Annotated in this window: 52 protein-coding genes, 1 other RNA gene and 1 pseudogene (2 of these 54 only partly in view); 30 read left to right on the forward strand and 24 right to left on the reverse strand. The window is 65.3% G+C overall.

Annotation, left to right across the window (positions count from 1 at the left end; genetic code table 11):
• The 4 genes from B5X78_RS17485 to B5X78_RS17500 form a co-directional block, all read left to right on the forward strand.
• Positions 1–305 carry the 3' end of an NAD-glutamate dehydrogenase gene (locus B5X78_RS17485; RefSeq protein ID WP_079726008.1) on the forward strand. It extends 4,819 nt beyond the left edge of the window, so 305 of the gene's 5,124 nt are visible here — the last part of the coding sequence; its start codon lies off the left edge, out of view; it ends in the stop codon at positions 303–305.
• Between the two features lie 118 nt (positions 306–423).
• Positions 424–1,194: an NAD kinase gene (locus tag B5X78_RS17490; protein WP_079726009.1), complete on the forward strand. Its 771-nt coding sequence runs from the start codon at positions 424–426 to the stop codon at positions 1,192–1,194.
• Positions 1,195–1,299: 105 nt separating this feature from the next.
• Positions 1,300–1,794, forward strand: a complete 495-nt coding sequence (locus B5X78_RS17495; protein WP_139381616.1) for a hypothetical protein — start codon at positions 1,300–1,302, stop codon at positions 1,792–1,794.
• 65 nt (positions 1,795–1,859) lie between these two features.
• Positions 1,860–2,771, forward strand: a complete 912-nt coding sequence (locus tag B5X78_RS17500; protein WP_079726260.1) for a 5'-nucleotidase — start codon at positions 1,860–1,862, stop codon at positions 2,769–2,771.
• Positions 2,772–2,779: 8 nt separating this feature from the next.
• Here the strand turns inward: B5X78_RS17500 and B5X78_RS17505 are convergent, their stop codons facing one another.
• The 6 genes from B5X78_RS17505 to B5X78_RS17530 all read right to left on the reverse strand — a co-directional run bounded on the left by B5X78_RS17505 (position 2,780) and on the right by B5X78_RS17530 (position 9,214).
• Positions 2,780–3,322 (reverse strand): DUF2939 domain-containing protein, encoded by a 543-nt coding sequence (locus tag B5X78_RS17505; RefSeq protein WP_079726011.1) that lies wholly within the window; start codon positions 3,320–3,322, stop codon positions 2,780–2,782.
• A 2-nt stretch (positions 3,323–3,324) separates the two neighbouring features.
• On the reverse strand, positions 3,325–4,011 hold the full coding sequence (locus B5X78_RS17510; RefSeq protein ID WP_079726012.1) for a DUF2461 domain-containing protein: 687 nt from the start codon (positions 4,009–4,011) through the stop codon (positions 3,325–3,327).
• Positions 4,008–5,447: an exodeoxyribonuclease I gene (sbcB, locus tag B5X78_RS17515; RefSeq protein ID WP_079726013.1), complete on the reverse strand. Its 1,440-nt coding sequence runs from the start codon at positions 5,445–5,447 to the stop codon at positions 4,008–4,010. Before sbcB ends, B5X78_RS17510 begins: the two co-directional genes overlap by 4 nt.
• The gene (locus B5X78_RS17520) at positions 5,444–6,829 is read right to left on the reverse strand and encodes an FAD-dependent oxidoreductase (RefSeq protein ID WP_079726014.1); all 1,386 of its coding nucleotides are present in this window, start codon (positions 6,827–6,829) and stop codon (positions 5,444–5,446) included. The genes sbcB and B5X78_RS17520 overlap by 4 nt, the downstream gene beginning before the upstream one ends.
• A gap of 13 nt (positions 6,830–6,842) precedes the next feature.
• On the reverse strand, positions 6,843–8,114 hold the full coding sequence (kynU, locus tag B5X78_RS17525) for a kynureninase (RefSeq protein WP_079726015.1): 1,272 nt from the start codon (positions 8,112–8,114) through the stop codon (positions 6,843–6,845).
• Positions 8,115–8,203: 89 nt separating this feature from the next.
• The gene (locus tag B5X78_RS17530) at positions 8,204–9,214 is read right to left on the reverse strand and encodes an amidohydrolase family protein (protein ID WP_079726016.1); all 1,011 of its coding nucleotides are present in this window, start codon (positions 9,212–9,214) and stop codon (positions 8,204–8,206) included.
• 149 nt (positions 9,215–9,363) lie between these two features.
• On the opposite strand from B5X78_RS17530, the gene B5X78_RS17535 reads away from it, so the two are divergent.
• Entirely contained in the window at positions 9,364–10,185 is an 822-nt protein-coding gene (locus B5X78_RS17535) for a hypothetical protein (protein ID WP_079726017.1), read from the forward strand.
• A gap of 18 nt (positions 10,186–10,203) precedes the next feature.
• On the opposite strand, the gene B5X78_RS17540 is transcribed toward B5X78_RS17535, so the two are convergent.
• From B5X78_RS17540 to asnS, 9 genes are all read right to left on the reverse strand, one after another.
• Positions 10,204–10,734 carry a 3-hydroxyanthranilate 3,4-dioxygenase gene (locus tag B5X78_RS17540; RefSeq protein WP_079726018.1) on the reverse strand — a complete coding sequence of 177 codons (531 nt, stop codon included), beginning with the start codon at positions 10,732–10,734 and terminating at the stop codon, positions 10,204–10,206.
• Position 10,735: 1 nt separating this feature from the next.
• Entirely contained in the window at positions 10,736–11,167 is a 432-nt protein-coding gene (locus tag B5X78_RS17545) for a RidA family protein (protein WP_079726019.1), read from the reverse strand.
• A gap of 28 nt (positions 11,168–11,195) precedes the next feature.
• On the reverse strand, positions 11,196–11,855 hold the full coding sequence (gene can / locus B5X78_RS17550; RefSeq protein WP_079726261.1) for a carbonate dehydratase: 660 nt from the start codon (positions 11,853–11,855) through the stop codon (positions 11,196–11,198).
• Between the two features lie 90 nt (positions 11,856–11,945).
• Positions 11,946–13,373 (reverse strand): aldehyde dehydrogenase, encoded by a 1,428-nt coding sequence (locus B5X78_RS17555; RefSeq protein ID WP_079726020.1) that lies wholly within the window; start codon positions 13,371–13,373, stop codon positions 11,946–11,948.
• 57 nt (positions 13,374–13,430) lie between these two features.
• Complete coding sequence (locus tag B5X78_RS17560; protein WP_079726021.1) at positions 13,431–14,219, reverse strand: SDR family oxidoreductase; 789 nt, start codon at positions 14,217–14,219, stop codon at positions 13,431–13,433.
• Between the two features lie 27 nt (positions 14,220–14,246).
• Positions 14,247–14,864 (reverse strand): FMN-binding negative transcriptional regulator, encoded by a 618-nt coding sequence (locus tag B5X78_RS17565; protein WP_079726022.1) that lies wholly within the window; start codon positions 14,862–14,864, stop codon positions 14,247–14,249.
• A 43-nt stretch (positions 14,865–14,907) separates the two neighbouring features.
• Positions 14,908–15,213, reverse strand: coding sequence for a hypothetical protein (locus B5X78_RS17570; protein ID WP_079726023.1), 306 nt, complete (start codon positions 15,211–15,213; stop codon positions 14,908–14,910).
• A gap of 26 nt (positions 15,214–15,239) precedes the next feature.
• Entirely contained in the window at positions 15,240–15,545 is a 306-nt protein-coding gene (locus B5X78_RS17575; RefSeq protein ID WP_079726024.1) for a hypothetical protein, read from the reverse strand.
• A 3-nt stretch (positions 15,546–15,548) separates the two neighbouring features.
• Positions 15,549–16,949: an asparagine--tRNA ligase gene (gene asnS, locus B5X78_RS17580; RefSeq protein WP_079726025.1), complete on the reverse strand. Its 1,401-nt coding sequence runs from the start codon at positions 16,947–16,949 to the stop codon at positions 15,549–15,551.
• Between the two features lie 110 nt (positions 16,950–17,059).
• Here asnS and B5X78_RS17585 point away from each other — a divergent pair, with 110 nt between their 5' ends.
• The 14 genes and pseudogenes from B5X78_RS17585 (at position 17,060) to B5X78_RS17700 (ending at position 38,705) form a co-directional block, all read left to right on the forward strand.
• Positions 17,060–17,398, forward strand: coding sequence for a HesB/IscA family protein (locus tag B5X78_RS17585; RefSeq protein WP_079726026.1), 339 nt, complete (start codon positions 17,060–17,062; stop codon positions 17,396–17,398).
• Positions 17,399–17,478: 80 nt separating this feature from the next.
• Complete coding sequence (locus B5X78_RS17590; RefSeq protein WP_079726027.1) at positions 17,479–19,260, forward strand: DUF885 domain-containing protein; 1,782 nt, start codon at positions 17,479–17,481, stop codon at positions 19,258–19,260.
• 127 nt (positions 19,261–19,387) lie between these two features.
• On the forward strand, positions 19,388–19,810 hold the full coding sequence (gene rpsF / locus B5X78_RS17595; protein ID WP_079726028.1) for a 30S ribosomal protein S6: 423 nt from the start codon (positions 19,388–19,390) through the stop codon (positions 19,808–19,810).
• Positions 19,811–19,821: 11 nt separating this feature from the next.
• Positions 19,822–20,052, forward strand: coding sequence for a 30S ribosomal protein S18 (gene rpsR / locus B5X78_RS17600; RefSeq protein ID WP_079726029.1), 231 nt, complete (start codon positions 19,822–19,824; stop codon positions 20,050–20,052).
• 65 nt (positions 20,053–20,117) lie between these two features.
• Positions 20,118–20,567 (forward strand): 50S ribosomal protein L9, encoded by a 450-nt coding sequence (gene rplI, locus B5X78_RS17605; protein WP_079726030.1) that lies wholly within the window; start codon positions 20,118–20,120, stop codon positions 20,565–20,567.
• A 231-nt stretch (positions 20,568–20,798) separates the two neighbouring features.
• On the forward strand, positions 20,799–22,196 hold the full coding sequence (locus B5X78_RS17610) for a replicative DNA helicase (protein ID WP_079726031.1): 1,398 nt from the start codon (positions 20,799–20,801) through the stop codon (positions 22,194–22,196).
• Positions 22,197–22,202: 6 nt separating this feature from the next.
• Positions 22,203–23,621: a cryptochrome/photolyase family protein gene (locus B5X78_RS17615; protein ID WP_079726032.1), complete on the forward strand. Its 1,419-nt coding sequence runs from the start codon at positions 22,203–22,205 to the stop codon at positions 23,619–23,621.
• A gap of 77 nt (positions 23,622–23,698) precedes the next feature.
• Entirely contained in the window at positions 23,699–25,168 is a 1,470-nt protein-coding gene (locus tag B5X78_RS17620; RefSeq protein ID WP_079726033.1) for a WS/DGAT/MGAT family O-acyltransferase, read from the forward strand.
• A 111-nt stretch (positions 25,169–25,279) separates the two neighbouring features.
• Positions 25,280–25,957 carry a YiaD family glycine zipper/OmpA-like lipoprotein gene (locus B5X78_RS17625; protein ID WP_079726034.1) on the forward strand — a complete coding sequence of 226 codons (678 nt, stop codon included), beginning with the start codon at positions 25,280–25,282 and terminating at the stop codon, positions 25,955–25,957.
• 393 nt (positions 25,958–26,350) lie between these two features.
• Positions 26,351–26,482, forward strand: a pseudogene (locus tag B5X78_RS18935) (ESPR domain-containing protein); the annotation flags it as partial.
• Positions 26,483–26,770: 288 nt separating this feature from the next.
• Positions 26,771–33,601 carry a YadA-like family protein gene (locus tag B5X78_RS18750; protein ID WP_244898568.1) on the forward strand — a complete coding sequence of 2,277 codons (6,831 nt, stop codon included), beginning with the start codon at positions 26,771–26,773 and terminating at the stop codon, positions 33,599–33,601.
• Positions 33,602–33,707: 106 nt separating this feature from the next.
• Positions 33,708–34,523 carry an OmpA family protein gene (locus tag B5X78_RS17690; RefSeq protein WP_079726035.1) on the forward strand — a complete coding sequence of 272 codons (816 nt, stop codon included), beginning with the start codon at positions 33,708–33,710 and terminating at the stop codon, positions 34,521–34,523.
• A gap of 739 nt (positions 34,524–35,262) precedes the next feature.
• Positions 35,263–37,677, forward strand: a complete 2,415-nt coding sequence (locus B5X78_RS18545) for a hypothetical protein (protein WP_139381618.1) — start codon at positions 35,263–35,265, stop codon at positions 37,675–37,677.
• 230 nt (positions 37,678–37,907) lie between these two features.
• Positions 37,908–38,705, forward strand: a complete 798-nt coding sequence (locus tag B5X78_RS17700) for a YdcF family protein (protein ID WP_217698689.1) — start codon at positions 37,908–37,910, stop codon at positions 38,703–38,705.
• Positions 38,706–38,726: 21 nt separating this feature from the next.
• On the opposite strand, the gene B5X78_RS17705 is transcribed toward B5X78_RS17700, so the two are convergent.
• A complete protein-coding gene (locus tag B5X78_RS17705; protein WP_079726037.1) occupies positions 38,727–39,212 on the reverse strand; it encodes a DUF7004 family protein in 486 nt (161 codons plus the stop codon).
• Positions 39,212–40,174, reverse strand: a complete 963-nt coding sequence (gene pip / locus B5X78_RS17710) for a prolyl aminopeptidase (RefSeq protein WP_079726038.1) — start codon at positions 40,172–40,174, stop codon at positions 39,212–39,214. Before pip ends, B5X78_RS17705 begins: the two co-directional genes overlap by 1 nt.
• A 139-nt stretch (positions 40,175–40,313) precedes the next feature.
• Between pip and B5X78_RS17715 the strand changes: the two genes are divergently transcribed.
• From B5X78_RS17715 to B5X78_RS17745, 7 genes are all read left to right on the forward strand, one after another.
• On the forward strand, positions 40,314–42,716 hold the full coding sequence (locus B5X78_RS17715; RefSeq protein WP_079726039.1) for a Tex family protein: 2,403 nt from the start codon (positions 40,314–40,316) through the stop codon (positions 42,714–42,716).
• Between the two features lie 18 nt (positions 42,717–42,734).
• Positions 42,735–43,292 (forward strand): sugar O-acetyltransferase, encoded by a 558-nt coding sequence (locus B5X78_RS17720; protein ID WP_079726040.1) that lies wholly within the window; start codon positions 42,735–42,737, stop codon positions 43,290–43,292.
• A 182-nt stretch (positions 43,293–43,474) separates the two neighbouring features.
• Positions 43,475–44,095 (forward strand): transcriptional repressor LexA, encoded by a 621-nt coding sequence (gene lexA, locus B5X78_RS17725; protein ID WP_079726041.1) that lies wholly within the window; start codon positions 43,475–43,477, stop codon positions 44,093–44,095.
• The gene (gene imuA / locus B5X78_RS17730) at positions 44,095–44,721 is read left to right on the forward strand and encodes a translesion DNA synthesis-associated protein ImuA (protein WP_079726042.1); all 627 of its coding nucleotides are present in this window, start codon (positions 44,095–44,097) and stop codon (positions 44,719–44,721) included. Before lexA ends, imuA begins: the two co-directional genes overlap by 1 nt.
• Positions 44,722–44,730: 9 nt before the next feature.
• Entirely contained in the window at positions 44,731–46,149 is a 1,419-nt protein-coding gene (locus tag B5X78_RS17735; protein ID WP_079726043.1) for a Y-family DNA polymerase, read from the forward strand.
• The gene (locus tag B5X78_RS17740) at positions 46,146–49,583 is read left to right on the forward strand and encodes an error-prone DNA polymerase (protein WP_139381620.1); all 3,438 of its coding nucleotides are present in this window, start codon (positions 46,146–46,148) and stop codon (positions 49,581–49,583) included. The genes B5X78_RS17735 and B5X78_RS17740 overlap by 4 nt, the downstream gene beginning before the upstream one ends.
• On the forward strand, positions 49,580–50,152 hold the full coding sequence (locus B5X78_RS17745; protein WP_079726044.1) for an alpha-ketoglutarate-dependent dioxygenase AlkB family protein: 573 nt from the start codon (positions 49,580–49,582) through the stop codon (positions 50,150–50,152). The genes B5X78_RS17740 and B5X78_RS17745 overlap by 4 nt, the downstream gene beginning before the upstream one ends.
• Here the strand turns inward: B5X78_RS17745 and B5X78_RS17750 are convergent.
• The 5 genes from B5X78_RS17750 to smpB form a co-directional block, all read right to left on the reverse strand.
• Positions 50,142–50,594: a DUF1801 domain-containing protein gene (locus B5X78_RS17750; RefSeq protein WP_079726045.1), complete on the reverse strand. Its 453-nt coding sequence runs from the start codon at positions 50,592–50,594 to the stop codon at positions 50,142–50,144. The two genes, B5X78_RS17745 and B5X78_RS17750, sit on opposite strands and share 11 nt — an antisense overlap.
• 31 nt (positions 50,595–50,625) lie before the next feature.
• Positions 50,626–51,090 carry a DUF1801 domain-containing protein gene (locus B5X78_RS17755; RefSeq protein ID WP_229731087.1) on the reverse strand — a complete coding sequence of 155 codons (465 nt, stop codon included), beginning with the start codon at positions 51,088–51,090 and terminating at the stop codon, positions 50,626–50,628.
• A gap of 60 nt (positions 51,091–51,150) precedes the next feature.
• Entirely contained in the window at positions 51,151–52,365 is a 1,215-nt protein-coding gene (locus B5X78_RS17760) for a GAF domain-containing sensor histidine kinase (RefSeq protein WP_188444718.1), read from the reverse strand.
• A 154-nt stretch (positions 52,366–52,519) separates the two neighbouring features.
• Positions 52,520–52,873, reverse strand: a transfer-messenger RNA (tmRNA) gene (ssrA, locus tag B5X78_RS17765).
• 215 nt (positions 52,874–53,088) lie between these two features.
• Positions 53,089–53,577, reverse strand: coding sequence for an SsrA-binding protein SmpB (gene smpB / locus B5X78_RS17770; RefSeq protein ID WP_079726047.1), 489 nt, complete (start codon positions 53,575–53,577; stop codon positions 53,089–53,091).
• 40 nt (positions 53,578–53,617) lie between these two features.
• Between smpB and B5X78_RS17775 the strand changes: the two genes are divergently transcribed.
• Together B5X78_RS17775 and B5X78_RS17780 are read left to right on the forward strand one after the other, a co-directional pair.
• Positions 53,618–54,046 (forward strand): type II toxin-antitoxin system RatA family toxin, encoded by a 429-nt coding sequence (locus tag B5X78_RS17775; protein ID WP_079726048.1) that lies wholly within the window; start codon positions 53,618–53,620, stop codon positions 54,044–54,046.
• Positions 54,047–54,298, forward strand: coding sequence for an RnfH family protein (locus tag B5X78_RS17780; RefSeq protein WP_079726049.1), 252 nt, complete (start codon positions 54,047–54,049; stop codon positions 54,296–54,298).
• Between the two features lie 3 nt (positions 54,299–54,301).
• On the opposite strand, the gene B5X78_RS17785 is transcribed toward B5X78_RS17780, so the two are convergent.
• The gene (locus B5X78_RS17785; RefSeq protein ID WP_079726050.1) at positions 54,302–54,691 is read right to left on the reverse strand and encodes an outer membrane protein assembly factor BamE; all 390 of its coding nucleotides are present in this window, start codon (positions 54,689–54,691) and stop codon (positions 54,302–54,304) included.
• 102 nt (positions 54,692–54,793) lie between these two features.
• Between B5X78_RS17785 and fur the strand changes: the two genes are divergently transcribed.
• Complete coding sequence (gene fur, locus B5X78_RS17790; protein ID WP_079726051.1) at positions 54,794–55,198, forward strand: ferric iron uptake transcriptional regulator; 405 nt, start codon at positions 54,794–54,796, stop codon at positions 55,196–55,198.
• Positions 55,199–55,288: 90 nt separating this feature from the next.
• Here fur and recN read toward each other — a convergent pair whose 3' ends face one another.
• A complete protein-coding gene (recN, locus tag B5X78_RS17795; protein ID WP_079726052.1) occupies positions 55,289–56,956 on the reverse strand; it encodes a DNA repair protein RecN in 1,668 nt (555 codons plus the stop codon).
• 131 nt (positions 56,957–57,087) lie between these two features.
• Here recN and hrcA point away from each other — a divergent pair, with 131 nt between their 5' ends.
• A protein-coding gene (gene hrcA, locus B5X78_RS17800) for a heat-inducible transcriptional repressor HrcA (RefSeq protein WP_079726053.1) crosses the window boundary here: on the forward strand, positions 57,088–57,150 show its 5' portion. Its footprint extends 993 nt past the window's final position; the window shows 63 of its 1,056 coding nt (coding positions 1–63); it begins with the start codon at positions 57,088–57,090; its stop codon lies beyond the right edge, outside the window.

Consider the following 57,150-nt stretch of genomic DNA (forward strand, 5'->3'; position numbering starts at 1 on the left):
AAGCCCTGCACCTGCCGTGGTTGCTGGACCAGGTCGAGGCACTCAAGGTGGATGGCCGCTGGCATGCGGTGGCACGCGGCGTGCTGCGCGATGAACTGACCAACCACCAGCGCACCCTGACCAACCAGGTGCTGTCGATGCCGGGCGCCACCGCCGATGCCAAGGTCCAGGCTTGGCTGCAGCGCGACGACGCCGGACTGCGTTTCACCCTGGCGATGCTCAACGAGCTGGCCGCGCAGAAGACGCTGGACTATCCGACCGCGTCGGTGGCGGTGCAGCGCTTGGGTCAGTTGGCGCAGTCGTAAGTCCCGAGAACCCCTCTCCCTCCGGGAGAGGGGTTGGGGTGAGGGTTCCCGCGCACGCTGGGGAAGGGGCTGTCGTTTGAATGCTTTATCCTCTGGACTCGATTCCAGAGATCCACGGATGAGCCCGAGCCCCCGCATCGCGTTTCTCGCCAGCCCGGCGCCAGAAGCCCAGCAAGCCCTCGAGACGTTGACCGCGTTGCACGGTCGCCACGCGCCTGACGAGGCCGAGGTGCTGTGCGCGCTCGGCGGCGATGGCTTCATGCTGCACACCCTCCATCGCCACGGCAGCCAGGGCAAACCGGTGTACGGCATGAAGCTGGGCACGGTGGGCTTCCTGATGAACCAGTACCGCGCCGATGGCCTGCTGGAGCGCATCGCCAACGCCGAACCGGCCAAGCTGCGTCCGCTGGAGATGCACGCCCTGACCGAGTCGGGGGCGACCATCGCCTCGCTGGCCTACAACGAAGTCTCGCTGCTGCGGCAGACCCGCCAGGCCGCGCACCTGCGCATCGATCTGAACGGCCAGACCCGCCTGGATGAATTGATCTGTGATGGCGTATTGACCGCTACGCCTGCCGGCAGCACCGCCTACAACTTTTCCGCGCACGGGCCGATCCTGCCGCTGGGCTCGCACACCATCGCCTTGACGCCCATCGCGCCGTTCCGTCCGCGGCGCTGGCGTGGCGCGATCCTGCGCGCCGATACCGAGGTGCGCTTCCAGGTGCTGGACCCGTACAAGCGACCGGTCAGCGTCACGGCCGATTCGCATGAAGTGCGCGACGTGCTGGAAGTGACCATCCGCGAATCGCAGGATCGAACCGTGACCCTGTTGTTTGATCCCGAGCACAATCTGGAGGAACGTATCCTCAGCGAGCAATTCGTGGTCTAGTGGGCTTGCAACAGGGGGCGACGCGGGGAGCGTCGCGGATCAGGGTTCCGTGCGGCATTGGGAGGAATGGCGCACGGTTGAACGGGACTTGAGAGGAGTCAGGGGATGAAACGTTGGGGCTTGTGGGGAATCTTGGCCTTGTTGCCCGCACCGATGGCGGGCGCCTGTAGTTTGAACACCAACCTGTTGCCCTTCGCGCTGGAGGCTGGCGCAGCACCGGCCAATGCACCGGACGAGACCTTGCAGGCGCCTGAGCTCAAGGTCACCGAAATTACCCGTGGACTGGGCGGCGCTGCCGGGTCCTGTGACGGCTCGGGCCTGCTCGGCATCCGCCTGGATTGGCCACGCGGCGATTACAAGCTGGATCAGGTCGGCTTCGAGTTCCGCGTTGTCGGCGGCGACGACGTGCCGGCGATCTTTCCGGCAGAACCGGTCGCGGTGACCAGCACCAGCCGCCGCGTCAACCTGCTGTTTCTGTGGCCGGATGTGCCGCCCGGCGAGCAGAAACCGCTGCGCCTGGAACTGGAAGTGCGGGCGGTGACGCACGGCTACCTGCGCGGTCCGCCCACGCGCCTGTTCGTCAATTCCAGCGATCTCTGACGGCTGGCCTGCACGGCGGTGATCTCCGCTCGCGCAAGCGGGCGGGGATGGTCGATACTGCACGCATGTCCGACAACACGCCCCGTTTGCTGACCGTCGCGGTGACCTCGCGCGCCCTGTTCGATCTCGAAGAGAGTCATTCGTTGTGGGAAGACGAGGGGCTGGAGGCCTACAGCGCCTACCAGCGCGAACACGAGGACGCGGTGCTCGCGCCGGGCGTGGCGTTCCCGGTGGTGCGCAAACTGCTGGCACTGAACGTGGGCGCCGATCCGGCGACGCCACGGGTGGAAGTGATCCTGCTCTCGCGCAACTCGGCCGATACCGGCCTGCGCATCTTCAACTCCATCCAGCATCACGGATTGGGGATCGTGCGCGCCGTGTTCACCTCCGGCGAACCCACCTGGCCCTACATCCGCCCGTTCGGCGCCGACCTGTTCCTGTCGGCCAATCCGGATTCGGTGCGGCGCTCGCTGGAGCACGGCATCGCCGCGGCGACGATCCTGCCGGCGCAGATGCACCAGCAGAAACACGCGGATCAACTGCGCATCGCCTTTGACGGCGATGCGGTGATCTTCGGCGATGAGAGCGAGCGCATTTCGCGCGAGCAGGGCGTGGAGGCCTTTGGTCGCCACGAGCGCGAGCATGCGCGCGCGCCGCTGTCGGGTGGCCCGTTCAAGGGTTTCCTGTCGGCCCTGCACCAGTTGCAGCAGGTGTTTCCGGCCGGCGAGCATTCGCCCATCCGCACCGCGCTGGTCACCGCCCGATCCGCGCCTGCACACGAACGGGTCATCCGCACCCTGCGCGAATGGGGCGTGCGATTGGACGAGGCGCTGTTCCTGGGCGGTCGCCACAAAGGTCCGTTCCTGGAAGCCTTTGGCGCCGACATCTTCTTCGACGACTCCCAGCACAACATCGACAGTGCCTTGGCGCATGTCGCCGCCGGCCACGTGCCACACGGCGTGGCCAACGATTTGTAGGAGGGGCTTCAGCCCCGAAGCGGCAGGCGGATATCCGTCAGCCGCCAGCGCAGCCCCTGGCGGGTAAACACAAACACCAGCGGGTCGCCATCATCGTCCCGCACCGTGGCGGTGAAGCGCGACAGCGATTCGTAATGATGGGTGGCCTCGCGCAGCGGATCGGCCGGTTGCGCCGGCGCATAGCTGTCGCCGCCGATGGTCTGGCCGGTGGCCTTCTTCCAGGTGGAGCGGCCCTGCAGCAGCGCGCCGATGCCGAGCGGCGTGACCAGCGTATCCACGCCGCTGGTAATCAGATTGTTGGCCACCGACAAGGCGAATGCGCCAAACAGATTGGACTGCATCTCCGGACCCGCGCGGCGGGCCAGGTAATCCTCGAACTGGGCGCGCAGGTTGACCCGCAACGCCGGGAAATCCACATGCCGTTCGAGCTTGGCGGTGTCCTGCTCGGCCAACGCCGTGCGGATGCCGTTGATCGCCAGATAGGGGCCTGCGGCCACATAACCCACCAGGGCCAACACCAGCACCAGCGCCAGGGCGATCCACTTCTTCATCGCTAGAACTCCAGATCCAGGGCGGCGCACAGATAGTCCACGAACGGGCCCAGGGCCACCAGGTCCTTGGCCAGGGTCTCGCGCAGGCGCGGGCCAGTCATCACGCTGTCTTCCACGGCGCGGAGGAACACGAAATTCTTGTGCTTCAGATCGTCGATGAAGGCGAAGTCGGCCGGAAAGCCGCGCGGCGGGCGACTCAGCAGTTCGCTCTCATCGAAATCGAAGCGCTTGCGAAACGCCGGCGCATGCGCCGCCGCCTTCCAGCTGCCCGGGTTGTCGACGATGAACTGGCGCACCCGCCGTTGCGTCGGCGGCTCGGGATGCCACAGCCCGGCGCCGACAAAGCAGTGGCCCGGTTGCAGATGGATGTAGAACGACGGTGCGGCCACCTGCTTGCGGCGCTCGTGGTACAGGCGCGCGCCCTGCCAGGGTTTGTACGGCGACTTGTCGGTGGAGAAGCGCGCGTCACGATAAATGCGGAACAGCGAGCCGCCGACGGTCTTGGGGTCGGCGAGGAAATGCTGGCTGACTTCCGCCAAGGCCGGCTGCAGATCCACCAGCAGGCGCAGGAACGGCTGGCGCACGTGGTCTTCGTACTGCTGCCGGTGCTCGTTGAACCATGTCTTGTCGTTGTGGCGGGCCAGTCCACGCAGGAACTTGAAACTGGCGTCACTGAAATACGTGCTCACAAACTCTGCTCCAGCTCGCGCCCCCAGTCCTGCAACTGATCCAGCAGGGCCTGGCGGCGACCGTCGGGGGTGGGCGTCATGCGCAGGGTGGCGATCTCGGCGTGGAAGGTCTCGAAGCTGTGCTCGGACAATCCACTGTCGCTGCCCAGGCGTCGACGTCGGTAATCATCCCAGCGCGTGTGTTCGTCCGCGGTCAAGCTCTGGCGCCAGTTGCGGGCGCGATAGCGGAACAGCAGCTCGGGCAGGCGCGCATCCTTGAAGCCGAAGTCGCGGCCCACCAGGTCCGCTGGGCGGGCGCTGCGGATTTCAGGAAAGCGCCGGCGATCGCCATCGCCCAGGAAGCCGCCATACAGCGAAGCGTCCACATCCGGCGTGTCGTAGGCGCGCTCGCCGGCAAACACCCGCCGGACCTTTTCGGCCAGCGCCGGACCCGCGGCGCGCAGGCGTTCGGCGCGACGGGCGATGTCATCGGCGTCGATGCCCAGGCGCTGATAGTCGGCGGCACGCAGATGCGCCTGCGCCACCAGCACCGGTGCCTTGTTCAGATGGACTTCCTTCAACGGCACGCGCACTTCGCCCTCGGGCAGATCGGCCAGTGGCGTGTACAGGCGATCGGCAATGGCCTCGGCGTCCTGGCTGAGCAACGCCTCAGGGTCGCCGTCCAGATCGAACACCAGCACGCGATTGTCGTACTGCGGATGTCGCGCCAGCGGCAGCACCATGGCCGCGCACATGCGCTGCGCCGGATAGCGCTGGGAAATATGCAGCAGCGGAGTCATTGCGGTGGTGTCGATCAGACTGGCGGCAAAGCGCTTGTCGCGCAGCTTGAGCGCGTACTCCCACAACCGCGGTTGCGCCTGCCGCATCAGCCGGCCCAGGCCGATGGTGGCCAGCACGTCGGACAGCGCCTCGTGGGCGTCGCCGTCGCGTACGCCATTGAGCAGGGCCAGTTGTTCCAGCTTGAACGAGGTATAGCCGTCCTCGCGCCTGGGCCACTGGATGCCGTCCGGGCGCAGCGCGTGCATCAAGCGCATCACGTCCAGCAGATCCCAGCGCGAATTGCCGCCGCGCCATTCGCGCTCATACGGGTCGAAGAAATTGCGGAACAGCCCGTGGCGGACGAACTCGTCATCAAAGCGCAGCGAGTTGTAGCCCAGGCTGCAGGTCTCCGGCCGCGACATCGCCTCGGCGATCTTCGACATCGCTTCGGCTTCGTTGACGCCGTCGCGCAGGGCCTGCTGCGGAGTAATGCCGGTAATGACGGTGGCGGTGGGCGAGGGCAGCAGGTCGTCGGCCGGCTTGACGAAGAAATCCAGCGGGTCTTCGATCAGGTTCAAGTCGCTGTCGGTACGCACGCCGGCAAACTGGGCGATGCGGCTGCGGCGCGGATCGGCGCCGAAGGTTTCCAGATCGTAGAAGAGAAAGCTCGCCGTCACCGCGGCCCACCCTGGCCCGGGACATCGTCGAGCACCGACAGGCGCTGCAGGATCTGCGCATCCAGCGCTGCCCAGTCGATCTGTTCCAGCGAATCGTGCCCGCGCGTGGCCTGCACCAGCAGCTCGCGCTGGATTTCGCTGCGCTCCAGCGCCTGCGCGTAGGGGATGCGCATGAAGCTGACCATCGTGTAATGCGGGACGAAGCGACCGGGGTGCCGCTCCTGCAGCGTGCGCTCGAGCGCGCGTTGCAAAAGGAAGTCGGCGTCGTCGACCTTGTCGCGCATCTCCACGTAGTTCTCCAGCGCCATTGCCTGGATCGCGGCGGCGTTGGGCTGGCGCTCGCGTTCAAAGGCGGCAAAGGCGGCGGCGCGGTCGGGCGTGCGTTGCAGGTGTTCGGCCAGCGCCACGCAGTCTTCGAACGCGCAGTTCATGCCCTGGCCGTGGAAGGGCACCATCGCGTGGGCGGCGTCGCCCAACAGCACGGCACGCTCGTCGATATGCCAGCTGTCCAGATACAGCGTGGCCAGCAGGCCGACCGGATTGCGCTGCCAGTCCTGCTCCAGCGCGGGGATCAGCGGGATCGCATCGGCAAAGTCCCGCTCGAACAAGGCCCGCGCCTGCGCCGGCGTGGTCACGCTGGCAAAGCTCGGCTCGCCTGCATTGGGCAGGAACAGGGTGACGGTGAAGGTCTTTTCATCGTTGGGCAGGGCGATGCACATGTAGTGCCCGCGCGGCCAGATATGCAGGGCGTTGGGTTCGATCTGGAACTCGCCTTCGGCATCGGGCGGGATTTCCAGCTCCTTGTAGGAGTGATCGAGGAACTCGGTGCGTTCGCCCAGGTCGCGCTCGCGCAGCATGGCCGCGCGCAGCGAGGAACCGGCGCCATCGGCGCCCACCAGCGACTGGAATTCGACCAGGTGCGCGCCGCCGTTCTGCTCGTCGGTGAAATGCGCCAGCCGCCGTTCGAAGTCGACCTGATCCAGGCGGCGGTGAAAGTGCAGGCGGGCGCCAGCCTGTTCGGCCAGGTCCAGCAGGGTGATGTTGAGATCGCCGCGGTGGATGGACCAGATCACTTCCGAGTCATCGCGGCCGTAGCGCTGCAACTGCACCTGGCCTTCGCGGCTGTGGACCATGCGCCCGCGCATCATCACCGCCTGCCGCATCACCGCTTCATCGGCGTCGGCCTGGCGCAGCGCATGGCGACCGCGTTCGGCCAGGGCCAGGTTGATCGAGCGGCCACCTGCGTAGCCTTGCTGGCGCGGGTCGCCGCGCTTCTCGAAGACATCCACCTGCCAACCCTTGCGCGCCAGCAGGGTGGCGAGCAGGGCGCCGGCCAGGCCGGCGCCGATCAGGGTGAGCGAGCGATCTGCGGGCTTGTTCAAGCGGCTAGTTCCTTCAGAACCCACGCCAGGCTTCGACTTCTTCGACAAAGCGGTAGACGTCCATATAACGGTTGTAGAGCGGAGCGGGCGAGATGCGGATGACGTCCGGTTCGCGCCAGTCACCGAGGGTGCCGACCGAGGCCAGGTAATCGAACAGCTCGCGGCCGCGCTCGCGGCCACCGGCCACGCGCAACGACAGCTGCGCGCCACGGCGCGACGGCTCGGCCGGGGTGATGATCTCCAGCACGTCGCCGATGCGCGCGCGGATCAGCGCCTCGAGGAAACCGGTGATCTGCACCGACTTGACCCGGATCGCCTCCATGCCGGCGCGGTCGAACAGATCCAGCGAGGCGCGCAGCGGCGCCAGACCCAGGATCGGCGGATTGCTCAACTGCCAGCCTTCCGCGCCGGGCGTGGGCAGGAACTCGGGGCCCATGCGGAAGCGCGAGTGTTTGTCATGCCCCCACCAGCCGGCAAAGCGTGGACGATCAGTATCGGCGTGGCGCGTGTGCACGAAGCAGCCGGCAACCGCGCCTGGACCGGAGTTCAGGTATTTGTAGTGGCACCACACCGCGAAGTCGGCATTGATGTCGTGCAGGCGCAAGGGCAGGTTGCCCACCGCATGCGCCAGGTCGAAGCCCACCACCGCGCCGGCGGCATGGCCCAGCCGCACGATTTCGCCCAGGTCGAAAGCCTGGCCGGTGCGGTACTGCACGCCCGGCCACAGGATCAGCGCCAGCCGATGGCCATGCTCGGCAATCGCGCGTTCGATGGCCTGCATCGAAATCGTGCCATTGGGCTCGTCGGCTTCCAGTTCGATCAGGTCGGTGGCCGGATCAAAGCCGTGGAAGCGCACCTGCGATTCCAGCGCATGCCGATCCGAGGGAAACGCGCCAGCTTCCATCAGGATCGCCGGGCGCTCGCGGGTGGGCCGATAGAAGCTCACCATCATCAAATGCAGGTTGGCAGTGAGCGAGTTCATCGCCACCACTTCCTGCGGCTGCGCGCCGACCACTCGCGCCAGCGGCTCGCGCACCAGTTCGTGGTAGGTCATCCATTGCGAGGCGCCGGTGAAGTGGCCTTCCACCGCCTCATTTGCCCACTTGTCCATCACTTCCAGCACCTGCGCGCGTGCGCCGCGCGGCTGCAGGCCCAGCGAGTTGCCGACGAAATACAACTGCTCGTTGTGCTTGTGCTTGGGAATCAGGAATTCATTGCGCAGTGCGCGCAGCGGATCGGCCGCGTCGAGGGCGATGGCATGGGTACGGGACAGCGCTTCAGTCATGTAGGTAGTAAATGTAGGAGGGCCTTCAGGCCCAAAACCAGGAAAATGATGCATCAGCCATCATGGTTCGCATGATGCCGCACGCATCCTCATGCAAACCGATGCGCCGGCAACCCCAACCACTCCAGCGCCGTCCCATGATAAAGCCGTGCCTGCTCGACCTCGTCCAGGCCCAGCGCGGCAATGCCGGCGCCGGGTTCCTGCTCGCCGAGCGGGAATGGATAGTCGGTGCCCAGCATGACCCGGTCGGTGCCGACCGTATCGAGCAGATAGCGCAGTGCGCGCGAATCGGCCACCCACGAATCGAAATACACCCGGCTCATGTACTCGCGCGGGTTGCGCGGGTTGTCGGTGGCCACCAGGTCCGGGCGCATGTTGAAGCCGTGTTCGATCCGCCCGAGCGTGTACGGAAAACTGCCGCCGCCATGGGCAAAGCAGACCTTGAGTTCCGGCAGCCGTTCCAGCACGCCGCCAAAGATCAGGCAGCACACCGCGCGTGACTGCTCGGCCGGCATGCCGACCAGCCAGGGCAGCCAGTACTTGGGCATGGAGGCCGCGCCCATCATGTCCCAGGGATGCACCAGCACCGCGGCGCCCAGTTCGCTGGCGGCCTGGAAGAAATCGAACAGCTCCGGCGCGTCCAGATTCCAGTCGTTGACGTGGCTGCCAATCTGCACGCCCTGCAGCCCCAGCTGATCCATGCAGCGTTCCAGCTCCTGGATGGCCAGGCGCGGCGACTGCAGCGGCACCGTGCCCAGGCCGGCGTAGTGGCGCGGATAGTCGCGGCAGGCGGCGGCGGTGTGATCGTTGAGCGCGGCGTGCAGTTCCAGCGCGTGGTGCGGCTTGGCCCAATAGCTGAACATCACCGGCACCGTGCTGATGACCTGCACCTGCACGCCAAAGCCGGCGTAATCGCTGATGCGTTCGAGCGGATCCCAGGTCTTGGGCAGGATCTCGCGGAAGAACTTGCCGTCCTTGTAGATGCGATGGCGACCATCGTCACCGTGATGGATCACCGGAAAGCGGATGTCGCCGTACTTGTGCGCCAGATCCGGCCAGTCGCGCGGCAGGAAATGGGCATGGGTGTCGATCTTCAGCATTGCGCGAATCGGTACCTGGATGCACACAGGGTACCGGAGCGCGGGCAGCTCAGGTATCCGGCATCCCGACGCGCTACGATACGGGGCTCCCTCCGCCGCATTCGTAGATGCCGCATGACGTCCCGCAACAGCGACGCCCCACCGCAGGCATGAGCGATACCCCCGCAGGCCCCCGGCGCGCGGCCGAGTCCAGGATCGAACGCTGGCAACCCTATATCGCCGGTACGGTCAGCGCGTTGCTGCACGTGCTGATGCTGCTCATCCTGCTGTGGACCGCCCGGACGATGGTCACCCCGCCACAAGGCGCCGCCGGTGGCAGCCGGATGCGGGTGCAGTACATCGGCGACAGCCGCACGGCCACGCCGCCGCCGCCCAGTCCGCCGCCGACGCGTCCACCCACGCCCAATCCACCGGCGGCCACCGCCAGCCGGCAGACGCCACCGCCCAACACCACGCGACGTGACGCCGAGGCCGTGCAACCGCCGGAACCGGAACCGAGCCAGCAGCAGGCGCCCGCATCGGCCGCGCGACAGGCCCCGCCCGCCCAACGCCACCCCGAGCGCTGGACCGGACGGCCGCCCGGCATGATCGAAGAAGACCTGGCCCCGGAGAACACCGGTCAGGCGCGCGGTCCGGCGGTCAACCAGGGCACCCAGCGCGACATCACCGTCGCCGAGCCGAGCATGGAAGTGGGCGGCTACCAGGTCTATTACGACCTGCGCAACGAGATGCAGGTGCGCGCGTGGAAGGCGCAGGGCATGAAGGAACTGTTCCTGCCGTTGCCCGGCACCAAACGCTACATGGTCTGCCCGCTGCAGACCGCGCTCAACCGGGCCTCGGGCAAGTGCCGCCTGCTGGAACCGGACGCGCCGGAAATGGCGCGCATCGGCGACGCCCGCCAGGTGCTCACCATCCAGGACGTCTACCGTCGTGGCGAGAAGGTGTGGAGCGGGCCGGGCGCGTATCGCTGACCCCGGCGCGGTGTCGGATCAGGTATCTGGCATCACGTAGCGGCCGGGCGCGGGATTCAGATGGCCGCAGCTTTTGCAGGTGCGGTGTTCGCGCGAGGAATAGAAGCGATCAAAGACCGGCGGGAAGTCGGTCTCGATGTTCTTCAGCGTGAAGTACTCCTCAAAGAGAGTGTGATTGCACTGCTCGCAGAACCACAGCAGGCCGTCCTGCTCATGCGGCAGACGGCGGCGCTCGATCACCAGGCCCACTGAATCGGGCATGCGCTGCGGCGAATGCGGCACGCGTGGCGGCAGCAGGAAGATCTCGCCGGCGCGCAGCGGAATGTCGCGAACCGCACCGTCCTCCTGGATCTTCAGCACCATCTCGCCTTCCAGCTGATAGAACCACTCCGGGCCTTCGTCATAGTGGAAGTCGGTGCGCTGGTTGGGGCCGCCGACCACCATCACGATGAAGTCGCCTGCGTAGATCACCTTGTTGCCCACCGGCGGCTTGAGCAGATGGCGGTGTTCCTCGATCCAGGCCTGCAGGTTCAACGGTCCGGGCAGCATGTCAGGCGTCCTCGCTCAGCGCGGCCACGCACTTGAGTTCGATGGCAATGGGCGTGGGCAGGGCGGTGATGCCCAGGGTGGTGCGACAGGGTGCGCGCGCCGGGTCCGGGAAGAACTCGGCCCAGATGTGGTTGTAGGCGGCAAAGTCGCGGCTCATGTCGGTCAGGTAGACGGTGACATCGACCAGATCCTCCCAGCGTGCGCCGCTGGCTTCCAGCACCGCGCGCACATTGGCGAACACCGCGCGCGTCTGCGCCTGGATGTCATAGCCGCGCACGCGGCCGTCGGCGAAATAATCGTTGCCGGGGATGGCATTGCTGGCCGGATCGCGCGGACCGATGCCGGAAAGGAACAGCAGGTTCCCGACCCGGCGTGCATGCGGATAGGCGCCCACTGGCGCAGGCGCGGCGCTGGCGTGGATGCCTTCGCTCATCGGCCCGGACTCCCGGCCACGCCCGTCATCAGGGACGTTCCCGTTTGGCTATGCCGGCTAGCGCGCGTTCGTAGGCAGGCTGCAGGCCCTCCTGCGAATCGGCGTCCATGCCCAGCTCGCGGACGCGGCCGTCGAACAGGCTGTAGACCCAGCCATGCACGGCCACCGGCTGGTTGCGCGCCCAGGCATCCTGAATCACGGTGGTGCGGCAGACATTGAAGGTCTGCTCGATCACGTTGAGCTCGCACAGGCGCGCATGGCGCAGTGATTCGGTGTCTTCTTCCTCCAGCAGCGCCGCATGCTTGAGCGCCACATCCGAAACATGCCGCAACCAGTTGTCAGCCAGGCCCACGCGCAGGCCGGTCATCGCCGCATGCACGCCGCCGCAGCCGTAATGGCCGACGATCAGGATGTGCTCGACCTTGAGGATGTCGACCGCGAACTGGATCACCGACAGACAGTTGAGATCGCCATGCGACATGACGTTGGCGACATTGCGATGAACGAAGACCTCGCCCGGGTCCAGGCCCAGGATCTGGTTGGCCGGCACGCGCGAGTCCGAACAGCCAATCCACAGATAACGCGGTGACTGCTGTTGCGACAGGCGTTTGAAGAAGCCCGGATCTTCGTGCTTGATGCGCTCGGCCCATTCGCGATTGTTGCGGAGCAGGTTTTCCAGTTCACTCACAGGCGTCATCCAGTGGGGAGGGGCAGGGCACGCGGAGGTGCGCTGCATAGTGTGCGCTCTGGCGCGCGGGTCGTCAGCCCACGCGGGCGATCAGTCGACGGCGATGCCGACATTGCGCGACTCGGTGAAGAAGCGCATGGCGTCCGCGCCGCCTTCCCGGCCCACGCCGGACTGGCCCATGCCGCCAAAGGGCGTGCGCAGATCGCGCATCAGCCAGGTGTTGACCCAGACCATGCCCACGCGCAGGCGCGCGGCCAGACGATGGGCGCGTTGCAGATCGCGGGTCCAGAGCGAGGCGGCCAGGCCGTAGTCGCTGGCGTTGGCCAGCGCCAGCGCCTGGGCTTCGTCCTCGAACGCCTGCAGGGTGACCACCGGCCCGAAGATTTCCTCGCGATTGCTGGCCGCCTCCGGACCCAATCCCTCGAGGATGGTCGGCTCGACGAACCAGCCGCCGTGCGAAGACGGTGACCCACCCAGCACGATGCGCCCGCCTTCGGCGCGCGCGCGTTCGATGCAGGCGCTGACCTTGTTGAAGTGCGCCTGCGATACCAGCGGCCCCAGATCAGTGGCTTCCTCGTCAGGCGCACCCACGCGCAAGGCAGCGGCCCGGCCGGCGAACGCCTGGCGGAATTCGTCGTAGATGCCGCGCTCGATCAACAAGCGCGAACCGCACAGGCAGATCTGCCCGGAGTTCTGGAACGCCGAACGCACGATCACATCCAGCTGCGCGCGCCAGTCGCTGTCGGCAAACACCAGGGTGGGATTCTTGCCGCCCAGCTCCAGCGAGATCTTTTTCAGCGCCGGCGCCGCCAGACTGGCGATGCGCTGGCCGACGCGGGTGCTGCCCGTGAACGACACCGCCTTGACCCGCGCATCCAGCACCAGCGGTTCACCCACCTCCGGACCGGCGCCATGCACCAGGTTGAAGACGCCAGGCGGCAGGCCGATGTCGTGCGCCAATTGCGCCAGCAGGGTGGCGGTGAGCGGCGTGACTTCCGAGGCCTTGGCCACCACCGTATTGCCGGCGGCCAGGGCCGGGGCAATCTTCCAGGTGAAGAGATAGAGCGGCAGATTCCACGGCGATATCGTCGCCACCACGCCCAGCGGCTGGCGCAGGGTGTAGTTGAGGCCGGCCTCGCCATGATGCGATTCGCTGCCGAACTGGGTGGCGGCGTGGGCGAAGAAACGCAGGTTGGACACCGCCCGCGGAATTTCGATCTGGCGGGCCAGGCGAATTGGCTTGCCGCCGTCGCGGGATTCGGCCTGGGCGAATTCCGGCAGGCGGCTTTCCAATGCGCTGGCCAGCTTTTCCAGCCAGGCCGCACGTTCGCTGTTGCGCAGTGCCGCCCAGTCCGGGGCGGCGCGTTCGGCCGCTTCCACGGCGGCATGCACATCGTCGCTGTCACCGTCGGCCAGGCGGGCGAAGACGGCGCCGTCGATCGGTTGCACCACCTCGCGCCAGCGGCCGTTGAAGGAGGGGCGCGGTTGGCCGTCAATCCAGTGGGTCAGGGTCTGCATGCGGCAAGCTTAGCGCGGAGGCTGTTGAAGGCCATGTTGCAGCGCGGGCCATGCGGATCAGATCGACTGCATGCGCCCACCATCCACCGCCAGGCTGACACCGTTGATGTAGCCGGCAGCAGGCGAGGCGAGGAAGGCGATGGCTGCGGCAACCTCGCTGGCGTCGGCGAAACGGGCGGCGGGTACGCTGGCCAGCATGGCGGCGCTGATGCTGGCTTCGTCCTTGCCGGTGGCGGCCGTGCGATCAGCCAGAATCTGCTGCAGCCGCGCCGTGCGCGTGTAACCCGGCAATACGTTGTTGACCGTGATGCCGTCGCCGCCCAGTTCGCGCGACAGCGTCTTGGCCCAGCTGGCCACCGCGCCACGAATCGTGTTGGACACACCCAGGTTGGCGATGGGTTCCTTCACCGAGGTCGAGATGACATTGACGATGCGGCCCCAGCCGCCCGCGCGCATGCCCGGGGCGAGCAGCTGGGCGAGCAGCTGGTTCGCCAGCAGGTGGCGCTGGAACGCGTCGAGGTAGGCGCTGGCCTCGGCGGCAATGGCGCGCCCGGCCGGCGGACCGCCGCTGTTGTTGATCAGGATCTGGAACGCATGCGTCGCCAGGCTCGCTTCCACCTGCGCGCGCAACCCGGCCGCATCGGCGAGATCAGCCACCAGCGCCGCATGTTGCTGGTCCGCGTGCACGCGTGGCAATTGCGCCACTACTTCGTCGAGCTTGTCCTTGCGTCGCGCCAGCACGGTGACGTCGGCGCCCAGCAAGGCAAGTTCATGGGCGGCGGCGCGGCCAATGCCTTCGGAGGCGCCGCAGACCAGGGCGTGAAGATGGGATAGGTCGAGGTCCATGCCGGCGAGTGTATGCCAGGCCCGTGACTAGCGTCGTGGCAGGCGATCCAGCATCAACGCCGCCACCTCGTCCTGGCCCAGCGCCTGCAGTGCGGCGGCGGCGCCGCGCACGTTGGCCTCGGGATGGTTCTGGTTGAGCTTGAACTTGAGCTCGATGCGTTGGACCTGCAGGCGGAATCCGATGATGCCGCGCAGCTGCCGCACATGATCGTCGCGGTCGTGTTCAAAGCGCCAGTCCTGGCCCACGCGCGGCTCGTTGAGCTGGCTCAGGCGATCGACAATCGACGCCAGCGCCGCGGTGTCTTCGGTCAGCTGCAACTGGCCGTGCAGATGCGCCACCGCGTAATTCCAGGTGGGCACGCGTGCGGCTTCTTCCTTGTCGGCATACCAGCCTGGCGACACGTACGCATGCGGGCCGTGCACGATCGCCAGGGCCGGCCCGGCATGGCGAGCCTGCGGATTGGGTCGGGCCCAGTGTCCTTCCAGCCAGACGGTATCGCCCTCGCGCCCATACAGCACCGGCACATGGCTGACGAAGGGCAGGCCGTCGGCGTCCACCGTCACCAGGGTGATGAAGGCATCGCGTGCGATCAGCGCATCCAGCGCGCCCAGATCGGTTTCGGCAAAGGCGCGCGGGGTGTACATGGGCGAAGGACTCGCGGCGGGACGACGGCGAAGGAGGGAGGAATCAGGCGCGCGCGCCGAGCGTCTGCACCATCCGCTGCACCAGCGCTTCGTCGCTGTCGGCCTGCGGCGGCTGCACCTGCTGCAGCGAGAAACCACGGGCCAGCGCGTCGTCCTCGTCCAGCCCGTCGTAGGAGACGAATTCGGCATCGAGCAGGGCGCTGCGTGCGCTGTCTTCGCTGTCGTAGGCCAGGTGGTTGCCGTCGCTGTCCAGCACCTCGGCGGTGCCGGCATCGAGGATGCGCAGGCGCGCCCAGATCAGGTTGCGGCCCAGGCTGGCCAGGTACCAGGTGTCGACGAATTCATGCATGGGGGCATCACTCACTTGTGCAGTCCTTACTTGATCGCGGCGGCCAGCAGGGCCAGCAGGCCGGACAGGGCCAGCGACGCGACCATCACGATCAGCGAAATGCGCGCCGGCGTGGCCAGCCCGCTCAACGAGGCGTCGGCCTGCGCGCGGTAGCCTCGGGCAAGCAACCAGCGCAGGGCTTCGGGCTTCAGAAACGCGCCTTCTCCCCATTGCGCGGTCAACGCCGCATGCCGATCACGGATATGCACCAGCGTCAGCGGCCAGAAAATAACGAAGGCGCTGAAACCGGCAATGGCCACGCCCACCAGGCAGAGTGCGAAAAACAGCAACACCGATCAGAACTCCGCGCTGCCGGGCGCGCGCGGGTAGGGGATGGAGTCGCGGATGTTGGCCAGGCCGCAGACGTACACCACCAGGCGTTCGAAGCCCAGGCCAAAGCCGGCGTGCGGCACCGTGCCGTAGCGGCGGAAGTCGCGGTACCAGCCGTAATGCGCCGGGTCCAGGCCGAACTGCGCCATGCGCGCGTCCAGCACGTCCAGGCGTTCTTCGCGCTGGCTGCCGCCTATGATCTCGCCGATGCCCGGCGCCAGCACGTCCATCGCGGCGACGGTCTTGCCGTCGTCGTTCAGGCGCATGTAGAAGGCCTTGAAGTGCTCGGGGTAGTTCATCACCACCACCGGCCGGCCGACGTGCTGCTCGGTCAGCCAGCGCTCGTGTTCGGTCTGCAGATCCAGGCCCCATTCGACCGGGAACTCGAACTTCTTGCCCGACTTCTGCAGCAGGCTGATCGCCTCGCTGTAGTCGATGCGCTCGAACGGCGCGTTGATGAAGGTTTCCAGGCGGGTGATGGCGTCCGGCTGCACGCGCTCGGCGATGAAGGCCATGTCGTCGCCACGCTCGTTGAGCACGGCGCGGAACAGGTACTTCAGGAATTCTTCGGCCAGGTCGGCGTCCTCGGCCAGATCGGCGAAGGCGATCTCCGGTTCGATCATCCAGAACTCGGCCAGATGGCGAGTGGTATTGCTGTTCTCGGCGCGGAAGGTCGGGCCGAAGGTGTAGACCTTGCTCAGCGACAGGCAGTAGGCCTCGACGTTGAGCTGGCCGGACACGGTCAGGAAGGTTTCCTTGCCGAAGAAATCGCGCGAGAAATCGACCTCGCCGCTCGCGGTGCGCGGCAGGTTGGCCATATCCAGCGTGGAGACGCGGAACATCTGGCCGGCGCCTTCGGCGTCGGAGGTGGTGATGATCGGCGTGCTGATCCAGTTGAAGCCGCGCTCGTGGAAGAAGCGGTGCACGGCCTGCGACAGGCAGTTGCGGATGCGGGTGACCGCACCGAACAGGTTGGTGCGCGGACGCAGGTGGGCGAATTCGCGCAGGTATTCCAGGCTGTGCTGCTTGGGCTGCATCGGGTAGGTCAGCGGATCCTCGACCCAGCCGACCACTTCCAGCTTGCTGGCCTGGATTTCAAAGCTCTGGCCCTGGCCCTGCGAAGCGACCAGGGTGCCGGTGGCGATGACCGCGCAGCCGGTGCTCAGGTGCTTCACTTCGGATTCGTAGTTGTCCAGGGTGTTGTTGGCCACCACCTGGATCGAGGCGAAGCAGGAGCCATCGCTGACATTGACGAAAGACAGGCCCGCCTTGGAATCGCGCCGCGTGCGCACCCAGCCGCGTACCGTGACCTCGCCGCCGGCCGGGATCTTGCCCGCCAGCGCATGTTCGACGCTCACCACCGTCATAGCTTGAATCCTTCGGTAACAGAACCATTTATGGAACGGTGGAGTTTACCGGAGCCGGGCCGCAGCGGACTGCCACCGGCCTATAATTCGCGCATCGCCTGGAGATTTTCATGTCCATCAGCCTGACCCCTGTCGCCCTTGACCGCGTCCAGCACTTCCTGGCGCAGAACCCGGCTGCGCTGGGCCTGCGTTTTGGCGTGACCCGCACCGGCTGCTCCGGTTGGGGCCATGTGGCCGATCTGGCGCTGGAAGAGCGCGAGGGCGATCAGGTCTTCACCTTCGAGGGCGTGCGCATCTATGTGGACCCGACCAGCCTGCCGCTGGTGGATGGCACCGAGATCGACTTCGCCAAGCAGGGCCTGGGTGAGACCTTCCTGTTTCGCAATCCCAATGCCACCGCCGAGTGCGGCTGCGGCGAGAGCTTCACCACCCAGGCCGACGTGGCCTGAGCCGGGCAGGGTAGCGCTTGACACTGCCCGGAGCGCGTGGCTCCGGATAAGCTTGCCGACTTTCCCCGGGGGAGAGTCCCATGGTCCGAACACTTTGCCTGGTTGCCGCATTGGCGCTGGGTGGCATCGCGCCGCTGCACGCGCAGGTCGCCGTCGACAAGCATGCCGCACTGGAAAAACTGTTTGCCGAAGAGTGGGAGCGCGGGCTCAGTGACAGCCCTGAAAACGCCAGCTACAACGGCGACGTGCGCTACAACGATCGCTGGACCGACTACTCGCTGGCCGCCATCGGCAGGCGCGCGGAGGCCGACAAGTCTGCGCTTCAGCGCCTGCATGCGATCGGCCGCGACGGCCTGACGCCGGCCGACCAGCTCAACTACGACACCTTCGAGTGGAACCTGCAGCAGGCCGTCTCGCGCCAGCGCTTCCACGAGGAACTGCTGCCGCTGAGCCACCAGGTCGGCGTGCAGTTGGCCGATGGCATGGCCGAGATCGTGCCGTTCGAGAACACCGGTGACTACCGCAAGTGGTTGTCGCGCATGGGCGGCATCGACACCTGGGTCGAGCAGATTCTGGTGCTGATGCAGAAGGGGCAGGCGGCCGGCTACATGCCGCCGCGCGTGCTGATGGAGCGCGTGCAGGGGCAAATTGCCGCGCAGATCGTCGATGACCCTGGCAAAAGCCCGTTCTACCGGGCCTTCCAGAAGTTTCCCGACACCATCTCCGAGGCCGATCGCGCGGCCTTGCAGGGCGATGCCAAAAAGCTGATCAGCAACGAAATCGTGCCGGCCTACCGCAAGCTGCAGGCCTACTTCGTGCAGACCTACCTGCCGGCCAGCCGCGACACCATCGCGATCAGCGCCTTGCCCGACGGCCAGGACTACTACGCCGCATTGGCCGCGTACTACACCACGACCCCGCTCACGCCGAAGCAAATCCACGCTCTGGGCCTGAAGGAAGTGGCGCGCATCCGCGCCGAGATGGAGAACATCAAGGGGCAGGTGAGCTTCAAGGGTGACCTGCCCGCGTTCTTCGATCACTTGCGCAGCGACCCGCGCTTTTTCTACAAGACTCCGGAAGAACTGTTCACCGCCTACCAGGCGCTGTCCAAGCGCATCGATCCGGAACTGGTGAAGGTCTTCCACACCATTCCGCGCCTGCCGTACGGCGTGCGGCCGATTCCGGACAACGTGGCGCCGGATACCACCACGGCCTACTACCAGCCGGGCGCCGCCGATGGCAGCCGCGCCGGCTTCTACTACGTCAACCTGTACAAGCCGGAGTCGCGGCCGAAGTGGGAAATGATGGCGCTGTCGCTGCACGAAGCGGTGCCGGGCCACCATTTCCAGATGTCGCGCGGCATCGAATTGCCGGACATGCCGATGTTCCGCAAGACGGCCTATTTCGTCGCCTATGGCGAAGGCTGGGGCTTGTACGCCGAACGCCTGGGCTATGACATGGGCCTGTACGACGACCCCTATGACCGCTTCGGCCAGCTGACCTATGACATGTGGCGGGCCGTGCGGCTGGTGGTGGACACCGGCATGCACTCGATGGGCTGGAGCCGGGAACAGGCCATTGCCTACTTCAAGGCCAATGCCGCCAAGACCGACCAGGACATCGTCAACGAGATTGACCGCTATATCGCCTGGCCGGGTCAGGCGCTGGCCTACAAGATTGGCCAGCTCAAAATCTCAGAGCTTCGTGAGAAGGCTGCGACCACCCTCGGGCCGAAGTTCGACCTGCGCGCCTTCAATGACGAGGTGCTCAACACCGGCTCGGTGCCGCTGGAGACCCTGGAGCGGCACATGGACGCCTGGATGGCGGGTCAGAAGGGCCGGGATTTGCCTGCAAGCCATTGAGCTGACATAATTTCCGGCTCCTTGCGGCCTCTGGCTGCCAAGGAGCCCTTGCTCCACCGCGTGCTGCAACGACGGGGAGCTGTCCGCCCGGTGCTTTGCCGGGCCCACATCCGAAAGGTATACAACGATGCGTCACTATGAAGTCGTGTTCCTGGTCCACCCGGACCAGAGCGAGCAGGTGCCGGCCATGATCGAGCGCTACAAGAGCCTCGTCGAGAATGGCAGCGGCAAAATCCACCGTCTGGAAGACTGGGGCCGCCGTCAGCTGGCCTACCCGATCCAGAACCTGGTCAAGGCCCACTACGTCCTGCTCAACATCGAAGCCGACCAGGCCGTGATGAACGAGCTGGTCGAGCTGTTCCGTTTCAACGACGCCATCCTGCGTCACCTGGTGATCAAGCGCGATGACGCCGACACCGAGCAGTCCCTGATCATGAAGAACAAGGACGAGAAGGGCGACAAGGGCGAGCGCGGCGAGCGCCGCCGTCGTGATGATGACGAAGGCGAGGGCAGCAACGACGCCGCCGCCGACAACGCCGAAGCCGCCTGAGGAGCACACCCATGTCCAAGTTCTTCCGTCGCCGCAAGTTCTGCAAGTTCACCGCCGAAGGCGTGAAAGAGATCGACTACAAGGATCTCAACACCCTGCGCCAGTACCTGACCGAGACCGGCAAGATTGTCCCGAGCCGCGTCACCGGCACCAAGTCGCGTTACCAGCGCCAGCTGGCCACGGCGGTCAAGCGCGCCCGTTTCCTGGCGCTGATCCCGTACACCGACAACCACGACGTCTGAGCCATCCATTCGGACAGCCCTCGCGCTGCGGGCCGCACGGTCCGCTAACGAATTGAGAGAAAACCATGCAACTGATTCTTCTGCAGAAAGTGACCAACCTCGGCGTCCTCGGCGACAAGGTCAACGTGAAGCCGGGCTACGGCCGCAACTTCCTGGTGCCGCAGGGCAAGGCCGTGCCGGCCACCGCTGCCAACCTGGCCGAGTTCGAAGCCAAGCGCGCCGACTACGAAGCCAAGGCCAAGGCCTCGCACGACGAAGCTGAAAGCCGCAGCGCCAAGCTGGAAGGCGCCAGCGTGACGGTCAAGGCCAACGCCTCGACCGAAGGCAAGCTGTTCGGTTCGGTGGGTCCGCGCGATATCGCCGACGCCTTCACCGCTGCCGGCTTCCCGCTGGAAAAGAGCGAAGTCGTGATGGGCGAAGGCCCGCTGCGCAACATTGGCGAGTACGACGTGCTGGTCAAGCTGCACGCCGACGTCGAAATCACCGTCAAGGTGGTGGTCGAAGCCGAAGCCTGAGTCCAGGGCAGCGGTTCGCACTGAGCAGGCGCCGCAAGGCGCCTGTTTTGTTTTCCAGACCGGAGCGGTTCCGACAGGCGGAGCCACCTCCAGTCGCAGCGTCTGAGATGCCCTCAGGATATCCACAGACTTATCTGCAACCCCCGCCGAGCGCAGCGACATACCATGCCTGCTTTCGCGTTGCCTGTACTTCCCTCCCTATCACCACGGCCACAGGAGTCGTCCCCGCCCATGTCCGCACGCCCCGGTTTCCGCAACGACCCGCAGGATGCGCGCATCGAGCAGTTGCGGTTGCCTCCGCACTCGATTGATGCGGAACAGGCGGTGCTGGGTGGCTTGATGCTGTCGCAGGAAGCCTACGACCGCATCAACGACAAGCTGACCGACAAGGACTTCTACCGGCGTGATCATCAGCTGATCTATCGGGCCATCTGCGAACTTGCCGAGCGCAACCGTCCCTATGACGCGGTGACCCTGGGCGAATGGTTCGAGTCGCAGGGACATCTCGAGCAAGTCGCGGGCGGCGCCTACCTGATCGAACTGGCCAGCAGCACGCCCTCGGCCGCCAACATCACCGCTTACGCGGAAATCGTGCGCGACAAGGCGGTGATGCGGCAGCTGATCGATGTCGGTACCGACATCGTCAACGACGCCTTCCAGCCCGAGGGCAAGGAAAGCGCCGAGATGCTTGCCATGGCCGAGCAGAAGGTGTTTGCCATTGCCGAGGCCGGTGCGCGTGGCCGCACCGATTTCGTCGGCATGAACACCGCGCTGAAGGACGCATTCGAAGTCCTGCAGAACCGCTTCGAGAACGGTGGCAACGTCACCGGCCTGCCCAGCGGCTACACCGATTTCGACGAGATGACCGCCGGCCTGCAACCCACCGACTTGATCATCCTGGCCGCGCGTCCGGCCATGGGCAAGACCACCTTCGCCCTGAACATCGCCGAGTTCGCCGCGATCAAGTCGAAGAAGGCGGTGGCCGTGTTCTCGATGGAAATGTCCGCGGCGCAGCTGGCATTGCGCCTGATCTCCTCCAATGGCCGGGTCAACGCCACCCGCCTGCGTACCGGCCAGCTGGAAGACGAGGACTGGAGTCGCGTCACCAGCGCGATCCGCATGCTCAAGGAAACCAAGATCTTCATCGACGATACGCCGGGCCTGTCGCCGGACGTGCTGCGCTCCAAGGCGCGCCGTCTCAAGCGCGAACACGACCTGGGCCTGATCGTCATCGACTACCTGCAGCTGATGTCGGTGCCGGGCAACAGCGAAAACCGCGCCACCGAAATCTCCGAGATCTCGCGTTCGCTCAAGGGCCTGGCCAAGGAATTGAACGTGCCGGTGATTGCGCTGTCGCAGCTCAACCGCTCGCTGGAAACCCGTACCGACAAGCGTCCGGTGATGGCCGACTTGCGCGAATCAGGCGCCATCGAGCAGGACGCCGACATGATCGTCTTCATCTACCGCGACGATTACTACAACAAGGAAAATTCGCCGGACAAGGGCCTGGCCGAGATCATCATCGGCAAGCAACGTAGCGGTCCCACCGGCAGCTGCAAGCTCAAGTTCTTTGGCGAGTACACCCGTTTCGACAATCTCTCGCACGATTCGATTGGCAGTTTCGAATAAGGCGACATGAGCCTCGCCCTGGTCTGGTTCCGCCACGATTTGCGCCTGGATGACCAGCCAGCGCTGAGGGCGGCGTTGGAAGCCGGCCATACGCCGGTTCCCGTCTACATCCACGCACCCGAGGAAGAGGGTGCCTGGGCTCCCGGCGCCGCCTCCGATGCCTGGCGGCACCGTTCGCTGCAAGCCTTGCAGCAGGAACTGGAACAGCGCGGTTCGGCGCTGCACGTGTGCACGGGCCCCACGGACGGGGCCCTCGACCGCCTGTTGCGCCGGAGCGGCGCGCAGGCGGTGTTCTGGAATCGCAAGTACGAGCCGGCCACGCAGGCGCGTGATGCGGCCTTGAAGCGGCGCCTGCGCGAATCGGGCGTCGAGGTGGAGAGCTTCAATGGCACGTTGATGTTCGAGCCTTGGGACATGGCCACGCAGAGTGGCGGGCCTTACAAGGTGTTCACACCGTTCTGGAAGAATGCGCAGGCGAATTTGCGCCTGCCTGCACCGTGGACCGCGCCGGTACGCTTGCCAGAGCCGCCAACGCTGGACGGCCACGTGTCGATTGACGCCTTGGGCTTGCAGCCGCGGCCGCGCTGGGACGAAAGCTTCTGGGAACACTGGCAACCCGGTGAAGCCGGTGCACATGAAGCGCTGGAAATCTTCATCGATGGCGCGTTGAACGGTTACAGCGAAGATCGCGATCGCCCGGATCGCATCGGCACTTCTCGGCTGTCGCCACATCTTCATTTCGGCGAGATTGCAGTATGGCGTGTGGTGCATGCCTTGCAGCAGGCATGCACCGCCGCCAATGCGCGTCATGTCGATGCTTATGTGCGCGAGTTGGGTTGGCGCGAGTTCGCCTACCACCTGCTGCATCATTTTCCGCAAACACCGAACGAAAACCTCAATCCGCGCTTCGAGCATTTCAACTGGGCTCGCGTTGACGACGCCGCCCTGCGTGCGTGGCAACAAGGACGGACCGGTGTACCGATAGTCGATGCCGGACTGCGCGAACTCTGGGCCACTGGCTACATGCACAACCGGGTGCGCATGATCGTCGCCAGCTACCTGTGCAAGCATCTTCGCTATCACTGGCTGGAGGGCGCACGCTGGTTCTGGGACACGCTGGTGGATGCCGATTTGGCCAACAACACCCTGGGCTGGCAATGGACCGCCGGCACGGGCGCCGATGCTTCGCCGTACTTCCGCGTATTCAATCCGGTGACTCAGGCGCAGCGCTTCGATCCCAAGGCCGAGTACATCGCCCGCTGGGTGCCGGAACTGCAGGCGCTGCCGGTAAAGGAGCGCTTCGCGCCCTGGTTGAGTCCCGAGTTGGCCCAGCGGCTGGCGCCCGACTATCCGAGGCAACCGCTGGTGGATCTGGCCGAGGGCAGGGAAGCGGCGCTGGCCGCTTACGCCGCCAGCAAGGACTGAGCGCGCCGGCGCTATGCGCCGGTTTGACGCCTTCTCGCGGGCCGTGCTTCACTCGCGGCAGAGCGAGGGGAGGGTGCATGGCAACCCAGAAGAAACCAGCCAGGCCGCGCCGCGAACCGATGTCGCGGGTCGATACCGCCTGGTTGCGCATGTGCCGGCCGACCAATCCCATGATGATCACCGGCGTGCTCATGTTTGATGAGCCGATGACGCTGGAGAAGCTCAAACAGGTGGTGCGTAAACGATTCCTGGCCTATCCACGCTTTCGGCAGAAAGCAGTGGACGGGCCGACGGGTGCGGCCTGGGTGGAGGATGCGCAGTTCGATTTCGACTGGCATGTGCGCTTGTCGGCGTTGCCCGGCCGCACCGATGCGCGCTCCGAGAAGCGGGCGCTGGAGCGTTTTGTCAGCCAGATGGCCTCCACGCCGCTGGATCGCAGCAAGCCGCTGTGGCAATTCCACCTGGTGGAGCGCTATCGCGGTGGCTCGGCGCTGGTGGCGCGCATCCACCACAGCTATGCCGACGGCATTGCGCTGGTGCAGGTGTTGTTGTCGCTGACCGATACCACCCGCAAGCCGGAAAAGAGCAGCGAACTGCGCGCGGCCTGGTTGAAGAAGGACGGCGTGGAAGTGGTCCGCCGGGTTGGCGCAGTGGATCGCTATGTGCAGCTGGGCGGCAAGATGCTCGGCAAGGGCATGGAGATGTACCGTGATCCCACCCTGGCCACCATGCTGGCGAAGGAGGGCGGCGAGATCGGCCGCGAACTGCTCACCGCGCTGGCCTTGCCGGATGATCCGCCTACCTTGCTGCGTGGGCCGCTGGGCGTCAGCAAGCGGGTCGCCTGGGCCGAGCCGTTGGAACTGGACGAAGTCAAAGCCGTGGGGCGTGCCTGCGACTGTACGGTCAACGATGTGCTGATGGCCACGGCTGCAGGTGCGCTGCGCGCGTACCTGATTGAACGCGGCGAAGAAGTGGAGGGCATTACCCTGCGCGCCACGGTGCCGGTGAATCTGCGGCCGCTCGAGCACGCCAAGAAGCTGGGCAACCACTTCGGCCTGGTGTTCCTGGAGCTGCCAGTGGGCGAACCCAATCCGGTGCGCCGACTGGAACGCGTGACCGAATCGATGAACCAGTTGAAGAACTCCCGCCAGGCGATCGTCGCCTTTGGCCTGCTGGCGGCGCTCGGCATGGCCCCGGCGTCGCTGCAAGGCGTGGCGCTGGAGTTGTTCAGCCGCAAGGCTACGGCGGTAGCGACCAATGTGCCGGGTCCGCAGCAACCTTTGTACATGGGCGGAAGCCGGGTCCGGGAAATGATGTTCTGGGTGCCGCAAACTGGTTCCATCGGCCTGGGTGTTTCGATCCTCAGCTACAACGGCCGCGTCCATTTTGGCCTGATTGGCGATGCGCGGCTGGTGCCTGATCCCGATGCGGTGATGCGCAGGTTTGGGCCGGAATTTGAAAAGCTGTTGTATCTGGCCCTGATGGGTAACTGGGAGCATGCGCTGGACGCGGCTGCGGCCGACGCGCTGTTGCCGACGACCGCCTGAACAGGGGGGCACGGGCTCGACACTTCTTCACCTGACGGACATTCGGCAGTCGCTACCTTGACGACCCTGAATGACGGCGGGCTCCGGCCCATAGACGAAGGAGAAAGTCGAATGAATCAACACGCGGTCAAGACCACCTTGCTGGCCCTGGGCATCACCGTACTGGCCAGTTCCTGCGCCAGCTATACCGGCCAGACCTCCGACCCCAACGACCCCAACCGTACCCGTACCGGCGCCCTGATTGGCGCGGGCATCGGTGCCGCGGTGGGCTTGTTGAGTGGCAGCGACGCCACCGAACGTCGCCAACGCGCACTGGTGGGCGTGGGTGTGGGTGCATTGTCCGGCGGCGCCATCGGTGCCTATCAGGATCGGCAGGAAGCCGAACTACGCCGACAGACCGCCGGTACCGGCGTGGACGTAACCCGCGAAGGCGATGTGATCAAATTGAACCTGCCCGATGGCGTGACCTTCGATTTCGGCAAGGCTGAACTCAAGCCGCAGTTCTATCCGGCCCTCAACAATATCGCCAGCACGCTCAAGCAGTACAACCAGACCATCGTGGAAGTGACCGGCCATACCGACAGCATTGGCACGGATGCGGTCAACCAGCGCCTGTCCGAGCAGCGCGCCTCGTCGGTCGGCAATTATCTGATTGGACAGGGCCTGGTGCGTGAGCGCTTCGAGATTGTCGGCATGGGCAAGCGTTATCCGATTGCCAGCAACGACACCGATTCCGGCCGCGCGCTCAACCGCCGGGTGGAGATTCGACTACAGCCGCTGCGCCAGTAACAACGGCGCAATCAGGGAAACGAAGAAGGCCGCGCAAGCGGCCTTTTTCACATTTGCGGGGGCCAACTGCGTCGCCGAATTCGCTAGCTGCTGCGTGGACAGAACGCCTTCAAACCACGGTCGGCCGTCCAGTCGGCCTGGAAACACGTAAGGAAGTTCAGCGGCTCGGGTCATCTGCAAAATGCCTGTGGCCATTATTGGCCGTGCTTTCCCAATGACAGTTTGACGGTGATTCAAGCGTGGATGGGGGCAATTTCAGACGGTTCCGATATCAACTCCTACCGTGATGACGAGAATTGCTGTTTGCGGCAGCCCCACTCAATGGGGAAGTGGACTGCTGGTGCGCAGAAAGAGCGCTCGCAAGATTCTCAATCCTTATTTCGGAAGCATCGAATGAATACCGTATACCGTGTTGTGTGGAGTACCGAACTTGGCCAGTGGGTCGTAGCATCGGAATTTGCCAAGGGCCGCAAGAAGAAGAGCAAGACCCTGCCAGGGGCGGCGGTCAGCGCAAGTACCCTTGCTTTGGTCGTAGCCGTGGGTGCGGGCGGTATGACGGTGCCTTCCGGGCCGGCGATGGCGGCTGAGGCCTATTTGGGACTCTGTAACGACGGACCGGAAGGCGTACGGATCAGGTCTGACAATGGTGTGATCTCGAACACCAATCCTGACTGTGTAAACCAGAATGCTTCGACGGGGTCTGCCTGGCAGATCTCGAGCACCAACCAAATGCAGGATCAGGTAGCTCGGATAAAAGCTGACGGTGCGAAACTTGAGATTAGGGGTGATGCCGGCATCAATGTTGTGAACAACATGAGCATGCAGAATAACCGCATCACTGACCTTGCGCCTGGCGTCAACGGCACGGACGCGGCCAACATGAATCAGCTCAACAACCTTTCAAACGACAGTCTCAAGTGGGACTCGGGCAAGGGCGCGTTCAGCGCCGCGCACGGCGGCGTATCGCCCAACAAGATCACCGATGTGGCAGATGGCACGCTGGCTGCAGGCAGTAAGGACGCTGTCAATGGTAACCAACTGTTCACCACCAACCAGAACGTCACCAACCTCACCACCAACATCACGGAAGGCAAAATTGGCCTGGTGCAGCAGGCCGCGTCGGGCGCCAATATCACGGTGGGCAAGGACACCAATGGCACGGCCGTGGACTTCAAGGGCACGGCCGGTGAGCGCAAGCTGATCAACGTGGCAGATGGCACGGTGGCCGCCAGCAGCAAGGACGCCATCAATGGTGGCCAGTTGTACAACGTGGCCGGCGACACCAGCGATACCTACATCAGCAACAATGGCGCTGGCGTGAAGTATGCCCGCACCAACGACACTGGTCTGACCGCGGACGACGCGCATGCCTCTGCAGCCGGTGCGACGGCTGTGGGCTACAACGCTAAGGCCACTACGGCCGATGCGCTGGCCCTGGGTCGCGCGAGCCAGGCGGCGGGCATCAGCACCGTGGCTGCAGGTGGCAATGCCAAGGCCAGCGGTCTCCAAGGCTCGGCGGTGGGCTATAACGCGCAGGCCACGTCCGCCAACACTTCGGCGCTTGGTTTTGACGCGCAAGCCACCGGCAGTTCCAGTACCGCTTTGGGCGCCAGTTCGCGCGCCACGGCCACCCAGTCCATCGCGATCGGCCAGGCTGCCCAGGCCACCAAGGATCGGGCCGCGGCCATCGGCAGGAACGCGCAGGCGACAAATACCGATAGCACCGCCATCGGTGACAGCGTCAAGGCGTCGGGTGTGAGCAGTTCGGCGTTTGGTAGCAGCGCCTTGGCCCAGGCCGATTACTCTGTCGCAATCGGTAATGCCGCCCAAGCCACTGCCGTCAACTCAGTCGCTTTGGGTACGGCCAGCACCACGACGGCTAACCTCACGGCGGCGGCTTACAAGCCAAATGCCAGCTCCACACTTGGCGGCGCGACGGCCAAGGGCGAAGTCTCCGTGGGTTCGGCCAACAATGAGCGTCGCATCACCAACCTGGCGGCCGGTTCGGCCGACACAGATGCGGTCAACGTCAGCCAGCTGAAGTCGCTCGAGTCCAAGGTGGGCAGTGGCACGGGCACTGATGCCTTGGCGGTGCACTACGACGCGGCGGAAAAGAGCAAGGTCACCCTGGCTGGTACGCCGTCCACGGACGGCGGCAAGACCGGTGGCACCACCCTCAGCAACGTCCACCAGGGCGCGGTGACGGCCAACAGCACCGATGCCATCAACGGCGCGCAGATGTACGCCCTGACCGGTAATCCGGCCGACCAGCAGCCGACCATTCCGGACCCGAACAACCCGAGCGGACCGCAGATTCCCAACCCGGCGTACAAGGGCAGTGGCATCCGCTACTTCAAGGCCAATGGCAAGGCGGATGACACCGACGATGCCGTGGCTACCGGCACCGGTGCCGTGGCCATGGGCGCCAACGCCAAGGCTACGGCGGCCAATTCGGTCGCCTTGGGTGCGGGTTCCACCACCACGGCCGTCAGCACCACGGCGGCTTTCAACCCCAATGCCAGCTTCACCCTGGTGGGTGCTACCTCCAAGGGCGAAGTCTCGGTGGGTTCGGCCAACAATGAGCGTCGCATCACCAACCTGGCGGCCGGTGCATCCGACACCGATGCCGTCAACGTCAGCCAGTTGAAGGCGCTTAACAGCAAGGTCGAGAACATCACGACCCCGGCCTCCAGCAAGTACTTCAAGGTGGTCTCCGTCAGCAACGAGGCACAGGCCACGGCAAGTGAATCAATGGCTCTCGGCGGCAATACCGCTGCTCGGGCACTCAATGCTACGGCCATCGGTTCAAATGCGGTGGTCGACGCGGCGAACAGTACAGCCATCGGTTTCGACGCGGGCGTCACCTCGACCAGTGTGACCAACGCCGTTGCCCTGGGCGCCGGGTCGCGTGCCGATGCAGCCGACACGGTGTCGGTGGGACGCAAGAACCTTTTCCAGCGCCGTATCACCAATGTGGCCGCTGGCGTTGACGGCACCGATGCGGTTAACAAGGCCCAGATGGATAAGGCCATTGCCGATGCCAAAAATGCTGGAAGCCGCCGATTGCTGGCGGTGACGCCCCAGGCAGCAGCCGGCGCGGCTACGGACTATCTCAAAGTCAGCAGCAACGTCACCGCCGGCCTGGTCACCAACGCGGGAAGTGGCACTGACACCCTGGCTGTGGGGCCGGGTGCCAGCGCGATCGGCGACAACTCAGTGGCGGTGGGTACTGGCGCCACTTTGGGGCTGGGTAATTCCACTGCCATTGGCTACGGTTCAGGCGGCACGTCGGTAAACATCACGACCGTGGGCTACTCCGCCACCGCCACCGCCAACTCAGACAATGCAACGGTCATTGGCTTCGATGCCACGGTGGATGGCGCCAAGAACGGTGTGGCCATCGGTTCCCTGGCGATAGCGGAGATCGGTGAAAGTGCGGTGGCCATTGGCACCAATGCAACGGCCAGCAAGGCCAACTCGGTTGCGCTGGGCTCGGACTCCATCACTTCGGGTAACATGGCCACGACGGCCTATGTCCCAACGGGTACGGCTACAGGCGTCGTGAAGGGGCTCACCCCGTATGGCCAAGTGTCGGTCGGTGCGGCCGGCAAGGAACGCCGCGTCACCAATGTTGCAGCGGCGGCGGAAGACACCGATGCAGTCAACCTCAGCCAGCTGAAAGCAGTGGAGGCCAAGGTCGCCAGCGGTGGCGGCTCCGGCACTGATGCCTTGGCGGTGCACTACGACGCGGCGGAAAAGAGCAAGGTCACCCTGGCTGGTACGCCGTCCACGGACGGCGGCAAGACCGGTGGCACCACCCTCAGCAACGTCCATCAGGGCGCGGTGACGGCCAACAGCACCGATGCCATCAACGGCGCGCAGATGTACGCCCTGACCGGTAATCCGGCCGACCAGCAGCCGACCATTCCGGACCCGAACAACCCGAGCGGACCGCAGATTCCCAACCCGGCTTACAAGGGCAAGGGCATCCGCTACTTCAAGGCCAATGGCAAGGCGGATGACACCGACGATGCCGTGGCTACCGGCACCGGTGCCGTGGCCATGGGCGCCAACGCCAAGGCTACGGCGGCCAATTCGGTCGCCTTGGGTGCGGGTTCCACCACCACGGCCATCAACACCACGGCGGCTTACAACCCGAACGCCAGCTTTGCGTTGGCCGGTGCGACCTCCAAGGGCGAAGTCTCGGTGGGTTCGGCCAACAATGAGCGCCGCATCACCAACCTGGCGGCCGGTTCGGCTGACACCGATGCGGTCAACGTCAGCCAGCTGAAGTCGCTTGAGTCCAAGGTGGGCAGTGGCACGGGCACTGATGCCTTGGCGGTGCACTACGACGCGGCGGAAAAGAGCAAGGTCACCCTGGCCGGAACGGCGTCCACGGACGGCGGCAAGACCGGTGGCACCACCCTCAGCAACGTCCACCAGGGCGCAGTGACGGCCAACAGCACCGATGCCATCAACGGCGCGCAGATGTACGCCCTGACCGGTAATCCGGCCGACCAGCAGCCGACCATCCCCGACCCGTCCAACCCGAGTGGTCCGCAGATTCCCAACCCGGCGTACAAGGGCAAGGGCATCCGCTACTTCAAGGCTGATGGCAAGGCCGATGACACCGACGATGCCGTGGCTACCGGCAGCAACGCCGTGGCCATGGGCGCCAACGCCAAGGCCACGACTGCCAACTCGGTCGCCTTGGGTGCGGGGGCTACAACCACCGAAACGGCGGCGAACCTGGCGACGGCGGGCTGGCTGCCTACCGGCAGCACCTACGCACTGCAGGCTCCCAAGGCCATCGGTGAAGTGTCGGTTGGTTCGGCGGGCAAGGAACGCCGCGTCACCAACGTGGCCGCTGGCCGTGTGGGCACTGATGCGGTCAATCTGAGTCAGCTGCAGGCCGTGGACGCCAAGATCGCCAGTAGTGGCGGTGGCGGTGGCGGTGGCATTGACACGGGCGCCGTTCGCTACGATGGCGCAGACAAGTCCATCGTTACCTTGCAGGGCGCAGGTTCATCGGATGGCGGCAAGACGGGTGGCACCACCATGACGGGCCTGCATCAAGGCAACATAGCAGCAGGTAGCACCGATGCTATCAATGGTTCGCAGGTGTACGCGTTGACGGGCAACCCGGCTCAGCAAGACCCGAACAATCCGGGTTACAAGGGCAAGGGCATCCGCTACTTCAAGGCCAATGGCAAGGCGGATGACACGGACGATGCATCGGCTACCGGCACCGGTGCCGTGGCCATGGGCGCCAACGCCAAGGCCACGGCGGCCAATTCGGTCGCCTTGGGTGCGGGTTCCACCACCACGGCCATCAACACCACGGCGGCTTACAACCCGTACGCCAGCTTCGCGTTGGCCGGTGCGACCTCCAAGGGCGAAGTCTCGGTGGGTTCGGCCAACAATGAGCGCCGCATCACCAACCTGGCGGCCGGTTCGGCTGACACCGATGCGGTCAACGTCAGCCAGCTCAAGTCCGTGGACTCCAAGTTCAAGGACGCCGGCATCACCGATCCCAACGGCTCGATACTCGATGTCGTGACGTATGACGCCGGTAGCAGCAAGGGCAAGGTCACCCTGGCCGGTACGAAGTCCACGGACGGTGGCAAGACCGGTGGCACCACCCTCAGCAACGTCCACCAGGGCGCGGTGACGGCCAACAGCACCGATGCCATCAACGGTTCGCAGATGTACGCCCTGACCGGTAATCCGGCCGACCAGCGGCCGACCATTCCGGACCCGAACAACCCGAGCGGACCGCAGATTCCCAACCCGGCGTACAAGGGCAGTGGCATCCGCTACTTCAAGGCCAATGGCAAGGCGGATGACACCGACGATGCCGTGGCTACCGGCACCGGTGCCGTGGCCATGGGCGCCAACGCCAAGGCTACGGCTGCCAACTCGGTCGCCCTGGGTGCGGACTCCACCACCACGGCGGATCTGACCAAGGCCGCGTATGTGGCGAAGGATGCGAACCCGAGCACGGTGGCGGGTGCAACCGCGGTCGGCGAGGTGTCGCTGGGTTCGGCCGGCAAGGAGCGCCGCATCACCAACCTGGCGGCCGGTGCATCCGACACCGATGCCGTCAACGTCAGCCAGCTGAAGTCCGTGGACTCCAAGTTCAAGGTCGCCGGCATCACCGATCCCAACGGCTCGATACTCGATGTCGTGACGTATGACGCGGGTAGCAGCAAGGGCAAGGTCACCCTGGCCGGTACGAAGTCCACGGACGGCGGCAAGACCGGTGGCACCACCCTCAGCAACGTCCATCAGGGCGCGGTGACGGCCAACAGCACCGATGCCATCAACGGCGCGCAGATGTACGCCCTGACCGGTAATCCGGCCGACCAGCAGCCGACCATTCCGGACCCGAACAACCCGAGCGGACCGCAGATTCCCAACCCGGCTTACAAGGGCAAGGGCATCCGCTACTTCAAGGCCAATGGCAAGGCGGATGACACCGACGATGCCGTGGCTACCGGCAGCAATGCCGTGGCCATGGGTGCCAATGCCAAGGCCACGGCTGCCAACTCCGTCGCCCTGGGTGCGGACTCCACCACCACGGCGGATCTGACCAAGGCCGCGTATGTGGCGAAGGATGCGAATCCGAGCACGGTGGCGGGTGCGACCGCGGTCGGCGAGGTCTCCGTGGGTTCGGCCGGCAAGGAGCGCCGCATCACCAACCTGGCGGCCGGTGCATCCGACACCGATGCCGTCAACGTCAGCCAGCTCAAGGCCGTGGACTCCAAGTTCAAGGTTTCGGGTCTGACCGACGACAAGGGCAACGCGTTGGAAGCCGTGGTCTACAAGCCTGGCAGCAACAAGACGGAGGTCAACTTCGCTGGTGCCACCGGCACGCTGCTGACCAACGTGGCGCCGGGCCGAATCGCGAAGGATAGTAAGGAGGCAGTCAACGGTGCCCAGATTGCAGATCTGCGTGACTCGCTGCAGGGCCAGATCACCAACATCGACAATCGAGTTACCAACATCGAGAACAATGGTGGTGGCCGGGCTCCGTTCATCGCAGCCAATGGTTCGCCGAACCCGGCCAATGCCGATGCCGGTACCAGCCCGGGCGTGGCGGTGGGTTACAACACCAACGCCAGCGGTGACCAGGCCTCGGCGTTCGGCGATAGCGCGGTAGCATCGGGTACCAACTCGGTGGCGCTGGGCAACGGTTCGGTGGCCGATCGTGCCAATTCGGTGTCTGTGGGTTCGCAGGGTCATGAGCGAGTCATCACCAACGTCGCTGATGCCACGGCTCCGACCGATGCAGTCAACATGCGCATGATGCAGGCGGGTGATGCGGCAACGTTGAAGGCGGCCAACGACTACACCGACTCGCAGATTGACGACGTGTGGCAAAACCTGAGCAGCGATATCGATCACGTGAACCGTCAAGCCAATCGTGGTATTGCAGCCGCCTCGGCGCTGATCAATGTCACGCCGTACTTGCCGGGTCACACCGCGGTCAACGCGGGTGTCGCGACCTACCGAGGTGAGGTCGCATTGGGTATCGGTGTGTCGCGCTGGAGTGAAAACGGCCGGGTGAACTTCAACGCCGGCGTGTCCGCAGCCAAGGGCGATGACGCAGTAGTCCGTGTTGGCGTCGGCTACGTCTTCTGACCGTAGTCAGCGGTATGGAGCGGCGGTGCCTTCGGGCATCGCCGCCTTCCTTTCTTCAATACACCGGCGCCGACTCAGCGGTGGCCGGCTTACTTAGAGCAATTCGATGACCATCAAACGCCTGTTAGGGGCGGTCCTGACATTGTCCATAACGGCCATGCTGGCCGGGTGTGGCTCCACTACCATCAGCCAGGTGCGTGATGGCCAGACCGAACAACCAGTATGGCTGCCTGTCGAAAAGGCAAATCCGATCATCAAATCCACCATGACGCCGGACTTGGCCGCGCTGCGCAAGATTGCGCCGGGTACTGCAAAGCTGGAGGTCTATCGTCTCATCGGCCATCCGATGTATCGCGAAGGCATGGTCGGCGTTCACGAGTGGGATTACGTTTTCAAACTGCCCATGCCAAACGGGGAGATTGTGACGTGCCAATACAAGATACTGTTCAACAACAACATGCTGTCGGAACAGACGTTCTGGAACCCACAGCTATGTGCCGATATCGTAGGCGGCATTGAGGCGGCGCCGCCGAAGCAGGAACCTCACACGGCTGCAGCCGTTGAGCTTTCGAGTGACTTCTTGTTCGATTTCGACAGCGCGGAGCTGAGTCAGGATGCGCCTGCTGCGATCGATGCCCAAGTTGTTAAGGTGCTTGACGAAGCCGAGCAGGTCGAAATGTTGCGCGTCATCGGCTACACCGACCGTCTGGGCAGTGATGACTACAACATGCGTCTGTCTCAGGAGCGTGCCGAGGCCGTCAAAAACTACCTTGTGTCGCGTGGCATACCGGCCGAAGCGATCACCAGCGGAGGGCGAGGCGAGAGTGATCCCGTGGTTCAATGCGACGACATCCAGCGCAATGCACTTATCAAATGCCTCAAGCCAAACCGTCGCGTGCGGATCGAAGTCATCGCGCGCTAAGACGGTAGGAAGCATTACTCATCATCCCGCCACGAGCGGGATGCATGAGTCACTCCAGAATGGTGGAGTCCTGGGATGTCCGCCGTTCCGGGGGAAGCGAATAGCGCGAATGCGGCAAGTAAATGGCCCGTCTCCGGACGGGCCTTCTGCATGTTGGATGCCAAGCAAGCCGTAGCGTCACATCGGCTTTATTGAGCGTCACACCGGAGCCATCGCTGGGCATGTCGACCTGCAGCAAAACCTGGGGCGAGCGCTTTTGCATCACATCCCACGCACCGTTTCAGTGACGATTCGAAATAGTCGAAGTTGACGAACATCCAGGCGTATGATCATTCGAGCCGAGCGGCGCCATCGTTCGTTCCGCCAGCTTGAGTCTTGCTGCGTTTCCGCAAGACGGGAACATTCCGCCAGACCGTGCTCCCTTTGGGAGTGGATACTCGGAAAAGTCTGATTCTTTGGCGACTCGACCACAAGTAACTTGACTCATCTTTTCGAGCCTCGTACTACCACCGCCATGCAATTTCGTGTGGGCAATGCCGGAGGCTCCCCAGCACAGGGCAGGAACCTGGTGTCGACACTCTCTTCAGGCTCACCATCGCCAGGCACGACAAGGCGCGGCCGCGGTTGCTTGCGCGTGGCTCCGTTGGCTGCGTTACTGGTAAATGTGGCGGGTCGCATTCGTGCGACCTCGTGTAAAGAAATGATGCGTCGCCCGAGGGCGACGGCGACCGATGCGGCAATGATTGACGCCAGAGGCAGCGCGACTGCTGCGCGGCGCGACCGTAAAGCATTGACGTACGAAACTCCGAAAGGCCGGATCTATGCGGTGGCGATGCCCGCATGGGCGCTGGTAGCGCCCGGCACCGCCGGCACCGCAGTGCGAGAGTGGACCAGTGACACCGCCGGGCAATGGACGACGTGGGTCGTCGGCGCAGTCATTGCAGTGGCGTGCATGATCATCGCCGTTGCCCGATTGCGTCGACGCCGCAAGGCTCGCCGTGCCGCGGAACTGGCGTGGTCCCGGCGAGGGGTAATCAGCTGGAACCATGTGCGTAAGCCGGGTGACTTGCCTGGCTTCCAGCCTGGACTGCTGAGCGCTGGCCAAAAGCCGCTGCCGCAGCTGGCTGTCCGCATCCCGGATCCTGCGCTTGAGTCACCGGCATGGCTCAACGCCGGGATCACCGTGCACCACGACACGACGCGCGCTACGGGCCAGTCTGCTCCCATCATCAGTTCGGAGTCCGAATCGTCGCTAGGGTGGATGTCGGTAGGCGGTTCCGTATCGTCGCTGACCTATCGCATGAAGGGATTGCCTATCAATCCAAAGGCGGAACCCAAGGCGCCGCAGCCCATAGTGGTGGCTGACGCGGAGATGCTGACAAGCTACAGCGTCGAACCACCGGCCGACAGCGCGGTGCATCCATCGGATGCGGGTTCCGTACCGAAGCATTCGGTGGAAGAGGCTGCGCGATCGCTGGTCGAAGCGGGAGAAGGGGCATTCGTACCCGAGTCTGGGAATTCGTTTGCCGAGCCCGCGACCACCCTTGTGGTGGATATGGCGGAAATCGGGAGCGAAGGGCGGGGCGCACCGAACCACGACAGTACGTTTGTCGAGGCACTAAGCCAGTCTGCGTCAGGCGAGCCAATCGCACTGACGCTGGCCGACGCCAAGCGCCTGCTGAACATGGACAGGCCCCGCGACGCGATTGCGGTGTTGCAACCGGTCCTTTCCCGCCCGGACGTTACGGCTGAAGCATGGACGGTTTGCGGCTGGGCCCGGTGGCGGATGGCCAGCAACCGAGAAGACGAGTTGGAGAATGCGCGCGAAGCAGCTCACGCCTTCCAACAAGCGCTGAGGATCGAGCCGCAGCGCATCCACCTGCTCTCGCGCATGATCGGCCGCTGCAACCTGCTGTGCGCCCAGCAGCTCAACGGACAGGAGCGGGAGAACAGTCTCGACCAGGCCGTGCGGGCGCTGCAGGATGCCCGCATCAGCGGGCAAACCGACCATTCGCTCGATCTGGAACTGGCCGGTGCGCTGTACGAACGGGCCATGGTTTCGCCACACCTGGAACGGGCCTCGTGGCTGGATCGCGTGCAGCATCTGATTGACAGCATGCCGGCACGCGAGATTCTGCAGCAGGGCTGGTTGCAGGCCAATACGCTGTGGGCGCGCGCCGATATCGTCGACTCGCGTACTGCGCAAACGTTGCACGAGCGCGCTTCCGCACTGGTGCAAAGCCAACTGCCGGTACTGGACGACTCCCAGCGAGACGTCTGGCTCACACGCCTCATCGATGGCGAGCGTGCGCATCTGCAGCGCATCAAAGGCGCCGCGCGCATCATCCGGCTTCAGCAGCTCCAGCCTGCCATCCAGGCACAGCTTGACAGTGCCAGCAGCATCGCCCCACTGCTGTCGTGGATCAGTGTGCTGGGGGACTGGGCCGACAGCCTGCAAGGTGCGGCCGCGCCGGCCAAACTGGACGAGACAGAAGCACTGTTCTCGCGCATCCAGACGATGGCGCCTGAAAATAGCGGGGAGTTGAACTTCGCACACGCGTACTATCTGCGCCTGCGCGCACGTCGCGAGCTGAGCAGGTCCGGCCAGGACGCGGCACTGCGCCAGGCCGAGCAACTGCTGGAGCGCATCAGCGCAGACCAGCTGCCGCAGGCGCTGGTGCAGATGGAATCGGCGGAAATTCATCTGGCACGCGCGCGGCTGGCAGAGGGTGCAGCCGCCGAGGCGCACTACGCGGAAGCCGCTGCGCTGGGTGCGGCCGCTTCGCATGCGTCCGAGAACGAAGCGCGTGCCCTGAGCTGCGCCTTGACCGCGCTGGTGGCCCTGCAGTCGCACCGCCGCGATCAGTCCCGCGTGGCCCCCATGCGTCTACTGGCCACGCGCCTGCTGAGCTTGACTCCGACCGATGCCAGCGCGTTGCGGCTGGCGGCTTGGGTCCACTTCTTCGCTGGGGAACACGGCCAGGCCTGCGAGTTCTGCGAAGCCGCATGGAATGCAGGCGCGCTTCGCAGCGATATCCTTCCGATCTGGCAACAGGCTGACACGCTGTGGGCGTACCAGTTGGGCGAACCTGATCGACATCCGCAATGGAAGCGCTTGCATCAGCGCATGCGGATGGCCAACAGCACGAGCTGATTCAATCACGCAACTACGCAGGACAGCCAACCGTGGGGCCCGCGCTCTATCACCGTGTGGAGATTCGTCTGCAACCGCTGCGCCAGTACTGATGCCCCCGGTATGCGGGCAAAGGGCCGCCTCTTGCGGCCGTTTGCTCATGCGGCTTCGACGTCGATGGAAAACGCGGTTGCGCCAAGGTCCATGAGCTCGTGTAGTCTGCCTCGACTCCACAGGCAATGAGGGTGTCGGTGATTCTGGAACGCGTGCAGGCGCCCGTACGGCGTATCGCCCTGGCCCTGGCCGGAACCTTGCTTGTGCTCAATGCGCTGTACCTGTTCACACGCGGCGTGATCCATGTGGGCTCGCTGGCACCGGCCATGCTCGGCGTTTTTTCTTTGGGCTTGGCCTGGCGCTGGCCGGCCGTCATGAACTGGCGCACGACAGGGCGCTGGCGTGAATGGCTCTGGCGCGGCGCCTGGCTGGGGATCATCCTGTGGCTGCTTTCGTTGGCCGCGTTCTTCTGGACCCTGACCCGTGTGGCCTCCGAACCGGTGGCGGACAACGCGCCGATCCAGGCGATCCTCATCCTCGGCTCGGGCTCGCCCAACTGCCAGCCTTCCACGACCATGGAGTCACGGCTGGACGAAGGCCTGCGCCAGGCCGCGCGCTTTCCACAGGCGCGTGTGTTGGTGACCGGCGGCGTCGGCCTGGGCGTCGACTGCAGCGAAGCCAGCCTCATGGCCGATTACCTGATCGAACGCGGCATCCCCGCCGAACGCCTGCTGCGCGAGGAACGCAGCGCCAGTACCGATGAGAACCTGGCCTTCAGCAAACCTATCCTCGCTGCCCACGGCATCGCCAGCGGCGCACCGATGATCCTGGTCACCAGCGATTTCCACCTGCTGCGCGCTTTGCGCATCGCGCGCAAGGCCGGCTACGCCGGCATCCATGGGGCGGCCGCGCCCACGCCGCGCTTCATCCGCTACAACGCCTGGCTGCGCGAGTACTTTGCCACCCTCAGCAGTTGGGCCCTGCGGGAATTCTGAGCCTACCGGCGACGTGCGCGTTCAGAAGCCGCGCGCCCGGCACTCCTTGTCCAGCCGCTTGGCATCGACGTTGCGGCTGTACTGCGCCGCTTCGGCGGCCGGCATGCCTTCCACCAGGCTCTGGTACACACCCAGGCGCTTGATGCGTTTGCCCAAGGGGCCGTTGAGCTTGTTCTCTTCGGCCACCATGCCGGCGTAGAGGATGGTCAGCAGACGATCCACCGCCAGCGCATCGTCACCGTAAGCGGCGGACACACCACTGATCCAGGCCAACACGCCCGGGCTGGCCTGCGCCTGGGTGCGCGCGTACACGCCGACGAAGTCCTCGTACAGCCGGAATGCCCCGTGCCGCTGCGCCAGTGTCTGCAGTTCGGCGAAGTAGTCCACATCGCGCGGCGCCATGCGGGCTGCGCCGGGTGGCGTCAGGTAGACGCACCAGTCATCGAACTGGCCGCGATCGAATTCAATCAACGCGCCATCGGCCAGGGTCTTGAAGTGACGGCGCATCAGCGACCAGCGCCAAACCGGTTCGCCAGATCATCGGTTGCCTGCACCAGCTGATCGACGATCGCCGGATCGGCGGCGCTGTGACCCGCCAGCACGATGCGCAGGCGCGCCTCGGGCCAGGCGCGCGCCAGGTCATGCGCGCTCTTGACCGGGCAGACGATGTCATAGCGCCCATGCACGATCGTGGCCGGAATAGCGCGGATGCGATCGATGTCGCGCAGCAACTGATCCGGTTGCAGGAACACCTGGTGGCGGAAGTAGTGCGCTTCGGCACGCGCCACGCTCAAGGCCACCTGCGGATCCTCGAAATGGCCCGGATCCACCGGATCATGGATCAGCGTGGTGCTGCCTCCCTCGTAATCGCTCCAGGCTTGCGCGGCTTCCAGCCTGACCTGCGGATCGTCGTGATCCAGGCGGCGCCAATAGGCTTCCACCAGATGATCGCGCTCTTCTTCCGGGATGTAGGCGAGATAGCGTTCCCAGCGTTCGGGGAAGATGAAGCGCGCGCCGCCGTCGATTTCATTGAACCAGCGCAATTCTTCCGGCCGGCCCAGGAAGATGCCGCGCAGCACCAGTCCCAGCACGCGCTGCGGATGCGTCTGCGCATACGCCAATGAAAGCGTTGAACCCCACGAGCCCCCGAATACCACCCAGCGCTCGATGCCCAGATGCGTGCGGATGCGCTCGATATCGTCCACCAGATGCCAGGTGGTGTTGTCGCGCAGTTCCGCCGGTGGAGTGGAACGGCCGGCGCCACGCTGGTCGAACAGGACGATGCGATAGCGCGCCGGATCGAAGAATCGACGGTGATAGCTGGACAGGCCTGCGCCGGGCCCGCCGTGCAGGAACAGCACCGGCAGACCGTGCGGGTTGCCGCATTGCTCCAGATGCAGGGTATGCAGATCGTCGACCGCCAGGCGCTCGACGCGATAGGGCTCGATTTCAGGGTACAGCTCGCGCACGGCATGGCTCGGCGTATGGGGACGCCATAGTGTAGGCCGAACCGGGTTGCGTATTTCCCGTGATGTCAACCCGTTTCCCCGAAGCGCCAGGGTTGCCACAATCGAGGTCCCGAACGCTGCACTTTCAGATACGGACTCAATGCAACAGAAGAATTCCCCGCTGGCCCTGCATATCGCCCAGACCATCGCCGCCGAAATCGGCGCCCAGACCGCGCAGGCGCAGGCGGCCATCGCATTGCTCGATGAAGGCGCGACCGTGCCGTTCATCGCGCGCTACCGCAAGGAAGTCACCGGCGGCCTGGACGATACCCAGCTGCGCAACCTGGAAGTGCGCCTGACCTATCTGCGCGAACTGGAAGACCGTCGCGCCGCGGTGCTGGCCAGCATCGCCGAGCAGGGCAAGCTGAGCGACGAACTGAAGGCCGACATCGAAGCGGCCGACAGCAAGGCGCGGCTGGAAGATCTGTACCTGCCGTACAAGCCCAAGCGCCGCACACGCGCGCAGATTGCGCGCGAAGCCGGGTTGGAGCCGCTGGCCGACAGCCTGCTGGGCGATCCCAGCCAGAGTCCCGAGCTCGTGGCCGCGGGCTATGTCGATGCGGAAAAGGGCGTGGCCGATGTCAAGGCGGCACTGGAAGGCGCGCGCGCCATCCTGATGGAGCGCTGGGGCGAAGACGCTGCGCTGGTCGGTGAACTGCGCGGCTGGATGGGCGAGGTGGGCGTGATTCGCGCACGCGTGGCCGAAGGCAAGGAAGAGGCCGGCGCCAAGTACCGCGACTATTTCGATCATGCTGAATCGCTGGCGAAGATTCCCTCGCATCGCCTGCTGGCGTTGTTCCGTGCACGCCGCGAGGAAGTGCTGTTCCTGGATCTGGACCCGGGCAGCGAGGCCGAAGCGGGCCATGTGCTGGCCGAAGGCCGCGTGGCCAAGCATGCCGGCGTCGCCGCGCAGGGCCGCGCCGCCGACAAATGGCTGCTCGATGCCTGCCGCCTGACCTGGCGCGCAAAACTGCATATGCATCTGCTGTTGGATCTGTTCAACCAGGCGCGCGAGAAGGCCGAAGCCGAGGCCATCGCGGTGTTTGGCGACAACCTGAAGGATTTGATGCTGGCCGCACCCGCCGGCCCCAAGGCGGTGCTGGGCCTGGACCCGGGCCTGCGCACGGGCGTGAAGGTGGCGGTGGTGGATCGCACCGGCAAGCTGGTGGATACGGCGACAATTTATCCGCACGAACCCAAGCGCCAATGGGACCAGTCGCTGCACGTGTTGCGCGCCTTGTGCGCCAAGCATCAGGTGGAGCTGATCGCCATCGGCAACGGCACCGCCTCGCGCGAGACCGACAAGCTGGCCGGTGATCTGATCAAACTGGCGCCAGAGCAGAAGATGCAGAAGATCGTGGTCAGCGAGGCGGGGGCGTCGGTGTATTCGGCGTCGGAGTTCGCGGCCAAGGAATTCCCCGGCCTGGATGTGTCCCTGCGCGGCGCGGTGTCCATCGCGCGCCGCCTGCAGGATCCGCTGGCCGAACTGGTCAAGATCGAGCCCAAGGCCATCGGCGTGGGCCAGTACCAGCACGACGTGGACCAGTTCCGCCTGGCGCGGGCGCTGGATGCGCGGGTGGAGGACTGCGTGAACGCGGTGGGTGTGGATGTCAACACGGCTTCGGCTTCGCTGCTGACGCGCGTCTCGGGACTGAGCGCCAGCGTGGCCGAGAACATCGTGGTGTTCCGCGACGCCAACGGCGCGTTCCGCAACCGCCGCGAGCTGCTCAAGGTGCCGCGCCTGGGCGAGAAGACGTTCGAACAGTGCGCCGGCTTCCTGCGCATTGCCGATGGCGACCAGCCGCTGGATGCGTCCTCGGTACACCCGGAAGCCTATCCGGTGGTCGAGCGCATCCTGCAGCGCTGCGGCCGTGAGGTGAAGCAGGTGATCGGCGATACCGGCTTCCTGCGCGGCGTGCGCGCGGAGGACTACACCGACGACACCTTCGGCGTGCCGACCGTGCGCGACATCCTCAAGGAACTGGAAAAGCCCGGCCGCGACCCGCGCCCGGAATTCAAGGCGGCGCGCTTTGCCGAAGGCGTGGAGGCGATCAAGGACCTCAAGCCGGGCATGATTCTGGAAGGCGTGATCAGCAATGTCGCGGCCTTCGGTGCGTTCGTCGACATCGGCGTGCACCAGGATGGCCTGATCCATATCTCCGCCTTGTCGGATCGCTACGTCAAGGATCCGCGCGAAGTGGTCAAGGCTGGCGATATCGTCAAGGTGCGGGTGCTGGAAGTGGACATCGCGCGCAAGCGCATCGCGCTGACCCGTCGTCTGGACGATACGCCGCCGCCGGCAGCCGAGTCGCGCGATGAGCGTGGCCATCGCGAGCAGCGCGGTCCACGCGATGGCGCGGGCCCGCGTGGCGGCGGCAATGCCGGTCGGGGTGGGCGCGACAACGGCGGGCGTGGTGCGGGCGGCGGTGGCATGCGTCCTGCCGCGGCGCCGGCCGACAACGCGCTGGCGGCGGCGTTTGCCCGCGCACGCGACAAGAACTGATCCGGCAGGAGAACGGCGATGGCGCGCACCGAGAAGGAAAAGATGCTGGCCGGCGAGCTGTATTTCGCCAGCGATGCGGAAATCCAGGCCGATCAGGCCGCCACCGCCGCCTGGCTGGTGCGTTACAACGCGGCGCTGGGAGAGTCGGGTGAAACCCGTCATGCGCTGTTGCGCGAGCGTTGCGGGTCGGTGGGCGGGAACGTGGTGATCCGTCCGCCGTTCCATTGCGACTACGGCTACAACCTGCACCTGGGCGAGGGCGTGTTCCTCAACTACGGCTGCGTCATTCTGGACGTGGTCGAAGTGCATATCGGCGCCGGCACGCAGATTGGGCCGCTGGTGCAGATCTACACCGCCGATCATCCGCGTGATCCGGAAACGCGCCGCAGCGGCGCGGAGTTCGGCAAGCCGATCCGGATTGGCCGCAATGTCTGGATTGGCGGTGGGGCGATCCTGCTGCCGGGTGTCACGGTGGGCGATGACGCGATCATCGGCGCCGGTTCGGTGGTGACGCGTGATGTGCCGGCCGGGGCGACGGTGGTGGGGAATCCGGCCAAGGTCGTCGCGGGCGGCTGAGCAGTCGAGCGGTTGAGCTTGAAAGCAAAAGCAGTGCTGGGGGTTTGCTCCCGCTCACACGCAAGGCGAGCTCCTCAAGCTCACAAGCAAGGCGAGCTCTTCAGGCGACCCACCAAGCGCCCCCCAACCCAATTCATGTTTTCACTATTGGCTTTCACCTGTTTCGGTGAAAAGATTTACCTATGAGCCTGAGCCTGACATCCCGCCAAGCCGCCATCCTGGCGGTGGTGCGCCAACGCCTTGCCGAGACCGGCAGCGCGCCCACCCTGCAGGAGATTGGCGCGGCCGTGGGCATCGCCCATGTCAGCGCCGTCTTCAAGCACATGGAGGCGCTGGAGAAAAAGGGCTACGTGAGCCGCGATCCCAGCCGCCCGCGCGGCGTGCGCCTGCTGGCCCCGGCGATGGGCGAGGCCGGCGATGCGCTCAACCTGCCGGTGGTGGGGCGGGTGGCCGCCGGCCAGCCCGTGCTCAGTGACGGCGAGATCGAGCGCACCCTGTGGGTGGACAGCCAGTTGTTCCGCCTGCGCCCGGATTACCTGCTGCGGGTGGAAGGCGACTCCATGCGCGACGACGGCATCCTCGATGGCGATCTGGTGGGCGTGCATGTCACCCCCGAGGCGCGCCACGGCCAGATCGTGGTGGCGCGGTTGGGCGATGAAGGCATCACCATCAAGCGCCTGTATCGCACCGCCAACCAACTGCGGCTGCTGCCGCGCAGCGCCGGCTACCTGCCGATCGATCCCGATCCGAGCGAGGATTTCGCCATCGAAGGCTTGTACTGCGGTTTGATCAGGCAGGACTGATGAGCAGCGTCGTTGCCCTGGACAGCCTGCTGGCCGCACAGACCCTGTGGCACGCCGGACGCGGCGCGATAGCGCCGGCCGACTGCGAAAGCACCGGCCATGCCGCCCTGGATGCGCTGCTGCCGCAAGGCGGCTGGCCGAAACGTGCGCTGACCGAGTTGTTGCTGCCGGCCGATGGCGTGGGCGAGCTGGCCTTGCTGATGCCCACGCTGGCGCGCCTGAGCCAGGCCGGCGGCACCATCGCGGTCATCGCCCCGCCATACATTCCCTATGCGCCCGCCTGGCAGGCAGCGGGCATGGCGCTGGAGCACCTGGCGATCATCGAGGCCAGTCCACGCGAAGCGCTGTGGGCGTTCGAGCAATGCCTGCGCAGCGGCGCCTGCGCAGCGGTGATCGGCTGGCCGGTGCAGGCCGATGGGCCGGCACTGCGACGCCTGCAGGTGGCCGCCGACAGCGGCCAATGCCTGGGCTTCGCGCTGCGGGATCGCAAGCACGCGGCCAATCCCTCGGCGGCGTCGCTGCGCCTGGAATACAGCTCCCATGCTTCCACACACGGCGCCTGGCACGTACGCAAATGCCGCGGCGGCCATCCGCCCGCGCAGGCGTTTGCCTGGACCCGGCATTGAGGCGCGGCCATGCTCTGGGCTTGTCTATGGTTGCCACAGCTGGCGCTGGATGCCGTCCTCCGCCGTTTGCCTGATCCGGAGATTCCGCTGGCCCTGATCAGCGGGCCGGCGCAGCTGCGCAACCTGCACGCAGTCAATGGCCAGGCCGCGCAGGCCGGTCTGCGTGCCGGCATGCGCCTGACCGCCGCGCATGCCTTGCAGCCGGACCTGGCGATGGTCGAATACGAACCGCAGGCCGAAGCGCACTGGCAGCGTTTCCTCGCCGCCTGGGCATACCGCCACAGTTCGCTGGTGAGTGCGCAATGGAGTGGTTGTCTGCTGGTGGAAGTGCGCGCCAGTTTCCAATTGCTCGGTCCCTGGCCACGGATTGAACAGCGCCTGCGCGAGGAACTGACCGCGCTGGGATTCAGCCATCGCATCGCGATGGCGCCCACGCCGCGCGCGGCACGCGTGTTCGCCGGCCTGCGTGATGGCCTGGCCACCCAGCAGGTACCGGCCATGCGCGACCTGCTCGACAAGGTGCCGATTCGTCGCGCCGTGTTGCCGGGCGATGCCGGCGAACGCCTGCACCGGATGGGCGTGCGCGATCTGCGTGGCCTGCGTGGCTTGCCGCGCGATGCGCTGCGCCGCCGTTTTGGCGGGGAGCTGCTCGATCACCTGGATGCCTTGTATGGCGATCGCGAGGATCACCTCAGTTACTACGCGCCGCCGGACTACTTCGATGCGCGGGTGGAACTGGGCCATGAAGTGGAAAGCCACCTGGCGCTGCTGTTTCCGCTGCGTCGCCTGATCGGCGATCTGTGCACCTATCTGTCGATCCGCGACGGCGGCGTGCAGCGTTTCGTCTTGCGGCTGGAACACGAAGGCGGACATACCGACGTGGACGTGGGCCTGCTGGCGGCCGAGCGCGAACCGGCGCTGTTGTTCGAGTTGACCCGCAACCGCCTGGAGCGCGTGTCCATTGCCAAGCCGGTGGTGGCGCTGCGCCTGCTGGCGCGCGAACTGCCGCCGTTCGTGCCGGCCAGCCGCGATCTGTTCGATCAGCGTCCGCAGCAGGGCATGCCCTGGCCGCAATTACGCGAACGCCTGCGCGCGCGTCTGGGTGACAAGGCGGTGTACCAGGTGACGCCGGCCACGGACCCACGCCCGGAACGCGCCTGGCGACGTCTGCAGGGCGATGCACCGCCGATGCAGGACGCTCCCGCGCGTCCACCGCGCCCGGCCTGGTTGTTGCCGCATCCGGTGCCGCTGCGCGATACGCGTGTACGCATCCTCTCCGGTCCCGAGCGCCTGGAAAGCGGCTGGTGGGATGGCGAGGATGCGCGCCGCGATTACTACGTGCTGGAAACCTCGCAGGGCCAGCACGCCTGGGCGTTCGCGCCACCGGGCGAGCAGGGCGGCTGGATGCTGCATGGCTGGTTTGCATGAGCTGGGATGATCGCGTCGATCAACTGGGCGCCGACACGCCCGGCGTGCGTGCGCCGCGCGCCTGGGAAGTGGCGCAGCGGATGGGTATATTGGCGGCCAATGACGACGATGCGCATGCCGTCGATCCGTTTCCGGCCTACGCCGAGCTGCATTGCCTGTCCGACTTCTCCTTCCTGCGCGGCGCGTCCAGCGCAGAAGCGCTGTTCGCGCGCGCCCGCGATTGCGGCTATGAAGCGCTGGCGATCACCGACGAATGTTCGCTGGCCGGCATCGTCCGCGCCCTGGAGGCCTCGCGCGCCAGCGGCCTGAAGCTGATCGTCGGCAGCGAGTTCCGCCTGCACGATGGCCTGCGCCTGGTCCTGCTGGTGGAAAACCTGCACGGCTACAGCCGGCTGTGCGAACTGATTACGCGTGCCCGGCGTGCGGCGCCCAAGGGGCATTACAAGTTGACGCGAGGTGATGTGGAGAGATGGCTGGTTGAAGCCGGCCCTCACCCCAACCCTCTCCCGCAAGCGGGAGAGGGGGAAAAGCGCGGGCAAGCGGGAGAGAACGCGTCTGTACTCCCTCTCCCGCTTGCGGGAAAGAACAAATCTGTACTCCCTCTCCCGCTTGCGGGAGAGAACAAATCTGTACTCCCTCTCCCGCTTGCGGGAGAGGGTTGGGGTGAGGGCAAACCGCCGACCAACGGCCTGTACGCGCTATGGCTTCCGGCCAAGCAACCCGATCCCGATGAAGCGCACTGGCTCAAACAGATCTTCAATGACCGCGCCTTCCTGGCCATCGAACTGCACCGCGAACAGGACGACCAGGCCCGCCTGCACCAACTGCAACAACTGGCGCAGGAACTGGGCCTCACCGCCCTCGCCAGCGGCGACGTGCACATGGATCTGCGCCGGCATCGCATCCTGCAGGACACGCTCACCGCGATTCGCCATGGCTGCACCCTGGCCGAAGGCGGCGCTCATCTGTTCCGCAATGGCGAGCGTCATCTGCGCACGCGACGCGCCCTCGGCAACATCTATCCGCACGCGCTGCTGCAAGCCAGCGTGCAACTGGCGCGGCGCTGCACGTTCCATCTGGACGACGTCCGCTACCGGTATCCCGCCGAACTGGTGCCCGCCGGCCACACTCCCGCCAGCTACCTGCGTGAACTGACCGAAGCCGGCATGCGCCAGCGCTGGCCCGAAGGCGTGCCACCGGCCATCGTCAAACAGATCGATGACGAACTGGATCTGATCGCGCGACTGAACTACGAAGCCTTCTTCCTGACCGTGGAAGACATCGTCCGCTACGCCCGTTCGCGCGAGATCCTCTGCCAGGGGCGCGGTTCGGCGGCCAATTCGGCGGTCTGTTTCGCGCTGGGCATCACCGCGGTCAACCCGGGCGAGAGCCGCCTGCTGATGGCGCGCTTCCTGTCCGAGGAACGCAACGAGCCACCGGACATCGACGTGGACTTCGAGCACGAACGTCGCGAGGAAGTGCTGCAGTACGTCTACGGAAAATACGGACGCGAACGCGCGGCGCTGGCGGCCACGGTGATCCGCTATCGCGGCAAGAGCGCCGTGCGCGACGTGGCCAAGGTGTTCGGGCTGCCGCCGGATCAGATCGCGCTGCTGGCCGAATGCCATGGCTGGGGCAATGGCGAAACGCCGATGGAGCAGCGCCTGCGCGAGGCCGGCTTCGAGCCGGACAACCCGCTGATCGCGCGCGTACTGGCCATCGCCCGGCAGTTGAACAACCATCCGCGCCACCTGTCGCAGCACGTGGGCGGCTTCGTGATCAGCGACGCGCCGCTGTCCACGCTGGTGCCGGTGGAAAACGCCGCCATGGACGATCGCACCATCATCCAGTGGGACAAGGATGATCTGGAAACCATGAAACTGCTCAAGGTCGATTGCCTGGCCCTGGGCATGCTCACCTGCATCCGCAAGGCGGTGCAGTTGATCGAACGCCATCGTGGCTATGCGCTCGACATCGCCCGCCTGCCCAAGGATGAGCCGGAAACCTTCGCGATGATCCAGGCCGCCGACACCGTGGGCGTGTTCCAGATCGAATCGCGCGCGCAGATGAGCATGCTGCCGCGGCTCAAGCCCAAAACCTTCTACGATCTGGTGGTGGAAGTGGCGATCGTCCGCCCCGGTCCGATCCAGGGCGGCATGGTCCATCCCTATCTGCGCCGGCGCATGGGCAAGGAACAGCCAACCTATCCCTCGCCGGGGATCGAGGAAATCCTCAAGCCCACCCTGGGCGTGCCGCTGTTCCAGGAGCAGGTGATGGAGCTGGTGATACACGCCGGCTACCTGCCGCACGAAGCCGACAACCTGCGCCGTTCGATGGCAGCCTGGCGGCACGGCGGCGACATGGAGCCGCATCGCGCGCGCATCCGCGGGTTGATGGAGGAAAAGGGCTATGCCTCGGAATTCATCGATCAGATCTTCGAGCAGATCAAGGGCTTTGGTTCCTACGGTTTTCCGCAGAGCCACGCGGCCTCGTTCGCCAAGCTGGTCTACATCAGCTGCTGGTTGAAGCGGCACGAGCCGGCGGCATTCGCCTGCGCACTGTTGAACGCGCAGCCGATGGGATTCTATTCGGCTAGCCAGATCGTGCAGGACGCACGCCGTGGCCGCGCCGCACGCGTGCCAGTGGAGGTATTTCCGGTGGACGTGACGATCAGCGACTGGGACAACACGCTGGAAGGCGGCGACCGCCGCGGCGAGGGCAGGGATGCGCAGGCGGCGATCCGCCTGGGCCTGCGCCAGGTGCATGGCTTGGCCGAAGCCGCCGCGCAGGCGATCCTGCAGGCGCGACGGCAGCGCCGCTTCGCCAGCGTGGAAGACCTGTGCCTGCGCGCGAGGCTCGATGAGAAGGCGCGCGGCGTATTGGCCGAAGCCGGTGCGTTGTCCGCGTTGGCAGGCCATCGCCACAATGCGCGCTGGGCCGTAGCCGGCATCGAACGCCAGCGTCCCCTGTTGCCCGGCAGCCCGGACGAGATCCAGGTAAGCCTGCCGGCCCCGCGTTCGGGCGAAGACGTGCTGTCCGACTACCGCGCCATGGGCCTGAGCCTGCGTGCGCATCCGCTGTCACTGCTGCGCGAGCAGCTCAGCGCACGTCGCGTGCTGGACTCGCGCCAGCTGCGCGATCAGCCGCACGGACGCGGCGTGCATGCGGCCGGCATCGTCACCCAGCGCCAGCGGCCGGGCACCGCCAGCGGCACCATCTTCGTCACCCTGGAAGACGAGCACGGCATGGTCAACGTGATCGTCTGGCCGGATCTGGCGCAGCGCCAGCGCAGGGCCTTGCTGGGCGCACGCCTGTTGTCGGTGCGTGGTCGCTGGGAACAGGTGGACGGCGTGCAGCATCTGATCGCCAACCAGTTGCAGGACATGAGCGATCTGCTCGGCGCCCTGCAGACCAGTTCGCGGGATTTCCAATGAGCAACGACCTGTTCGGCGCCAGCGCCCTGCGCCTGGTCGACGATGCCCAGGGCGGCATCCGCTACTGGCCGGACTTCGTCGATGCCGCCGTGGCCGAACACTGGTTCGCGCAACTGCAGGCCAGGGCCGCCTGGACCCACCTGCAGCGGCCGATGTACGACCGCATCGTCGATGTGCCGCGCCTGCTGGCCAGCTACGACGTCGAGGATTTCCCCGATGATCTACCGCTGCGCGACATGCTGCTGCGGGTGCAGGCCACCGCGCCGGCGCCGTATTCGCGCGTCGGCATGAACCTTTATCGTGACGGCAATGACAGCGTCGCCATGCACAGCGACAAGCTGCATATCCTGCGCGAGGGCCATCCCATCACGCTGATCTCTCTGGGCGCACCGCGCAGGATGCTGATCAAGCCCAAGCAGGGCGAGGGCAGGGCCATTGCGATTGATCTGATGCCCGGCAGCCTGTTGAGCATGAGCCATGCCTCGCAGATGACCCACGAGCATGGCATTCCCAAAACCCGCAAGCCGCAGGGGCCGCGGATCAGTGCGGTGTTCCGGGTCAGGCCTTGATCGTTTTGCTCGCCTTCTTCGCGCGCGGCGAGGCTGACTTCTTCGCGGCATTGAAGGCAGCGGCTTCGCGGAGCAGCGCCTGCAGTGCTTTGCCGTTGATCGCGTCGGTCTGCTGGATGTCGATGGCGCGGCGGGTGTTGCCTTCCAGGCTGCTGTTGAACAGTTTGGCGGGATCCTTGAGCGCGGCGCCGTGGGCGAAGGTGAGCTTGACCTTGTCCTTGTAGGTTTCGCCCGTACAGATAATCCCGTCGCTGGACCACACCGGCGTGCCGCGCCACTTCAGCTCTTCCACCACCGCGGGTACCGCGTCGTGGATCACCTGGCGCACGCGCGAAAGCGTGTCGCCGCGCCAATCGCGCAACTCGTCGATGCGGGCGTCAATCGCGGCCGATGCATCATCGGCGGAAGCGGCCGGCGTGCTGCCGTTGCTGGTTTTCTTCATGGCGTACTCGTTGCAGGGCAGGGTGGGTGATCTACATCTTCTCGCCGGGCAGCCGGCTGGCCTGCTTCACCCAGTCGGTGAAGCGGGCTTCGTCCAGGGGTTCGGCCTGACTGATGTGCAGGTAGCGCGTCTCGGCGGTTTTCGAGGCGACCGGCGGTTGCGGCTTCAACGAGGTGCCACGGAAGAAGGCCAGCTTGATGTACTTGTCGAAGCAGTGGAAGCTCAGGAACCAGTGGTCGTCCTGCAAGCCATACATCGGCGAGTTCCATTTCACCGCCTTGTGGACGTTGGGCACGGCCGCGTCTATCAGTGCATCCAGTCGACGGCCGACGTCGCGCTTCCAGTCCGGCATGGCGTTGATGTACGCATCGATCGACGCTTGCCCGTAACCCTTGGGTATCTGCGGATTGCCACCGGCAAGCAGCTTCGGCGCAGTCTTGCCGGCGGATGCGTCATGGGGTGCGGCAGCGGTCTTGCGGGAGGTCTTGCCGGTCACCAGGATGCTCCGGACTGAGGCGTGAACTGCGGACCATACCTCATCTGCAAACCAGGATCCTCAGCCGGCCGTTTCCAAGGGCAACTGGAATTCGAACATGGTTCCGTTCGCCTCGGTGGAGATGACCTTGAGTGAGCCGCCATGCGCGATGGCGATCTGCGAGGCGATGTACAGACCCAGGCCCAGACCGGGCTCCAGCCGTCCCTCGTCCTGGCGATTGAAGGGCTCGAAGATGCGCTCGATCTTGCCGGCAGTGATCGTGCCGCGATTGGCCACGCTGAGGCGGAGGCAGTTTCCCCGCGTGCTGGCGATGGCCTGGATGGCGGTGCTCGGATGGCCATGCACGATGGCGTTGATCAGCAGGTTGCTCAACAGCTGCGCAAGCCGATGCGGATCACAATCCACCGGCGCTTCGATGTTGATGGACGCCTGCACGGTGGTTTCCGGATGCGCCTGGCGGATTTCCTCGACCGCCGCACACAACAGTTCTTCCAGGCGTCCGGCTTCGCGGTTGTCCAGGGGCACGCCGCCAGCCAGGCGACCACGCGCAAAGTCCATGGTCACTTCGATCAGTTCGGCCATGCGCTTCACGCTTTGCTGGATATGCCCGACCTGCTTTTCCTGGCGACCGTTCAACTCGCCCATCTCCAGCAACGAGGCCGCCATGCCAATCGACTGCAGCGGGTTTCGCAGGTCGTGCGCCAATACGGCGATGAACTCTTCGCGCTGTTTGGCGACGCGCTGCGCCTCGACCAGGTCCTGGTGCGAGTGCTCCAGTTTCTCCTGCGACTGCATCAGGGAAGACGACCTCTGCTCCAGCTCGGCATCGGCCGTGAGCCGTTCCCCGGAACTGTCCAGCGCCGAACCGTAGAGATTGGCCAGGCGCTGCATCGCGTCGATCACCGCCGGGGTGACCCGCCGCGGTTCGGGGTCGAAAGCGCACAGCGTGCCGAACAGCTCGCCATCGTGCGTATACAGCGGAACCGCGACATAGCTGCGCATGCCGAGTTGCCCGGGCAGCGGGTTGTCGCGCACGTCCGGGTCGCGTTCGGCATCGGAAAAGAACACCGGCGCGCAGGTCTCGCGAACTTCGTGGCAAAAGGTCAGGCGTGCATCCAGCACTTCGCCCACGCTCACCCCATAGCCGGCGCGATCCACGGCGTCCACCGCCAGCCAGACGCGGTCAGTCACCCGCGCGGCGACGACGCAACGCATTCCCGTGACGTGGGCAGCCAGCTCCAGCACGTCCTGACTGTTTCCGGAGGAGACTGCCATCCGCAGGTTCTGGACCGCTTTGCCCAGTCGCATGGCGCCCCACCCACCTTGTGTTGCCTGCGGAAAAAATGCGCCGCGCAAGCCCGATTGTCCAGCGGCGCAGCGCGGGCGCCCAACAAAAAAGCCGGGACCTTGCGGTCTCGGCTTTCGTGTTTGGTGGAGGTGGGGGGAATTGAACCCCCGTCCGAAGGCACTCCATCCCCGGTACTACATGCTTATCCCACCGTTGGATCTCGTCCCCAGGCAGCACGGCGAGCAAAGCGCACCTTGGGACCAGCCTGTTTCAGGTTGACCGGGCGCTGACAGGCAACCACTCCCGGCGATTCCGTGATAATGACCCTACGCTACGAACACGGACACAAGTAGTTTCGGGGCTTACGCCTTAAGCGGCGAGAGCGTAGTTGTCGTCGTTGGCAACTAGAGTTTTGCCGCTGGATTAACGAGGAAAGCTGCCCCCTCGGCATGCACCAGGTAATTTCGCAACCCCCGTCGAAGCCAGTGCACCCCCGGGAGACGTCAAAACTTCCTGACCCAAGCAGTGTAGGGGCGGGTGCGGGGATTCACAAGCAAAGGGCCCCAGACCTGTTCAGCGATCTTCATCGCCAGTTACAGCCCTCTTGGTAAGGGGGCGATTCGCGGCGAAGCCGCGAATGGGGGATCGGGGGTACATAGCGGGGCCCGAGGTTTGCGCAGCAAATCTAGGGGTGAAGGTGCGTAGCAGCTTCACGCATTTTTATTGTGCGCGCGCATCACGCGGGCTTTCTCGCGTTCCCAGTCGCGCTCCTTGCTGGTGGCACGCTTGTCGTGGCTCTGCTTGCCCTTGGCCAGCGCAAGTTCGGCTTTGATCTTGTTGGCCTTCCAGTACAAGGAGGTGATGATCAAGGTGTAACCGTCACGCTCGACCTTGCCGATGAGGGTGTCGATCTCGCGACGATGCAGCAGCATCTTGCGGGTGCGGCGATCATCCGTCACCACGTGACTGGAAGCCTGGATGAGGGGGGTGATCTGCGCACCGAACAGGAAAATCTCGCCGTTGCGGATCATGGCGTAGCTTTCGGTGATGTTGGCGCGGCCGGCGCGGATGGCCTTGAGTTCCCAGCCCTGCAGGGCGAGGCCGGCCTCGAAGCGATCCTCCAGGTGGTACTCGTGGCGGGCGCGCTTGTTCAACGCGATGGTGCCAGTTGCTTTATTCTTGTCCGGTTTCTTTCCCATCCGTTTATTGTCGCCGAAGGCGGAACCACAAGCGAGCCACATGCAGACCATCCGCCGCAGCGCCCTGGTCGAACACGCCGCCAGCCGGATGTTCGACCTGGTCAACGACGTCGCCGCCTATCCCCGCCGCTTTGACTGGTGCAGTGGGGCGGACATCATCGAAAACGCCGACAACCGCCTGGTCGCCCGGCTGGATCTGGGCCTGGGCTCACTCAAGACCTGGTTCACCACCGAGAACACCTTGGAGCGGCCGCACCGCATCGACATGAAGCTGGTCGATGGTCCGTTCAAGAAACTGCACGGTCAGTGGGATTTCCACGCCCTGGACGAGAGCGCCTGCAAGGTCACGCTGACCTTGAGCTTCGAACCCGCCAGCAAGTTGCTGGTGCCGGCGTTGGCGCTGGGCTTCCAGTCGCTGGCCGATCGCATGGTGGACGATTTTGTCCGCGTGGCTGATCGCGGCGGATAGATGCGCGTCGAATTGCTCCGCGCCTGGCCGCATCGGCATGAAGCCGTGCAGGTGGAACTGCCGGATGGCGCCTGTGTCGCCGATGCGCTGCGCGCGGCCGGCTGGGAGGCCGACGCGGAAATCAGTGGTTACGCGGTATTCGGTGTGATCAGCCAGGCCGACAGTCCGTTGGCCGATGGGGATCGTCTGGAACTGTTGAGGCCGTTGACCCTGGACCCCAAGGAAGCGCGCCGCAAAAGGGCGCGCAAGTAGCCGTCAGCGACGGGCGCCCTTCTTCTTGTCTTTGGCGAGGTTGCCGAAACGGCCCATGTCGCTCGAAAGCTGCAAATCGTTCTCGGGGAAGTACTCGCCCTCCCAACTGGCCAGTGTGTCGCCCTGGAAATGCAGGGTGAGGTTCTTGATCTCGGTGGTGCCGCGGCGATTGGTCCGCTCGGTGGCGGCATAGTCCCAGCGCTGGGCATGGAAGGGATCGGCAATCGAGGGGCTGCCAATCAGCGCCTGTACCTGCTGCTTGCTCTGGCCCACGGCCAGCTGGTCCACCGCCGCCTTGTCCAGCAGGTTGCCCTGGTAGATGGGTTGCTTGTACAGAATGCCGCAGCCGGCGGTCAGGGAGGCAAGGGCGGCAATCAGCAGGAATTTGCGCATGAGACGTCTAGGGGTGGAAAACATGCCGATGATACACTCCCTGCGACCGCCGCAACCTAGGACCAGGCAGCCGGCACTAAACCGGTAGTGAATGGAGACGCCATGGAATCCCAAGATCTTCGCAAGGTCGGCCTCAAGGTCACCCACCCCCGCATGCGCATCCTGGAACTGCTGGAGCAGCGCAACACCCAGCACCACTTCAGCGCGGAAGACATCTATCGCCAGTTGCTCGACCACGGCGATGAAATCGGCCTGGCCACGGTGTACCGGGTGCTGACCCAGTTCGAAGCCGCCGGCCTGGTGCTCAAACACAACTTCGAAGGCGGTCAGGCGGTCTACGAACTCGATCGCGGCGGCCATCACGACCACATGGTCGACGTCGACACCGGCAAGATCATCGAGTTCGAAAGCCTCGAGATCGAAAAGCTGCAGCGCGAAATCGCCGCCAAGCACGGCTACATCCTGGAAGAGCATTCGCTGGTGTTGTACGTGCGCAAGAAGCGCTAGAAGCAACAGCGAAAAGCGCCCCCATCCCAGCCTTTCCCCGCAAGCGGGGGGAAGGGGCCCATAAACCGTTGCAAGCGGTCAAGTGGGTTGTCAGATCACGTCGGCCAGCAGCCGCTTGGCCGCCGCGTGCGCTTCCTTGCTCACTTCCACGCCGCCGAGCATGCGCGCCAGTTCTTCCTGGCGTTGCTTGGCCGACAGCAGTTCGACCGCACTCTGGGTCATGCCGTCCACCGGCGCCTTGCTGACGCGGTAGTGGGCGTGGCCCTGGGCCGCGACCTGGGGCAGGTGGGTCACGCACAGCACCTGGCGCTGGTTGCCGAGTGCCCGCAGTTTCTTGCCGACAATGTCGGCCACCGCGCCGCCGATGCCGGAATCCACTTCGTCGAAGATCATGGTTGGTACGGCGTCCACGCCCAGCGCCGCCACTTCGATGGCCAGCGAAACGCGCGACAGCTCACCACCCGAGGCGACCTTGCGCAGGGGACGCGGCGGCTGTCCGGCATTGGCCGCCACCAGGAATTCCACCCGCTCGGCGCCGCCGGCATCCGGTCGATCCGCCTCGTGCGGTTCCAGGCTGATCTCGAAACGACCGCCGCCCATGCCCAGTTCGGCAATCAGGGCGGTGGTGGCTTTGCCCAGCTCCTTGGCGGCGCGTTGACGGCTGCGGCTCAGGCGGGCGGCGGCGTCCTTCCACTGCTGGCGGGCGTCGTCAATCAAGCCATTGAGCACCAGCAGCCGCTCGCCGGCACCGCGCAGGCCTTCCAGTTCCTCGCCCATCGCTGCGCGCACGCGCGCCAGGTCATCCGGGCTGGTGCGGTGTTTGCGTGACAGATCGTGGATGCGGCTCAGCTTGTGCTCCAGCGCTTCGAACTGTTCGGGATCGGCGTCCAGGTCTTCGCGCAACTGGCTGAGCAGCGCCAACGCTTCATCCAGCTGGATATGGGCGCTCTCGAGCAGGCCATCGACCTCGCCCAGGCGCGGTTCCAGGCTCAGCATGCGTGCCAGCTCGGCGCGGGTCTGCTGCAGTTGGCGGCCCAGCGCCTGGCCTTCGTCATCGCCCAGGCGGGCCAGGGCGGTGTCGCAGGCCTGGATCAAGCCGGCCGCGTTGGCGTGGCGGCGGTGGGCGGCGTTGAGTTGCTCGATTGCCGTCGGCGCCAGATCTTCGCGCTCCAGCTCGGCCAACTGGTGTGCCAGGTAGTTCAGGCGATCCGAGACGTCGCCTTGCCGCGACAACTGCTCGCGCTCGGCCAGCAGCGCCGACCACTGCGCTGCGGCCATGGCCACCGTCTCGCGTTCCTTGCCATTGCGCGCGTAACCATCGAGCAGCTCGCGCTGGCTGGCCTTGTCCATCAGCGCCTGATGTTCGTGCTGCCCGTGAATCTCGACCAGACGGCCGGCCAGTTCGCCCAGTTGCCCCAGGGTCACGCTGCGGCCATTGATCCAGGCACGCGAGCCGCCATCGGCGCGGATGACCCGGCGCAACTGGCAGGCGCCGTCGTCGTCCAGCTCGTTCTCACCCAGCCAGGTTTGCGCCGGGGTATTGCCGGCCAGCGCAAACTCGGCCGACAGCTCGGCGCGCTCGGCGCCGTGGCGGACCACGCCGCTGTCGGCGCGCAGGCCGGACAGGAAGCCCAGCGCATCCACCAGCAACGACTTGCCGGCGCCGGTTTCACCGGAAATGACGGTCATGCCTTCGCCGAATTCCAGCTCGGTGGCGCGGACGACGGCGAAATCCTTGATCGAGAGATGTCTGAGCATGGGCCTATTGTATGCGGGGCCATGACCCCTTCATGGCGCGCGCAGTCTGTGGCCGTCCGGTCGCAGCCGTCGAGACCCATGGCCGGGTCCACCCTTGCGATGGCGCGGCCCAGCCGGTATCTATGCGCAGGATGATGTCCTCTTCCGCCGACGCTCCGCTGGACCCGCGTGCCCGTCAATTGCTGCGCACGCTG

It is taken from the genome of Pseudoxanthomonas indica (assembly GCF_900167565.1).
GTDB classification, from domain to species: Bacteria; Pseudomonadota; Gammaproteobacteria; order Xanthomonadales; family Xanthomonadaceae; genus Pseudoxanthomonas_A; species Pseudoxanthomonas_A indica.

Excerpts from the sequence above, each read along its gene's own strand:
- B5X78_RS17490 (WP_079726009.1), top strand. The coding sequence starts at position 424 with ATGAGCCCGAGCCCCCGCATCGCGTTTCTCGCCAGCCCGGCGCCAGAA.
- B5X78_RS17495 (WP_139381616.1), top strand. The coding sequence starts at position 1,300 with ATGAAACGTTGGGGCTTGTGGGGAATCTTGGCCTTGTTGCCCGCACCG.
- B5X78_RS17500 (WP_079726260.1), top strand. The coding sequence starts at position 1,860 with ATGTCCGACAACACGCCCCGTTTGCTGACCGTCGCGGTGACCTCGCGC.
- B5X78_RS17505 (WP_079726011.1), bottom strand. The coding sequence starts at position 3,322 with ATGAAGAAGTGGATCGCCCTGGCGCTGGTGCTGGTGTTGGCCCTGGTG.
- kynU (WP_079726015.1), bottom strand. The coding sequence starts at position 8,114 with ATGACTGAAGCGCTGTCCCGTACCCATGCCATCGCCCTCGACGCGGCC.
- B5X78_RS17530 (WP_079726016.1), bottom strand. The coding sequence starts at position 9,214 with ATGCTGAAGATCGACACCCATGCCCATTTCCTGCCGCGCGACTGGCCG.
- B5X78_RS17535 (WP_079726017.1), top strand. The coding sequence starts at position 9,364 with ATGAGCGATACCCCCGCAGGCCCCCGGCGCGCGGCCGAGTCCAGGATC.
- B5X78_RS17540 (WP_079726018.1), bottom strand. The coding sequence starts at position 10,734 with ATGCTGCCCGGACCGTTGAACCTGCAGGCCTGGATCGAGGAACACCGC.
- B5X78_RS17545 (WP_079726019.1), bottom strand. The coding sequence starts at position 11,167 with ATGAGCGAAGGCATCCACGCCAGCGCCGCGCCTGCGCCAGTGGGCGCC.
- B5X78_RS17555 (WP_079726020.1), bottom strand. The coding sequence starts at position 13,373 with ATGCAGACCCTGACCCACTGGATTGACGGCCAACCGCGCCCCTCCTTC.
- B5X78_RS17560 (WP_079726021.1), bottom strand. The coding sequence starts at position 14,219 with ATGGACCTCGACCTATCCCATCTTCACGCCCTGGTCTGCGGCGCCTCC.
- B5X78_RS17565 (WP_079726022.1), bottom strand. The coding sequence starts at position 14,864 with ATGTACACCCCGCGCGCCTTTGCCGAAACCGATCTGGGCGCGCTGGAT.
- B5X78_RS17570 (WP_079726023.1), bottom strand. The coding sequence starts at position 15,213 with ATGCATGAATTCGTCGACACCTGGTACCTGGCCAGCCTGGGCCGCAAC.
- asnS (WP_079726025.1), bottom strand. The coding sequence starts at position 16,949 with ATGACGGTGGTGAGCGTCGAACATGCGCTGGCGGGCAAGATCCCGGCC.
- B5X78_RS17585 (WP_079726026.1), top strand. The coding sequence starts at position 17,060 with ATGTCCATCAGCCTGACCCCTGTCGCCCTTGACCGCGTCCAGCACTTC.
- B5X78_RS17590 (WP_079726027.1), top strand. The coding sequence starts at position 17,479 with ATGGTCCGAACACTTTGCCTGGTTGCCGCATTGGCGCTGGGTGGCATC.
- rpsF (WP_079726028.1), top strand. The coding sequence starts at position 19,388 with ATGCGTCACTATGAAGTCGTGTTCCTGGTCCACCCGGACCAGAGCGAG.
- rpsR (WP_079726029.1), top strand. The coding sequence starts at position 19,822 with ATGTCCAAGTTCTTCCGTCGCCGCAAGTTCTGCAAGTTCACCGCCGAA.
- rplI (WP_079726030.1), top strand. The coding sequence starts at position 20,118 with ATGCAACTGATTCTTCTGCAGAAAGTGACCAACCTCGGCGTCCTCGGC.
- B5X78_RS17610 (WP_079726031.1), top strand. The coding sequence starts at position 20,799 with ATGTCCGCACGCCCCGGTTTCCGCAACGACCCGCAGGATGCGCGCATC.
- B5X78_RS17615 (WP_079726032.1), top strand. The coding sequence starts at position 22,203 with ATGAGCCTCGCCCTGGTCTGGTTCCGCCACGATTTGCGCCTGGATGAC.
- B5X78_RS17620 (WP_079726033.1), top strand. The coding sequence starts at position 23,699 with ATGGCAACCCAGAAGAAACCAGCCAGGCCGCGCCGCGAACCGATGTCG.
- B5X78_RS17625 (WP_079726034.1), top strand. The coding sequence starts at position 25,280 with ATGAATCAACACGCGGTCAAGACCACCTTGCTGGCCCTGGGCATCACC.
- B5X78_RS18750 (WP_244898568.1), top strand. The coding sequence starts at position 26,771 with ATGAGCATGCAGAATAACCGCATCACTGACCTTGCGCCTGGCGTCAAC.
- B5X78_RS17690 (WP_079726035.1), top strand. The coding sequence starts at position 33,708 with ATGACCATCAAACGCCTGTTAGGGGCGGTCCTGACATTGTCCATAACG.
- B5X78_RS18545 (WP_139381618.1), top strand. The coding sequence starts at position 35,263 with ATGATTGACGCCAGAGGCAGCGCGACTGCTGCGCGGCGCGACCGTAAA.
- B5X78_RS17705 (WP_079726037.1), bottom strand. The coding sequence starts at position 39,212 with ATGCGCCGTCACTTCAAGACCCTGGCCGATGGCGCGTTGATTGAATTC.
- B5X78_RS17715 (WP_079726039.1), top strand. The coding sequence starts at position 40,314 with ATGCAACAGAAGAATTCCCCGCTGGCCCTGCATATCGCCCAGACCATC.
- B5X78_RS17720 (WP_079726040.1), top strand. The coding sequence starts at position 42,735 with ATGGCGCGCACCGAGAAGGAAAAGATGCTGGCCGGCGAGCTGTATTTC.
- lexA (WP_079726041.1), top strand. The coding sequence starts at position 43,475 with ATGAGCCTGAGCCTGACATCCCGCCAAGCCGCCATCCTGGCGGTGGTG.
- imuA (WP_079726042.1), top strand. The coding sequence starts at position 44,095 with ATGAGCAGCGTCGTTGCCCTGGACAGCCTGCTGGCCGCACAGACCCTG.
- B5X78_RS17735 (WP_079726043.1), top strand. The coding sequence starts at position 44,731 with ATGCTCTGGGCTTGTCTATGGTTGCCACAGCTGGCGCTGGATGCCGTC.
- B5X78_RS17740 (WP_139381620.1), top strand. The coding sequence starts at position 46,146 with ATGAGCTGGGATGATCGCGTCGATCAACTGGGCGCCGACACGCCCGGC.
- B5X78_RS17745 (WP_079726044.1), top strand. The coding sequence starts at position 49,580 with ATGAGCAACGACCTGTTCGGCGCCAGCGCCCTGCGCCTGGTCGACGAT.
- B5X78_RS17750 (WP_079726045.1), bottom strand. The coding sequence starts at position 50,594 with ATGAAGAAAACCAGCAACGGCAGCACGCCGGCCGCTTCCGCCGATGAT.
- B5X78_RS17760 (WP_188444718.1), bottom strand. The coding sequence starts at position 52,365 with ATGGCAGTCTCCTCCGGAAACAGTCAGGACGTGCTGGAGCTGGCTGCC.
- smpB (WP_079726047.1), bottom strand. The coding sequence starts at position 53,577 with ATGGGAAAGAAACCGGACAAGAATAAAGCAACTGGCACCATCGCGTTG.
- B5X78_RS17775 (WP_079726048.1), top strand. The coding sequence starts at position 53,618 with ATGCAGACCATCCGCCGCAGCGCCCTGGTCGAACACGCCGCCAGCCGG.
- B5X78_RS17780 (WP_079726049.1), top strand. The coding sequence starts at position 54,047 with ATGCGCGTCGAATTGCTCCGCGCCTGGCCGCATCGGCATGAAGCCGTG.
- B5X78_RS17785 (WP_079726050.1), bottom strand. The coding sequence starts at position 54,691 with ATGCGCAAATTCCTGCTGATTGCCGCCCTTGCCTCCCTGACCGCCGGC.
- fur (WP_079726051.1), top strand. The coding sequence starts at position 54,794 with ATGGAATCCCAAGATCTTCGCAAGGTCGGCCTCAAGGTCACCCACCCC.
- recN (WP_079726052.1), bottom strand. The coding sequence starts at position 56,956 with ATGCTCAGACATCTCTCGATCAAGGATTTCGCCGTCGTCCGCGCCACC.